Below are 51,767 nucleotides of genomic sequence, written 5' to 3'. Positions count from 1 at the left end.
CGCATTGATGGAGCGGAGCATAGGAGCGCTGGCCTTGCGGATCTCGTCATGCAAAGTATCGCTGATTTTCACGATTCCCATGGGATCACCTATATACGATTGATATATAAATCGTATATTCACGAGCGTTGATTTTCAAGCAACAGCTACGGCATTCGAAGGCCAGTATGCCTACATGGCATGATTCTTCGAGCCCATGAGGAGAGCCCCAGCGGTATGGCCTGTGACGGCGGGCTAATGCTGGGCGGAGTACTGAACGCCATGGCATGCTTGGCGCACCCAACTGGAGAGAAAAAACCGCAAGGAGCCTAGCCATGATCACCCTGCATCATTGTGTCAGCGCCCGCTCGTTTCGCCCCCTGTGGCTGCTCGAGGAGATTGGTGCGCCCTACGAGCTGGTGATGCATGCCTTTCCGCCCCGGGTTCGCGACGAGGCCTTTCTGGAAATCAATCCGCTGGGCACGGTGCCGGCGCTGTTCGATGGCCAGGTGGGCATGACTGAATCGGCGGCCATTTGCCAGTACCTCGCCGGTCGCCATCCCGAGGCGGGCCTGGCGGTGGCGCAGGACGACCCTGCCTACGGCGACTACCTCAACTTCCTGCACTTCGGCGAGGCGACGCTGACTTTCCCCCAAACTCTGGTGCTGCGCTATGGCCGCTTCGAGCCCGAAGAGCGCCGGTTGCCCCAAGTGGTTGAAGACTACTCACGCTGGTTCCTCTCCCGCCTGCGCAGCCTGGAGCCGCGCCTCGAGCGCGAAGCGTTCCTCTGCGCCGGGCGCTTCACCGCTGCCGATGTGTCGGTGGGTTACGCACTGCTGCTGGCCAGCTTCATTGGGCTGGACGAGCGCTTCAAGCCCGCCGTGGCCGCTTACTGGCAGCGCCTTCAGGCGCGCGAAGCCTTCCAGCGCGCCAAGGCCGCCGAGTGCGATGCCGCCTTGGCCCAGGGAGTTCCACCGCAGCCGGCTATGGAGATGGGCTGAGCACGGGCGAGTCCTCTGTATTACCTGCCCGCTCTCTGGCGCAGCTCGGGCACGACCAGCACGGCGAGGGTCAAGGCGGTAATCGGCAGCACGAAATAGAGCATCAGCGCGCTGAAGCCGGCCAGGGCGTCATGATGGGTGGCGGCCAGGATCAGGTATGCGGTGTAGGCCACGTAATAGGCCAGCAGTACCGCCCCCTCCCAGCGGTTGATGGCGCTGGCGGTGAAGCAGATCGGCAGGCAGGCAACGGCCACGGCGAGCATCACCGGAATATCGAGGCTCAGCATGGCATCGGTCACGGCAATGCCGGCGGGGGCGATGAGGCTGGCCAGGCCGAGCACACCCAGCAGATTGAAAATGTTGCTGCCAACCACGTTGCCCACGGCGATGTCGCGCTGGCCGCGCAGGGCTGCGACGATCGACGTGACGACTTCGGGCAGCGAGGTACCAGCCGCGACCACGGTCAGCCCGATCACCTGTTCGCTGACACCGAGCCAGGTGGCCAGCACGACCGCTGCATCGACGAACAGGCGCGAGCCGGCCACCAACATGGCGAGCCCGACCACGACAAACAGTACGTCCCGCCCCCAATGGTGGCTTACCTCCTCGCCGGCTTCCGTCTCGGCGGGGGCAGACTGGCGCCGTCCCTGCCACAGTAGGAACCCGGTGTAGGCGATCAGGCCAAGGAACAGCAGACCGCCGTCGAAGCGGCCGACAACGCCATCCAGTGCCAATAGCAATACCAGCAGCGAGATGCCGATCATCAGCGGGATATCCAGGCGGATCAGCTGCTGGGCAACCGCGAGTGGCACGATCAGCGCCGAGATGCCCAGGATGAACAGCACGTTGAAAATATTACTGCCCACCACGTTGCCGATGGCAATTCCCGCCTGATTGTCGAGAGAAGCTTTGATACTGACGACGAGTTCCGGGGCGCTGGTGCCGAAGGCCACGACGGTAAGCCCGATGATCAACGGTGAGATACCCACTTGCGCAGCCAGGCGCGACGCACCCCGAACGAGGCCCTCCGCGCCGAGGATCAAGAGCGCAAGACCGACCAACAGCAGCAGTAGCGTCAGCATATAGAGTTTTTTCCGTTCACTTGGGGGAGGGGAGTTATCAGACGGGCCGGCCGCGGCCTGGTTGAGCCCCGGCTATGCCGCGGGCGAAGCCGGGGCCAGCACATGCGTGCCCTGTGTGGCAGTGTCGAATATAAGCATTGTTTCCTGCGTGCCGTCGAGCGCGTTAACGTACCTGCCGCGATCGTTCCATACCGCCGAGCGGCCTCCGCCGACATCGCCGTCGCAAGGCCCCACGCAGTTGGCCATCAGGATCGTCATGGCGTGTTCTCGGGCGAAGGTGGCGTAGTAGGCATAGGCTTCGTCCATTCTTGGTGCAAGCTTGGCCACGCTGGCCAGGTAGACGTCCGCGCCGAGGCTCGCCGCCGTGGCGACATGATCGGGCTGCAGCGACTCATAGCAGATCGCCAGCGCCAGGCGGTGCTCGCGGGTTTCGATGAGCATCGGCCGCTCACCGGGGGAGAAGTAGGGCAGTTCGTCGTCGTGGAGCCGTTGCTTGGCATAGGCGTGGCGCCCCGTGTGGGGCTGGAACACTACCATGCCGATCCGCGGTTTTCGCGAGGTGACCAGTGGCAGCCCGACGCCGATCACAATGCCGTGGGCATCGCTCAGACGCTGGAATACGTCCAGCCGCGGGTCCTCCTCGTGAGTGGCCAGGCCTTGGGCCAGCGTCGGCTCGTAGCCGGTGAGCGAGAGTTCGGGGAAGAAGACCAGCTCGGCGCCATGCGATGCCGCCAACTCGACGAACTCGACATGGCGTTCCACGTTGCCCTCGACATCGCCCGTTACCGAGGCGTACTGCACGGCACACAGCTTCATCGGCTCGCTCCCTCTCGCTGGCCCTCGGGTAAGCGTAATGCATTTTGCCGTTGGAAGGAGGGAAGGAAGCCCTAGCCTAACCTTCCCGCTGCATCTTCTCGCGCCTTGCCACTTCCGCCGCAGTGGGCGGGTCCATGGCAAAGTCGCCGGTCTTCACCGCGCCGTCGCGTACATACTTCGCGATCACGATGCCGTTAGGCGACACGCGATTGGCCACGAGTTCGAACGCGGCCGGGCTGGCGCCATCGTCGAACAGCTTCTTGCCTTTCCCCAGCACGACGGGGCAGATGAGCAGGGTGATTTCATCGACGAGGTCATTCGCGAGCAGCGTGTGGACCAGCTCGGTGCTGCCCTGGGTGACGAGCGCCGGGCCGTCCTCCTGCTTCAGCCTGGCGACATCGGCCGCCGCATCGTGGAGGGCCACCGAACCCTCCCAGGACAGCTCCAGGCCCTTGCGGGTCGCCACGTACTTCTTGATCGAGTTGAAGGTCTTGGCGATGGAGTCGTCCGGCCCTCCCTCGGCATAGGGCCAATGTGCGGCGAAAATCTCATACGTCTTGCGGCCGAGCAGCAGGTCGAACGGCTGGCCGAACAGCTTGTCGATCTCCTCCCCGAATACCTCGTCCACCAGCGGTGCGACCCAACCGCCGTAGCGGAAACCGCCTGTCGGGTCTTCCTGCGGTCCGCCGGGTGCCTGCATGACACCGTCCATTGAGACCATGGCGCCAACGATCACTTTTCGCATGAGTTCATCCTCCTGGTTTGCTTTCGGTATCCAGTCATCGGGCGAGGCGTCGCGAAATCGACAGGTGGGTATGTTCAAGGGGGTGATGTACAGCAGTGATGTAGAGCCGAGATTGAGAGCTCAGCCCGTTGCGGGTTTGCGAGCGACCGACAGCGCAGGCGGATGTGCCAGCGTTTGGTAAACGACGCAGTACCGCTCCGTCAGACGCAGAAGAGAGTCTAGCTGCTCTTCCGAGGCATCGGTGTCGAGGGTGAATTTCAGCCGAATGTTCTGGAAGCCAACTGGCACTTCCTTTGATACGCCAAGCGTTCCGCGGAAATCGAGATCGCCTTCCGCCTGAAGCGAGGCATCTCTCAACTCAATGCCGAGGGAGGTGGCGACGGCGTTCAGCGTCACGCCAGCGCAGGCCACCAAGGCTTCGAGCAGCATGTCGCCCGAACACGCGCTCTGCCCACTCCCGCCCGTGGCGGGATGCAGCCCGGCCTCAACCAGCGCCTTGCCCGTCTCGATCCTGCAGCTGACACCTTCACCGATACGCCCTTGCGCACGCAGCGTGACCAGCGCGGCATCCGGTGCCTCGCGATAACGCTCTTTCAATGGCGCTTGGACGGACCGCAACTCTTCAGCCTTCATGAAGCTCTCCTCATGATTGTCATGGATAAATTGTCTTGGCTCATCACGCACTTTGGCGGCACGGCCACTGTAGGTCGTAAGCTGCCTCAAGCATCCCATGAGGATAGGCGAAAAGTTCTCCAGCCAGGATTTTTGCTACCTTCTTCCTCGACGACAAATCGCATCGACACACGGAGCCCATTCATGTCTCGTGCTATCGAAATTCCCGCTGCCGACGGCACCATCGACGCTCATGTCTTTACGCCCGGGAGCGCCGAAGGCCCGCTGCCGGCCGTGGTGCTGTTCACCGATATCGGTGGTGTGCGCCCCTGCTACCACGAGAAGGCCCGGCGGATTGCTGACAACGGCTATGCCGTGTTGATGCCCAACGTCTACTACCGCGATGCGAGCGGCACCATCGTGCCGGAGGGCAAGTCCTTCCGTGACCCGGACGTGCGGCCGACGCTGGTCGAGTATGCCGGCCACCTAACACCTGAGGCGCAATCCCGCGACTTCGCTGCCCTGTTGGATTGCATCGATAATGATGGTGCGTTCGCGAACGGCAAGATAGGCGTGGTCGGCTATTGCATGACAAGCGCCTTCGCGCTGCGCATGGCGGCCGAACATCCTGACCGTATTGCCGCTGTGGCGGGTTTCCACTCGGCCCGGTTGGCGGAAGCCAACGACCCGAACAGTCCCGTGAATGTGGTTGGTACCATCGAGGCGCGCATCTATTTCGGTCACGCCGACAAGGACGAGCTACTGCCCCCCGAGCAGATCGCCCGTATGGACGAGGCGTTGGCCAGGGCCGGCGTGCACTTCACCACGGAACTCTACAAGGGCGCAGCCCACGGCTTCACGGCCAAGGACGCCCCCAGCTACGATGCGGCTGCCGATACCCTGCATCACAAACGGCTGGCCATGCTCCTGGAAGAGACGTTGTAGCGGGGAGCCCCGTCATTTCATAGCGGCCCCGCTGTATGGGGCCGCGGCGCTATCTCCCCCTCGACAGTCTACGGACACCCTTACGAAGTCTATGCCACGCGCCACCCAACAGCCTGGCAAACAGATCGGCCTTCACTCGGGCATTGCGCTGTTCAATTGCCCGCATTTTAGGATCCGGATTGTGGAAAGCCATCGTCGCCTCCGCTATCACGAGCACGCTGGAAGCGTAGCATGATAGGGCATCGCGTACGCGTGTCCTGGTTTCGATTCCGCTAAAGATCTTGAGCAAGCTGCCGATAATTTTGCTTAGGACAAGCCTGTGCTCTGGGCCAAAAAGCCCGCTGCGGTACACGGATGGAACATCATCCATGTTCATCACCACCTTGTCTCTTTAAAAAATAATCGTTTGCCACAGGAGGCATGGGCTTTGTCAACGCTAAAATCGAGATATGACGTGCATTGGTTGACAGGCCAGTTTTGCGAATATCGCACGGAGTCGATGTATCGCAGGATTATCAAGACGAGGGCGAGATTTGAATCTTGTCTTTCTTTGATTCTTGCATCCTTGGTATTTGGTATGTTTGCCATTACGGACTACCAACTTCTTGGCTTCACCAAGGAATACTATTTGCTGGTCGCCATGCGTATCGTGGTGGTGAGCCTCTGTATTCTCTTGGCATTCATCATCGGACGCTGGGGAAATTATTTCCGTAGAATTTGGTTGCACGCTTTGCCGCTCTGGATATTTGCGACGGGAATCATTTTGATCGTTCCCTTGCGCCCCGATAGCCTCGCCACTCAGGTAACAGCGGTGGTGGTAGCTACCATGGCTTTCTTTCTACTGATTCCTAATCTACTGACGGTAGTAACGTTCGCGAGCCTCTATTTGAGTATTGGCTTTCTGGCCGCTGCAGTGCTGTTCGCGGATATTTCGCCAGTGGTGACGCTTCGCTTGGCGCTGTTGTTGGTTATGACCAATATAGTGGGCTTCTGTGCCTTGCTGCGCTTGGAAAATCTTCAGCGCAAGCAGTTTGGGTTACTCCAAAAAGAGCGTAGTCAGAATCACCATCTGCTCAAGGAAATAGCGCTTCGAAAAGACCTGGAAGCTCAGTTGCGTATGGTTGCCGAGCGGGATGCTCTGACGGGATTAAATAGTCGAAGCCATTTCATGAAGCGGGCCAAGGCCCTGCTGCAGCGCTCAAGATTGGAAAAGAAGCCGTTCAGCCTTTTCATGATTGATGTCGATCACTTCAAAAATATCAACGATACTTGGGGCCACACGCATGGAGATTGGGTTCTGACCAAGATCGCGGAAGCTTGTATGCAATCGCTACGCCCCACGGACGTGATAGGGCGTTTCGGGGGGGAAGAGTTCATGGTGGCCCTGCCGGACACCGGCCCCGACAACGCTCAGATCGTGGCAGAGCGTTTGAAGAAGAAAGTCGCCGAGCTTCCGTTAAAGGAAGGCATGAGCGAGATGCGCCTAAGCGTCACCATAGGTATCGCTTTAGCGAACTCAGAAGAGGCCGACCTTGACTCCTTGATCACGCGAGCAGATCAGTCGCTATACGTTGGCAAGCGCGACGGCCGGAACCGGGTCGTGATGTGCCGTGAGGGTAGGGAAGATGGAGGAAGCTAGAGACATCGCATGGTCATTCGCCGCCTGAGCGTCTCACTAACCCCGCGTTGGCACCCGAGCCGAACGTCAGCTAACGGCCATAAGCGGACATACAGCGCGAGCTGATATAACGCCTGGGCAAGGGCGAACAGCGAAGCGGAGCGTCCCTTGGAACCCATTGTTAGCACTAAGTGCTTGAAATTGAGAAGCTGTGCTTTTCACGATCCGCATGTATCTTCCAGTTAAACTCCGGCTCACCTGGCTTCATTGCTGCCTTTACTATTTTCGGTTCAGAGTATGAATCCATATATTCAGTTGTAAGCTCCCTGATCATCTGAAAGAAATTGATTCCTCTTTCAAATCTGGCATTGAACTCCTTCCAAGAAACCAATCTAGGGTGACCGCCATTTCTTTTTCTAAGGCGAATACCATCACTCCAAATCACGTAATCAGCGTGTGCGTAGCCGTTCCTTAAGTCTGGGTCGAAAGCATCCCTGATGCATGCGGCCAATTCGCTTAGGCCTATTGTTTCCGCATGCCCAGCGAGGTTACGGAGAATTTTATTCGCATTTGGGGCGATCTTGATGCCTGTTTGCTTGTGCGTTTCGACCAAACCAAGGAAAGGCCACATGTTGTATTGCTCCCCTCCGGCTACACGCAACATGTTTTTCGGTATTTCATAGAAACCTGCTGCTTCAGAAAGATGCGAATAGAATGCCAATGCTACTCTTGCCTTTATAGACGTAAGTTTTCCTTCGTTTATGAACTCCAAATACTCATCAAACGCAACGATTGCATCATGTGCCGTATTCCATCCGGCGTCCTGCAAGCCCCGAAATTCAGGTGACAACGAAAACGCGAACTGCAATTCATTGGTATCACGTGCTTTGTCAAATAATTCGCGCAAGCATTTGTCTAGGCATTCATAGTACTTCTTGTTTTCTGTAACAAGTTTCTCGACAAGATCATCCATAGAGGTCCTTTTGGGTGCTAACGGGTAATTAGACTGCCAGTTTGTTTAATGATTTGAACGCCGTTGGCAGGTTCATCCGGTTATGGCGCATACCATTCACGTGCTAATCTCCATGAAACTAAGCATGGCTTGACAGCATAACATCGATCATAGTGCTGGCTGCATAACACGGCTGAACGAGCATGCTGCCTTTGCCTCCATGCCCGCTTTGGGTCGAAAGCCGTCATCCTCTTTATCCCATCCACCCTCATCCGACCAACTCTACCTTATCCCAATCTCCGTCCACCGAGTCGAGCAACTTGCTCAGTGCCGGGCTCTGGTAGGTCACGTGTGGATCCTCCCAGCGCAGGCGTACGCTTTGATGCAGGCAGGGTTCCGGTGTGCGGTATTGCGAGCGGCGCATGATCTTGTAGAAGCCCTTGTACTCGTCGTGCTGCCGGCCGCTGTGGCGCGGGTTCATCGAGGCGACGAAGTGCGGCTCGAGGGCGAGACCGCAGCGTTCAGCTTCGGTGACCATCCATTGGCCGGCGTAGTCGCCGAGTTCACGCTGCGGGTAGCCGCCGCCAATATCGGTGTGCACGCCGGCGAACCACACCTGCTTCAGATCGATGCCGGGCTTGGCCGACCAAAGCGTGGGCTCGAAGTCCTGACGGTTCTCGTCGATGGAGACGGCATGCCGGGCATGGCGGATAATGCTGCTGGGTTCGGTGTCGTGGAACAGGTAGCGCTCGGTGCCTAGGGTGCCGAGGAAGGGGGCGGGAATGCCGAGGGCGCCTACGGTATCCCACACCCCAAGGAATTCGATTGGGGTGATATCGGCTACGGCGTAGGCACAGCGGAAGTCGATGGATCTCTCGGCACCGGGTGCCGAGCTTCGTGCGCGTTGCCGGTAGAGCTGGTAGGCCTCGGGGATACGGTCGGCGTAGAGCCGGAGCAGCACTCCGCAGTTGCGGATGAGCCCGGCCAGGGAGCGCACGATGTAGGCGCCGCGGCTGAAGCCGAACAGGAAGAGCTGATCGCCAGGCTCGTAGTTGTGTACGATGAAGCGATAGCAATCCATGATGTTCTTGTCGATACCGGCGCCGGTGGCACCACCGAGAATGCTGTCACCCTCGACGCCAACGCCCCAGTCGTAGTACACGATCTGCTTGACGTCGTTATCGCAACAGGGCGCGATGCCGCGTGCCAGGCGCAACACATGCGTGGCGGTGTCGCTTTCCGGGCATTGCCAAGTGCCATCGGCGCAGATGACGATGCGTTTCATCCCGCCACTTCTCCCCACGTTTTTTACTTAACGTAAACCCAATGTATCGAATACGCTACGTCATATAACCTGAAAAGGGTCCCCGCCACCTTGATTGAGGTCATGGCTTACGTGCATGTAGTAAATGGCTTACAACGTTGGATTAAGGCGAGGCGTCGATCGTCAAAATAGCGCTGCGACAATCAACGCGCACATGACCAAGAGGCTGACGATGCCTACGCCATAGGCAACCGTGCGCCAAGGCTGCAGGGCCGACAGATAAAATATTGTGTGCAGGTATCGCGCCGCAGTGAACAGGAGGAACAGCCAAGGCGCCAGGATCGGTGAGGCTTCCACCCAAACGTAGACAACGCCAAGGGCAAGGAATATCGGGATGTTCTCCAGGTCGTTACGCCAGGCGTTGGCGGCACGCTGAACCTGGGGTAACTCCTCCGCGGCGGCTTGCCGCCCGACGAGGGCAGCGTCTTCAGGTGTCTTGAAGGTTCGCTTGCCGATTCGGTGATAGCCCTGAAACAGGGAAATGGCGAACATTTTCACGAACAGTAGCACCGTAGACACGGCGTACCAGTGCACGACTTCATTCATGTGATCTGCCTTGTTGAACTCGACCCTCGTGCCATGACCGGGCCAGGAGCTGCTCGGCTTGGGCTGCCGTAACGAGCACATAGGGATTGATATTGTTGATTTCGATGGTGGTGCGAAAGCGAAGGAGACTCATCGGATCATGGCTCTCAAAGGTGCCGCGCGTCAGCGAGCTGGCATCTGCATCACGTGAGCCTACCAGTGTTTACTCTTCATATGGCTCATCGGTGCGCGGGGCATTGGGCATCTGTTCATCGAGAGATTGTCGGTACTTGATGCAGCCCCTGATGAATTCCGGCCATTCCGGTACCACGGGAATCGGGTCGGTCTTGTCGGGCAGCAATCCCCACAGGGCAGGGTGGTGCCAGCACAGGTCATGCCGGCTGCAGTCGCGATGCTCACGGATGCCCTGACGTAGCCGCTTGGCTTCATCGATCAGTTCTTCGCGCGTCATCCTTTCGAGGTCTTCGTCCATGAGTGCTCCCTTGCTTCTTTAAGCCTGGTTTGGGCGCAGTGCTGTTGTCATTGACTGCGTCGTTCGCTGCAGTATGGTCTGCAACCAACACCGGCGTGCCTTCAGCTAGGAGACTGCATCGCCGGGAGGATGCTGGGCGAACCACTCGGCAATGTCAGGCATGTGTTTTTCAAAGTCTCCAGGCGAGGAGAAATTAAGCACGCCAGCGCGGAGAGAGCTGCGGTTTTCGAAATCATGCGTTACACCGCCAGGAGCCAAGATAAAGGAGCCCCTGGGGGCTTCCACCCACTGGTCATCGAGCAGGAAGCTCATTGTGCCTTCAAGTACATAGAAGACGTCATCCTCCGGGTGACAGTGGGCGCCGGGCCCCTTCGTGTTGGGTTCAAGCCACCACTCGGAGATGGAGTAGGCATTGGCGGATTCCGTCCCGTCGGCCTTGAACAAGGCGGATATCCTGCCCATTGGATAGGCTCGCCCCCCGCCCGGGGCGAGAAAGATCGGGACACGAGCAGACGCTGACGGTTTCATCTTGATCTCCTGATCTATAGGGGCTCTCCGTGGAGCTTGCTCCAAGGCTTCAGTCCAGCTCGGCGAGTCGGGTTCGCCCCAGTATAGTCACCGTGTTGGCTACCGACACTTGGCATACATGAAGCATGCCCTGGGCTCGGGACTGATATTCGGATGCAAGGCGTACCGCTCGAGTCGTCCTTCTCTCGAGAAGTCGCACTTTTCCAGCAGGCGGGAAGAAGCCAGGTTTTCTACATCGCAGGTAGCCTGAACCCGGTAACACTCGGGCTGTGCCAGGCAGCGCTCGGTCAGCTCGGCAAGCGCTTCTGGCATGATGCCCTGCCCCCAGAATTGGCGCGCCAGAACATAGCCCATATCGACCATATGGCCCCTGGGGCGTGCCTCTACCATGCCGATGGGCTCCTGCTCATTCCCTGTCAGCGTGACAATGTAGGGAAAACGCGTGCGATCTCTCCAGGCTTCGAGGCAAGTGGCAATGAACGCCTCGGTCTCGGTTAGCGCTTCGTGCGGGCGCCACACCAAGTAGCGCGTAACTTCCCTATCCGTGGTGTATGTACGAAAGAGGTGGGAGGCGTCTGAGATGCGCGGCTCACGGAGGGAAAGCCGTGTTGTTACTATGCTGTAGGGCAACATTGCTTCAGCCTTCGATGTCCAATATCACGGACTCCTGATTCGAATTCAGGGCTCAATAGGCTGATAATTCGCAATGTCGGCCTCGATTCCAAGTCGAGCCATGCTTTCTTGTGGGTCAAAACCTTTTTCTCTATGAGCCTTGGTGACTGCCAAGCGGGCAGCATCAATCGCCTCTTGGTTCTCCCATTCCGCTATCGTCACGATGTTGAACCTTCCTGAGCCCGCTACTTGCTCTAGAAGCGAATCTCTAATAAATCCTGGCTGGCGTCGTAGTACTTGATGCGTGTCGTGGACTCTTTTGAGGAATTCTTCTCGAGCGGCTTCAGGTACAGAAAACTTGTCGACGCGAAAGATGGGAAGACTCTTTGCCATGAGTGCCTCCTTGCTGACGATGGAAAGTAGTTTTTTTGCGTAGCAGGTGAGAGGTGGGACCCTGCCATCGCTCCGCATGCAGGAAGCATAGAACCTGAAGATAAGTTGAGGTCAACATCGATTGATGCACACCGCCCTTGATCAGGCGGCGGTGTGCTCTTGAGGGATTACGCTGTCGGTTGGGGAATCCGCGCGATGACCTTGATTTCGAAGTCGAAACCCGCCAGCCAGTTCACGCCCACCGCGGTCCAGTTCGGGTAGGGCGGTTCGCCAATCGCTTTCGTTCGTACCCTGTCGATAGCTTCCCACTGGGCGGCGGGGTCAGTGTGGAAGGTGGTCACGTCGACGATGTCGTCGAAGGTACAGCCGGCGGCTTCGAGAACGGCCGCCAGGTTATCGAAAGCTAGCTGGACCTGCTTTTCGAAATCCGGCTCGGGTGAGCCATCCTCGCGGCTGCCGACCTGGCCCGAGACGAACAGGAAGTCGCCTGAGCGGATCGCCGCCGAATAGCGGTTGATCTCGTATAGCGCCTGCCGGCCGGCAGGGAACACTGCATCGCGTTTGGCCATCGTTCTGCTCCGGTTGGAGGGGAGTTGATATACGCCCCGTATGTGACATGCTGGGCCACATACGCATCGTATGTCAATGCGCATACGCTTTGTATGTTAAAGTTGGCCAGCTAGCGTGCAGGCAGGTTTGAGGAGTGTGTCGTGGCCACGAAACGTGCACAGATGATGGAGGAGACCCGGGCCAAGCTCATTCGAGCCGCTCGCAAGGCCTTCGCGGCCAAGGGCTATGCGGCCGCCTCGATGGATGAGCTCACCGCTGAAGCCGGGCTGACGCGGGGGGCGCTCTACCACAACTTCGGCGGCAAGCAGGGGCTGCTGCAGGCCGTGGTCGACCAGATCGACCGTGAGATGGTGGAGCGGATGCTGGCCGCTCAGGATCAGGCGGCAAACCGCTGGGATGGCCTGCTCGAGGAGGGCGTGGCCTATATCGAAATGGCGCTGGAGCCGGAAGTCCAGCGCATCATGCTGCTGGACGGGCCGGCCGTACTTGGCGACCCCTCGCAATGGCCCAACCAGAATGCGTGCCTGCTGCGTACGACACAGACTCTCCAGGCCCTCATCGATGAGGGCACCGTCAAGCCGGTGGACGCGGAGGCCGCTGCCCGGTTGATCAATGGTGCAGCGCTCAACGCCGCCCTGTGGATTGCCGCCGCCGACGATCCTCGTGCCGTTCTCCCCAAGGCCGTCGAGGCTTTTCGTCAGCTCGCTGCCGGCTTGCTACGAGCCGAAAGATAACGTCGAAAGAGACATGCTGGTTTCATTTCAACTGGGTCTTTCACGACTGGGCGCACGGTGCCGTTTCTCGGCCCAAAAGAGACTCGCAGCTCCAGTGCTAAGCAGGAGGGAGCCAACCGCGATCAGAGGGGCTAGCGCTTGTGCGGCGGGCTCCGTCCAGAACTTGTGCGGACCGACCGCCGGCACGAAGGCCAGCAGGGCGAGCATGCCTGCCCATATGCCGGCGCGCTCCTGTGCCATCAACAGCCAGATGGCGACAAGAGAGAGCGCACTGACGGCACCCAGGTAGGGGCCTCGCGCAGCGGGCGGATGTGGTTCCTTACCGACGAGCATCGCAACGAACATTACGGCCGCGAGCAGGAGAAGGCCGGCTAGGCAGGCCGCAGCAACTTGAGGAGTCGAGTGGAGTTTCATGGCGAACTCTCTATGGATGGTGACGCAACCGACTCTAGGAGCGCTGGGCGGCGCTGCGCCTTAACAAATGTTCACTCCTGTTCCTGCTTGAGTTGCCTACGGATCCTCGACAATGACACATCCGTCAGGCCTAGATAGCTTGCCAGATGCGCCACCGGAACGCGGGCAGCGAGATGCGGCTTGCTTTGGCAGAGTTGCTGGTATCGGGATTTTCCGTCAAGGGTGAGCAGGTCATGCTCACGTTGCAGCTTCTGGCTTACCAGTCGCGCAAGCAGCTCACTGCGCAGCGGCTCCCACAGGCCATGCCCCACAAGCGTGGACCGAAGCGCTGAAATCGGAGCCTGCCAGATGAAGGAAGACTCCAGTGCCGAGATGGCGAAGAGAGAGGGCTGTTCTTCCATCTCGGCAGTAATGGGACAAAACAGCGCTCCTTCGAGGAGGAAATTCTTGTTGAAGTCCTTGCCATCTCTACCAATGAGATGCATCCGCACGAGCCCTCGTTCGATCACGAAGGCATGGCTCCAAATGTCCCCTTGATGAAGCAGGGTCTCCCCTTTAGCGAAAGTGCGCGATTGAAAAAGCCCTACGACGGAATCGATGACGTGGCCATCTTTTGACGATAGGGCATTCTCGATAATGGTGCGCATATCCCCTCGCAGTAACGTATATTAGAGGCGGGCCTTTCTCAGACTTCGACCGAGAGTTTGCAGGGGATGGCCTGAGCGAGAAAGTCGATCAATGCCCTGACGGAGGGCACGAGCCCCTTGCGGTTGGAGAAGACCGCCTGGATCGTGCCGTAGGGTGAGCGCCACTCCGGCAGGACGTGTACCAGTTCGCCCTTGGCGAAGCTCACGCGGCAGATGTGGATAGGCAGGAGCGCCACGCCAAGCCCCTGGCACGCTGCCGCAAGCAGCATGTCGAAATTGCTGCACATCAGCCGGGGGCGCAGGTCGATCACACGGGTCTCGTCGTTCGGCCCCGTCAGCTCCCAGCGAACCTCGTCCGTCTCACCCCCCATCGAGAGTGTCGGCACCTCCGCGAGTTCGTCGATGGTCAACCCCCGCTTGCAGGCGGCATGCACGGCCGGGCTTACCGCCATCACCAGATGGTTCTGCCCCAGCGGGCGCATGATCAGCGAAGCATCGGACAGGTCCGTCTTGCTGCGCACGCGAATGGCAATGTCGAGCCGGTCCTCGATCAGGTCGGCACGGCGATCGAAGACCAGCATATGCACGCGAACCTTGGGGTAGGTCTTCATGAATGCCGGCAGGACCTCCTCGATGAGATTCTGGATCAGCCCTTGCGGGCAACTGAGCCGCACGATGCCGTTGGGCTCCGCGTGGGCCTGTGCCACTACCGTCTCTGCGGCTTCGGCGCCGGCGAGCATGGTCTGGCAGTGTTCGAAGAACGAATGCCCTACGTCCGTAGTGCGTATCTTGCGGGTCGAACGCTCCAGCAGGCGCACCTTGAGCCGTTCTTCGAGGCGTGCGACGCGCTTGCTGAGCGTTCCCTTGGGCACGCCGATGTGGCGCGAGGCAGCCGAGAAGCCCTGATACGTGACCACGGCATGGAAGTAGTAGAGGTCGTTGAGGTCGTGCATCGCATCGGTACCGGTGGGGTAGTAGCGGTACGTTATTCGTTTCCTGGTGGAAACGCAACGTTAGAAAAAAAGGGTCTAGTGCAAGGATTGGTGATCTATAGAATACAACCATCGGTCGGCATTCAGGAATCAGTCGTCACGCGAGTGCCGAACCTCTACCCCCCTGTATTGGAAAGCGAGAGAGATATCATGAAAGCTCAAAAAACCGCACTGTTCCTTGCTCTGGCCCTCTCCTCGGGTGTCGCCCTTGCCGAAATGGGCGCAGAAGAGCTGATTCCGCCCACCGCTTCCTCGAACGCCTCGGGCCAGAATGGCTTCGAACAACTGGACCAGGATGGCGACGGCCGCATTTCCCGTGAAGAGGCCAAGGCGGGCAGCCTGCCTGAAGTCTTCGTCATCCTGGACCGCGACCATAACGGCGCTATCTCACGTCAGGAGTTCAACTTCCGCCCGCGTTGATCGTTGGTTCGCCACAAGTTACAACCTGAAAATGAAGAAGGGAGGCCTGAGGCCTCCCTTTTTCGTTGTTGATGCGGTCTCGCCTGTTCACTCATGCTGCAGGATATTGATGAGCTTGCCGAACGGATCGCGGACATAGAACCGCCGCACGCCCCAGGGCTCGCTGGCCGGCCCGTATTCGATGGGTACGTTTGCCTTCTCGAAGCGTGATAGCGCCGTTTCGATATCGTCGACTTCGATGGAAAGATCGGGCACGGGTGTGCCCGAGCCGCCTTCTGTGCCGAAGCTTACCTGAACCATCATCCTTTCATCCGAGCCGTACGTTCGAAACCAGCCGTGATCCATGAACAGCTCGAGGCCCAGTATTTCTCCATAGAAAGCGGCCGCTTTGTCGAAATCCGATGTCGCGGTGTTGGACATGATGCGTTTGACCTTCATGTGTTACCTCGATTCTTGTTGGTATGCCTGAGCTCGTTTCGCACTAAAGCTAGTGGCATCGCTTGGGTCGTGCCACTCGCATGAAGCGGGCGCTGCCTTGGCCGTCGATGTTGACGACCTGCGGTCGCGCTGCTTTGCATCCAACGTGACTTCTACATACTCTTGACTCTGGAATCGCGGCGAGGCCGCGAAGCGCATGGGTGCGAACGAACCACAGCTGGAAGATTGTGTGGGCATCATGTCGTGCAGGCTGGGAGCGGGAAGTCCCTGCCCAGCACTTAGATGGGCAACTCATGCATGTTCTGATCATCGAGGACAACCCGGATATCATCGCGAATCTGTACGGGTATCTGGAACCGCTCGGTTATACGCTGGACGTGGCGCGCAATGGCGATGCGGGCGTCTCCTGCGCTACGGGATCTTTTCACGACGCGATCATCCTCGACCTTTCGCTGCCGGGCATGGATGGCGTGGAGGTATGCAGGACGCTGCGTCGGGAGCACCGGTTGGCAACACCGATATTGATGCTGACGGCACGCGATTCGGTGCACGACAAGCTGACCGGCTTCGAGGTGGGTGCCGACGATTACCTGGTCAAGCCTTACTCCCTTCCCGAACTGGATGCGCGGCTGAAGGCGTTGGTGCGCCGAGCGCGTAACGAGCATGTGCAATCGGTCCTGGTCTTCGGCGAACTTCGGCTCGATCTGGGTACCGGCGATGCCACCCGCGCCGGACAGCCACTCGAGCTGACGCCGACGGGCTACAAGATTCTCACGGCGCTGATGCATGCCGCGCCGCAGTTGATAACCCGCGAATCGATAGAGCGCGAGATATGGGGAGACAATCCACCTGATAGCGATGCCTTGCGAACGCATATCCATACGCTGCGTCAGTCGCTCGACAAGCCTTTCTCCTACCCTATGCTGCTGACCTTGCCAGGCACCGGTTATCGCTTGATGGTGCCCAATGACGCCTAGGCTTTCGCTCAAGAAGCGCATCGCACTCACCTACGTTCTGCTTACTATCGCGGTGGCCGGCGCCTTTAGCGTGGTGACCTACGTCGCCGTAACGGTCATCGAAGAACAGGTAATCGACGCACGACTCGCCAAGATGGCGGACAGATTGATCGCTCTGCATCACTTGGGTGCTGTGCCGAATGCGCCACCGGACGTGCGCTTCCTGGTAGATAACGGCATTCCAGCCGCGTTGCGGCAATTACCCGCCGGCGATCATGAGCTGATGCTCGGCGGCCGACAGGTGCATGTCCTGTTACGGAACCAGGGCGAGAATCGTTATGCCGTGGTGCAGGAGATGGGTGAAATCGAGCATACGGAGCTGGTCATCCTCCTCGCGCTGGCGGTCGGCTTCGTCGTCAGTGTTCTGCTCGCCGCCGTGCTCGGTATGCTGAGTGCCCGGCGCGTGATCGCGCCGGTCGCGGCGCTTGCCGATGCGGTCGGCCGTAATGCTGGCCCGACTGAGCTGCCTTCGCTTTCGGCGCAGGATGAAATCGGTTCACTGGCGCGAGCCTTCGCCAAGCGCACCGACAAATTGCAGCAGTTCCTGCAACGCGAGCGACTGTTCACCGGCGACGTCAGCCATGAGCTGCGCACACCGCTGACCATCGTGCTCGGTGCGGCGGAAGTGCTGGCCACGCAAGTGCCGGTAGATTCCAGGGAATATGCCGCGGCGGAGCGCATCCGGCGCGTGGCTGCCGAAGCCTCGCTGCGTGTCAGTGCACTGCTCCTGCTCTCGCGCGCACCCGATTCGCTGGATTCGCCGCGTATCGTTCTCAACGCCATCGTCGAGTCGGAGATGGAGCGCTGTCGGCCCCTGCTGAGTGGAAAGCCGGTTCAATGCAGGCTGGAGTGGACGGAACGGATATGGGCCGACGTCCGCCCCGAACTGGCCGGGATCATGATCGGCAATTTGCTGCGTAACGCCTGCCAGCATACCGAAGAGGGCTTGATACTCGTGCACCTAGCCGCTGGCCGGCTGGTGATCGAAGACACCGGCAAGGGGATCCCCCAAGGGGTACGCGAGCGGCTGTTCGAACGATTCGTTCATGGCGGCGAAGGGGCGGGGCACGAAGGTACGGGTCTGGGCCTGTCGATCGTCAAGCGCGTGGTCGAGCATATCGGCTGGGAGGTGCGCCTGGAAGTTCCGCAAGGCGGGGGAACCCGTTTCGTCCTGACGTTTCCTCCTGTTTTGGCCACATCGCTCTCTTAACGCGTTCTTGACGTCCGCCGGGTTAGCTTGTCGACTCCCCCTGACAAGACCCTCAAGAGGACACCATGAAGAGAACAGCACTTGCCGTGGCCATGTCGTTGCTTTCAAGCGTCGCCTTTGCCGGCGATAGCCCCACCTGGGGCTATTCCGGCGACACCGGCCCCGAGAACTGGGCACAGCTCAGCCCGGAGTATGGCGCCTGTGCGGGAAGCAATCAGTCGCCCATCAACCTGACAGGGTTCATTGACGCCGAGCTGGAGCCAATCGTTTTCCACTATGAAAATGGCGGCTCGGAAATCCTCAATAACGGCCATACCGTTCAGGTCAATGTACTTCCTGGCGACACCATTACCGTTGACGATATCGAGTTCGAACTGAAGCAGTTCCATTTTCATGTGCCGAGTGAAAACCTCATCCATGGCGAATCCTTTCCCATGGAAGGGCACCTCGTACATGCCGACGAGGATGGCAACCTGGCCGTAGTAGCCGTCATGGTGACTGAGGGAGAGGCCAACGATGCGCTGGCAGCGGCGTGGGCACAAATGCCGGAAAAGGGCGAAACGGTAGCTCTGACGTCGGACATCTCCCCGCTGGGAATCCTGCCTTCGGTGCGTGATTACTATCGGTTCAATGGTTCATTGACCACCCCACCTTGCTCCGAGGGCGTGCGCTGGCTGGTGATGAAACAGCCGATTACCGCATCCGAAGAGCAGATCGAGCAATTTCTGGATGTGATGGATCACCACCACAACAACCGCCCCGTGCAAGAGGTCAACGCGCGCCCTGTGTTGGAGTGATCGGCGCATGATGGCCTGAGCCCCGTCATGCACAGGGCTCAGGCCGTTCAGTTTCTTTTTACTCCTGCCTCCTTGTCGCACGCTCAGAACTGCAGCCCCAGTGCGAGCCCGCCGAGCAGATAGCAGAAGCCGGTGATCAATACGACCCCGATCAGGTTGAGAACGAACCCGCCACGTGCCATCTGGGCGATAGTGACCGCTCCGGTGCCGAAAACGATAGCGTTGGGTGGCGTGCCGACAGGTAGCATGAAGGCGCAGGTCGCGGCGAAGGCCGCGGGGATGAGTAGCGTCATCGGGTCGGCGCCGATACCCACCGCCACGCCCCCGAGCACGGGGATGAAGGTTGCGGCCGTTGCCGTGTTGCTGGTCACTTCCGTGAGGAAGAGTACGATCGTTGCCACGGCGGCAACCAACAGCAGGACCGGGAGCACTTCCAGCCCGGTGATCTGCTCGCCGAACCAGCTATCCAGGCCGGTTCCTGCAACCGCGCCGGCGAGGCTCAGGCCGCCACCGAACAGCAGCAGCACGCCCCAGGGAAGCCCGTCCTCGGCATCATGCCAATTCAGTACCATCTCGCTGCGGCCTCTCGCGGGCAGGATGAACAAGGCGATGCCGGCGGCGATAGCGATGGCGGTATCATCGAGCGCACCGAGCGGCCCCAGCCACTCGCCCACCCCCGGAATGTTGCCGAGAACACCGGGAACGACCCACAGGAACGCTGCCGAGCCGAAGACGGTCATCACCATTTTCTCGCCCTGGCTGAGCGGACCGAGCTTATGAATTTCGCCTTCGATCATTTCCTTGCCGCCAGGAATTTCGGCTACGTCGAAGCGGTAGAGCACCCGGGTCATCAGTACCCAGCCCACCAGGATAAAGGTGAAGGCCAGTGGCACGCCGAGCATCATCCATTCGAGAAAGCCGATATTACGGCCCAGTTCGTCGGCAGCATAACCGGCAACGATGGCGTTCGGCGGGCTGCCGAGCAGGGTGCCGAGGCCGCCCATGCTCGCCGACCAGGCGATCGCGAGCAGCAGGCAGACGCCAAAACGCTTGATGTTGTCGTCTTGGATGAAGTCGACGTGGCCGGCCCGGTGGTGGTCGTGGCCCGAGGAGGCCGTTTCGGCAGTTTCGCCGCTGCGGTCTGCCACCAGGCGCAGCACCGAGAGCCCGATCGGCAGCATCATCAGTGTGGTCGCGGTGTTGGAGACCCACATCGACAGAAATCCCGTAGCGAGCATCATGCCGAGTACGATCCGTTTCGGCTCGACCCCGACCCGGACCAGCGTCAAAAGAGCGATGCGGCGATGGAGGTTCCACTTCTCCATGGCGATGGCAATCAAGAAGCCACCGAGGAAAAGAAAGACAATGGGGCTGGCATAGGGCGCCGTGGCCTGGTTGACGGTCCGCTCCGTCAGCATCGGAATCAGCACGATCGGCAGCAGGGCGGTGGCCGAGAGGGGAATCGCTTCCGTCATCCACCAGACCGCCATCAGGGTAGCTATCGTTGCGACCCAGCGTGCATCCGATGGCAGCCCATCGGCATAGCCCATGGCGATCCAGACGAGCAGCGCCAAGAGCAACCCGAAAGCGCGCAATCCCCATGTCAGCCTGGCTGAACGTCCACCTGCTCCTTGTTCCCCGGGTGTGCCCTCGGTCTCAGCGTGTGGTCCATGCTGCTCGGTCATATCCGGTCTCCCTTTTTCACTAATACTGGTTCCCTTTGTGGAGCGTAGCCCAAGACTATGCCGAAACCGGCATGAGCGAAACTCAGGATCAACCATTGCGTTCTCCACGGCTCGCCCCAAGATGGGAAGAACGTATCGCACCGAAGGAGTTCCCCATGAGCGGCACCCTTTATCGTCTTGCTGCCTTTACTGACGACCCCAGTGGCGGCAACCCCGCCGGGGTGTGGCTGGGCGAGGCGCTGCCCGAGCCGGCGGAGATGCAGCGCATCGCTGCCGCGGTGGGCTATTCCGAAACCGCCTTCATCGCACCGGCCACGGGCGAGCGACGCACGGTGCGCTACTACAGTCCCGAGGCGGAGGTGAGCTTCTGCGGCCACGCCACGGTAGCCAGCGGTGTGCTGCTGGGGCAACTGAGCGGGGCGGGCAGCTACATGCTGGATACGGCTGTGGGCGAGGTGATGGTCACGGTCAATAAGGTGGAAGGGGAGTGGCAGGCATCGCTGGTATCGGTGACGCCGGAGTTTCGCCCCGCCGAGCCCGAGCTGGTCGAGAAGGTGCGTGAACTGCTCGGCTGGCAGGCGGAGGAGCTCGATCTCGCGATTCCGCCCGCCCGTGCCTATGCAGGCGCCTGGCACCTGGTACTGGCGTGCGAGGAGAAAGCGCGCCTGGAACGGCTCGAATACGACTTCGAAGGGCTCAAGGCGCTGATGCTGCGCGAGGGTCTGACCACGCTGCAACTGGTGTGGCGCGAGAGCGAAGACCGTTTCCACGTCCGCGACCCGTTCCCGGTGGGCGGCGTCGTGGAGGACCCCGCCACCGGCGCGGCCGCCGCGGCGCTGGGCGGCTATTTGCGCGACGCCGGCTTGCTCCAGGCGCCTGCTCAGCTGACGATCCGGCAGGGCGAGACGATGGGGCGGCCCAGCCGCCTGCAGGTGGATATTCCGCTCTCGGGTGGCATCGTCGTCACCGGGCAGGCGGTCTCGCTGGATGCCTAGCCGCGCTCAGCCGGTTGGTAACTGCCGGCGTCGGCGGCGAAGCTGATCGACAGGCGGTTCCAGGCGTTGATGGTACAGATCGCCAGGGTGAGGTCGGTCAGCCCTTTCTCCGAGAAGTGCTCGCGGGTGGCCTCGTACAAGGCATCGTCGATGCCGTTCCCGGCAATCAGGGTGTTGGCCTCGGCCCAGGCCAGGGCGGCGCGCTCGCGCTCGGTGTAGAAGGGCGTTTCACGCCAGGCGCTCAGAGCGTACAGCCGCTGTTCGGTTTCTCCGGCCTTGCGCGCGTCCTTGGTATGCATGTCGATGCAGTAGGCACAGCCATTGATCTGCGACACGCGGGTGTAGATCAAACCCAGCAGGCCGTCGCCCAGTTCGCCCTCTTGTGCTGCCTTGTGAACGTGACTCTGCAGGTCGAGCATGGCCCTGAGCCCGGCGGGGCTGGCGGAGAAGTAGTTCATGCGCATGGGTGGGGCTCCGTAAGTGAATGGAAGCCCCACCCTAGCCCGATGAATCACGGGCAGAATTGTAGATTTTCGACCCGTCGGCTCAGTGCAGCTTCATGCGCGGACGAATGAAGCGATTGAGCCCGTCCGAGAGCAGGATGAGCGCCGTCTTGGCCGTGCCGTGGATGGCGCGTTGGTGCATGCGGTAGAGCGAGGCATAGAAGAACTTGGCCAGCCGGCCCTCGATGAACAGGCTGCGCGCCGAGGCGCCGCGCATCAGGCTGCCGATCGCCTCGAAGTGGGCCAAGGAGATGAGCGAGCCGCGGTCGCGGTAGCGGAACGGTTTGAGCGTGCCGTTATCGAGCCGGGCCAGCAGGTTCTTGTAGAGCCGCTGGGCCTGCTGGTGGGCGGCCTGGGCCCGCGGCGGCACCACGGAGCCGTCCGGCTGCGGGCAACTGGCACAGTCGCCGAAGACGAAGATGTTGGGGTCGTCGACGCTCTGCAGTGTCGGCTCGACCTTGATGCGCTGGTTGCGCTCCAGTGTCAGCCCCAGTTCGCGCAGCATATCGGGCGCCTTGATGCCTGCCGCCCACACGTTGAGGTCCGTCTCGATACGTGCTTCGTCGGCGGTTACGATGGCATTCTGCTCCACGCATACCACTCGGGTGCCGGTGTGTACCTGCACGCCCAGGCGTTCCAGTTCGGTACGCACGGCGCCGCGAATACGCTCGGGCAGGGCCGGCAGAACGTCCGGTGCCGCTTCGATCAGGTGGACCTCCAAGTGGCGACTATCCATCTCGGTGAAGCCGTAGCTATGCAACATGCGCGAGGCGTCATAGAGTTCCGCCGCCAGCTCTACCCCGGTGGCGCCGGCTCCGACGATACCTACGGTCAGCCTTGGATGGTGACGCCTCTCGGGGTCACTGTAGCGCAGGAAGGTGTTGAGCATATCGTGGCGGAAGGCTTCGGCCTGGGCCGGGCTGTCGAGAAAGTGGCAGTGCTCGGAGACACCGGGCGTGCCGAAGTCGTTGCTCACGCTGCCCAATGCCAGCACCAGGAGGTCGTAATCCAGGGTGCGTGCCGGTAGTACTTCCTGGCCGTGGTCATCGAGCACCGGCGCCAGGCGCAACTGGCGGGCATCGCGGTCGAGGCCCTCGAGCGTACCGCGCTGGAAGCGGTACCCATTGAGCTGAGCATGGCTCTGGTAAGAGATCTCGTCGATGCTGGAGTCGAGCGTTCCGGTAGCGACCTCGTGCAGCAGGGGTTTCCAGATGTGGGTCGTATTGCGGTCTATCAGGGTAATCTCGGCCTTGCCGCGTCTCCCCAGGCGCCGCCCGAGGCGTGTGACCAGCTCCAGCCCGCCGGCACCACCGCCGACGACCATGATGCGCGTTCTGTCCATGTATGACTCCGCTAGTATGAAAGATTAGGCAATTGAGAAATGGTCCCCCTACTCTACAACTGGACGAAGAGGATGGTTGGACTTTTTGCTTATCTACATCCGCGCTCAGGCATGCTGTGAATGGCCGCCTCGGGTGGTTCACCCTTTGCTGGAGAAGCTTCGAACATGAGTGGGGTTTCCCAGCCTGACCTGGCAGGCAGCATCGGCATTGGAAATTTTCGGCCTGCGCAGGCGGTAACCGTCGGCCTGAAGCTCGAGCGTTACGCGCCCGGTGCGGCGCTGCGCCCCTACGTGCAGTGCTACTGGCAGGCGAGGTGGCAGGGTGGCGGCGGCAAGTCGGCGGGCATGGAGCTGCTGCACCCGGATGGCGCCACGGGGCTGCTGTTCAACTTCGGCGCTACGCTCGAACGCGACGGCGAACGAGTGCATGGCGATTGCTGGATCGACGGCCCCAAGCGGAGTACAGCGCGGCTGGCGGTAGGTACCTCGCTCGATCTTCTTGGAGTGCGCTTCTTACCGGGCATGGCGTTCCCCTTCGTTGGCGATACGCTGTCGGCCCTGGCCGGTGAAGGGCTGACGCCAGGGGATGCCCTGCGCCGGCTCGAACTCGACGCGCTGCACGAGCGGCTGTGGCGGACACCTGATCTGGCCGAACGCCTGGCTCTACTGGACGAATACCTGCTGGACAGGCTGCGCCACTCGGAGCGAGTGCCGTCAGGTTTGATGGCATCGCTTGGCTGGCTCCAACGCCATCATGGCCAGGGCAGCATTGCCGCGCTGGTCGACGAGCTGCCGTTCGGCCAGCGCCGGCTGGAGCGCCTGTTCCAGCGCCATGTGGGGCTTTCGCCCAAGCGTTACGCCAGGTTGCTACGCGTCGCCCACAGCCGCGAATTGATCAAGCAGAGCGGGGCGACAACTTCGTTGACTGATACCGCCTTCGCTGTGGGTTACTTCGACCAATCGCATTTCATCCATGACTTCAAGGCCGTGACCGGTTTCACGCCGGGCGGTTACCTCGACCATGTGCAGCGGCGTTATGGCCGCCAAGCTCAACAGTAAACGGTCGTTGCGGCGGTGCGTTTTCTTACCCCGCCGATTCGTACTCGTCGTGACGTTTCACCCAGTCCATCAGGTTGTGATGAGGCCCCGTTTCGTTGCGGCCCTTGGGCGTCATGTCGAGCAGCATGTAGGTGCTGTCGACGAGTTCGTCGCCGCGCCCGTAGGTCGAGTAGGTATGGAAGACATCGCCATTGGCGCTCCGGTAGAACACGCTGAGGCCGCTCAGGTCCTCGATCGAAACGTTGGCCGTGGCGTAGTTATAGATGACTGCTCCCTTGGCGATCTCCTCGGGTCGGAATGAAACCTGGTAGTCGTAGTTGAAGTCGCTGTCGTGCGAGGAGACCCACTTCACCTGCCAGCCCATGCGCTTGCGATAGGCTTCGATCTCGGTGAGCGGGGCTCGAGAGACTCGCACCAGGCTGACGTCATGGTGCTCGAGATGCACCAGTGTGCCTTCGATGTGATCGGCCGCGAAGGAGCAACCGATGCAGCCCGCTTCCCAGCCGGGGCCGAACATGAAGTGATGGACGATCAACTGGCTGCGCCCGTCGAATAGCTCGGCGAGCGTCTTGGCGCCTTCTGGCGTATCGAAGACGTATTCCTTCTCGACCTTCACCCACGGCAGGGCGCGGCGCTTGGCGTTCAGGTCGTCGCGCAGGCGGGTGAGTTCCTTTTCCCTTTTGAGTAGTTCCTTGCGGGCGGCGAGCCATTCATCGCGGGAGACGACGGGGTGGGGCATCCCATTGTGCGCTGACATGAGGACTTCTCCTGTTGCTGACGTTGCGTGAAGTAGTCGTCCTGGAGGGGGCGGATTCGACAGGTGGGGGAGTGCTGCTCTCGGTACTGTTGACATATTTGCCTTTGGCAACTAAATGTTTGCTTTAGGCAATTAACTGGCGGGGGAGATCTCATGGGAACAGATCAGCGGCTTGATGAGCGTGCCGGGAGCGTACGGAGCTTCAATCGCTTCTACACACGGCAGATCGGGGTGCTCCACGAGCATCTCCTGGAGAGTCAGTTCTCACTGACAGAGGTTCGCATTCTGCATGAACTGGCGTATAAGCCGTTGCTGACCAGCTCGGATATCTGTCGTGAGCTGGGCCTCAATGCGGGTTATGTGAGTCGCGTGCTCACAGGTTTCGAGAGGAAAGGGCTCATCGCCAAGACTCCCTCACCTTCCGATCGGCGGGCTGCACAATTGGAGCTGACGGACCGGGGTCGGGCGACCTTCATGCCGCTGGACGAGGCTTCCCAGAAAGAGACGATAGCCGTGTTGAAACGACTATCGGAGCCTGAGCAGCATCAATTAGTCGAGGCGATGAGCCAGATCAAGAGCCTGCTCAGCGAAGTGGACTCAAGCTACCTGCTGCGCGACCCGCAACCGGGCGACATGGGGTGGATCGTTCATCGTCAGGCCGTTCTGTATGCGCAGGAGTACGGATGGAACACGGAGTACGAAGCGCTGATAGCTGAGATCGTCGCTAAATACTTGCGTGATTTCGATCCACGTTGGGAGCGGTGCTGGATCGCCGAGAAGCATGGAAGAATCGTTGGGTCGGTGTTCGTCGTTCGCGAAGACGATGTGACCGCAAAGCTGCGACTACTCTACGTCGACCCCTGCGCGCGAGGCCTTGGAATAGGTGGCCGCCTCGTGGATGAATGCCTGAGATTTGCCCGCCAGATCGGCTACGAGAAAATGGTCTTGTGGACCAATAGCGTGCTCACTGGTGCACGAAGGATTTATGAGAGAGCCGGTTTCGAGCTGGTGGAGGAAGCGCCTCACCACAGCTTTGGAAAGGACCTGATAGGCCAAGTCTGGAGCCGAGAACTGTAGCGCTGAACTGGCTCTCTTTTCAGGCTATACGGTATGGCGCAGGCTGGCGAGTCGGCTTGGGCGATGTTGGGCTCCGCTTGACGCCTCGATCATCGAGGTATAGCTTTCCCCCATGACCAAAGCGAAATCCGAAGCGGCCGCCGGCCGCCGGATCCCCGACTACAGCGACCCTTCCTACTGGCGCGGCACGATCAAGATGTCGCTGTCGAAGTTCTTCGTGCTCAGCGTGCTGCACCGCAAGCCGATGCACGGCTATGAGGTTGTTCAGGCAGTGGAGAAGAGCACCAAGGGATGCTGCAGCCCCTCGGAGGGAACGGTCTACCCGATGCTCAACGAGTTCGAGGCGGGCGGGTACCTGAGCTCATCAGCCGAGGTGGTGCAGGGGCGCTCGCGCAAGGTCTATGCGCTGACGGACAAGGGACGGGAGGCCTTCCAGGTGGCGGTGGATGCCTGGCTGGAAGCCACGGATTGCATCCTCGAGAGCCGTCGCACGGCGGGTGGTAGGAAGGCGAATCGAGCGAATCAGGAGGAAGGGGAAGGATGAGCGCAGGGCGTCTTTTCAGGTCCGGATACCTCGATGATCGAGGTAGGCGATGAGCTCGCGCACCGGTGTGGTCGTCGCCTTGGGCGTTTCCCAGACCCTCGCCTGGGGCTCGACCTACTATCTGCCGGCGATCCTTGCCGTACCCATGGCCCGAGACCTCGGCCTGTCCACCGGTACGGTATTCGCGGCGTTCTCCTCGGCGCTGGTGGTCTCGGCGGTACTTGGGCCAGCGGTGGGAAGGCGCATCGATGGCTTCGGCGGGCGCGACGTACTGACGGTTTCCAGCCTGGTGTTCGCCCTGGGGCTGGTGCTGCTGGGGCTGGCCGCTGGGCCCCTGATGCTGTGGGCGGGGTGGCTGGTGATCGGGGTCGGCATGGGCATGGGGCTATACGAATCGGCCTTCTCGACCCTGGCTGGGCTCTACGGTCACGAGGCGCGTGGCCCCATCACAGGAATTACCCTGCTGGCGGGCTTTGCCAGCACGGTGTGCTGGCCAATCACTGGCTGGCTCAACGCCGAATTCGGCTGGCAGAACGCCTGCTTCATTTGGGCAACGGTACACCTGTTGCTGGGCCTGCCGCTCAATCGCCTGTTGATTCCCTTCGGTATTCAGCCGCCCGCTCCTGCCGCCGAGGCGTCAGCGGCCGAGGGAGAGACGACCTGGCTGCCCATGGCGCTGCTGGCCTTCGTCTTCGCCGTGACCTGGTTCGTCAGCACCGGCATGGCGGCGCACCTGCCATGGCTGTTGCAGACCGCAGGCCTGTCGCCCGCTGGTGCCATTGCCGCCGCGGCATTGGTAGGGCCGGCCCAGGTGGCGGCGCGTCTGCTCGAGTTCTCGCTGCTGCAGCGTTGCCATCCGCTGCTTTCGGCAAAACTTGCCGTGGTCGCGCATCCACTCGGAGCGCTCGGCGTGATGACGCTGGGCGCACCGCTGGCCACGTTGTTCGTGCTGCTGCACGGCGCCGGCAACGGCATTCTCACCATCGCCAAGGGCACACTGCCGCTGGCCATCTTCGGTCCTCACGGTTATGGCCTACGCCAGGGGGTGCTGATGGTACCGGCACGCTTCGGCCAGGCATTGGCACCGTTGGCCTTCGCCCTGCTGATCGAGCGCTTCGGCACCCAGGCGCTGCTGTTCTCCTCTGCCCTGGGGCTGACGGCCCTGGTGGCGCTGTTCGTTTTGCAGACCCATACCATGAAGGAGGCGACATGAGGCTTTGCACGCTGTCCGACCCTGACTATTTACCGGCTCTCGACGAGCGTTTCGCTCTTCGCCAACCCGGCCATGGATTGCCCGATCCGCTGGGCCATCCGCCGCGTATCCTGCTGCTCTACGGTTCGCTGCGCGAGCGCTCCTTTTCGCGCCTGGCGGTGGAGGAGGCCGCACGGCTGCTGCGCCATTTCGGCGCCGAGACGCGTATCTTCGATCCTTCCGACCTGCCGCTGCCGGACCAGGTGGCGGGCGACGACCACCCGGCAGTCCGGGAGCTGCGCGAGCTGGCCATCTGGTCGGAGGGGCAAGTGTGGTGCAGCCCCGAGCGCCACGGCCAGATCACCGGCGTGATGAAGACTCAGATCGACCATCTGCCGCTGAGCATGGGAGCGGTGCGGCCCACCCAGGGGCGCACGCTGGCGGTAATGCAGGTCAGCGGCGGCTCGCAGTCGTTCAATGCGGTGAATACTCTGCGCCTGCTGGGGCGCTGGATGCGCATGTTCACCATTCCCAACCAGTCCAGCGTGCCCAAGGCGTACCAGGAGTTCAACGAAGCCGGGCGCATGCGGCCCTCGCCGCTCTACGACCGCATCGTCGACGTGATGGAAGAGCTGGTGCGCTTTACCGTGCTGCTGCGGCCCCACGCCGAGACGCTGGTCGACCGCTACTCGGAGCGCCGCGAGGCGGCCGGCGCCAAGGCCGACCCGGTCACGGACAAGGCGGCGGTGAGTCAGGCTTCTTAGGGGTATACGTTTCGGGGATCGGTGGGCTAATCAGAACTCGAGGGCCAGCAGCAGCCTGTCCTTGTGCTGAATGCCGTTCTCGTAGATCGGCTCGTCGTAGTGGGTGAGGAAGTGATCCCGTTCTACCGAGATGACACGAAACCCCGCGCGCTGGTAGAAGGCGAGCTGGTAGCCGAAGGTGCCGGTCCCCAGCTCGAGGCGCTGCGCGCCCAGTTTGCGGGACATGTTCACGGCGTGCTCCAGCAGCTTCGTGCCAATGCCTTTCCCTTGGTACGCCGGGGCAACAGCGATGTTCATCAGTTCATAAACGCCGTCGCCAATAGGCTGGATGACATGGGCGCCCACGGTCTCCCCCTCGATTGTCGCGACATGACAGATCGAGGATTCAAGATAGCGCTTGATGGTGTCTATCGAGGGATCGGCCTCCAACAGGAGATCGAGAGGTGCCTCGGCGCTGGGTACTCGCTTGATGAGCATATGGTGTCCTTTCGACGAAGCGCTATCCGGTCGAGGCTACCGGCTCGGCCGGGGCGTCATACGCCCCGGCGTTTGGCTATCCGGCAAGCTGTCCTTCACGCCGGCTGCATCAGGCGTGGTGTCGCCAACTCACGATGCAAGCGCTCGACCAGTCTATCGATATGCGCCAAGGCCCTCTCAATCGAGGCCGCCAGCGCCTTGCCGCCTTCCTCCTGGTGCTCGATGGCAATGTCCTGGAAGCCGCCGATACCGATGAACTGCAGGGCGGCGCGCACGCTCGGTTCCAGATAATTGAGCTTGGCAAGGGGGCGCCCCGGGCCGAAGTCGTAGCCACCGCGGGAGGAGAGTAGTACAGCGTGGCGCGGACGATCGGCCAACAGGGGCACGTAGCCCTCCAGAGGCAGGTGGGGGTGGGCGCCATACTCCGGGTCGAAGTCGACGGTGCGGCCAATGCGGACGATGTTGTCGATCCACGCCTTGAAGGCGGCTGGCGGGCCGAAGTTGTACATGGGCACGCCGAGCACCAGGATGTCTGCTCGTACGACTTCGTCGACCAGCGCATCGCTCTCGGTAAGCGTTGTACGCATCGGATCGGTTTGCTGCTCGGGGGGCGTGAAGGCGGCTTCGATCCATTCGACGCTGGTCAGCTGTGGCGAGGACGAGCCGATATCGCGATAAACGACCTCGGCGTCCGGTTCCAGCGTGCGCCAGCGGGAAACGAAGTGGTGGGTCAGGCGGCGAGTATGCGAACCGTGATCATGGCTACCGGCTCGGCCGGGGCGCGGGCTGGCATCGAGGTGAAGTAGACGTGTCATGGGCTTTCTCCTTCGCTGGGTGTAGGATCGCTAAGATGAGTTGCTTTCAGCCTTGCTTGATGGCTCGTTTTATATAAGCCTGAGTTCTGGCAGGCCGACAAACGACGATTCTTTTTCGTTAACGGAAAATAAAACTCAGCCATGACGCCACGTCGATTGCCTTCCCTTTCCGCCCTGCGCGCTTTCGAGGCAGCAGCGCGACAGCTCAGTGCCAAGCGGGCGGCCGAGGAGCTCTCGGTCACGCCGACGGCGATCAGTCACCAGATTCGTCAACTGGAGGAGAGCTTGGATGTCGCCTTGTTCGTCCGGCGACCGCGGCAGTTGGTGCTGACGGCCCAGGGCCAGACGCTGCTAAGCGTGTTGAGTGACTCCTTCGATGCCATCGCCGAGACGATAACCAAGCTGCGCCGGCCGCCGGCGCGGCAGGCGATAACACTCTCCACCACGCCGGCTGTCGCCGCACGCTGGCTGCTGCCCTGGGTCTGCTTGCTGCGTGACGCGCATCCGCAGATAGACCTGAGCATCCAGGTCTCTCACGAAGCGGTCGCGCTGGATGGTGTCGTCGCCGACATGGCGATTCGCTATGGTGAGGGCCCCTGGCCCGGCCTGGCGGCCGAGAAGCTATTCGACAATGTGTTCATACCGGCCTGCAGCCCAGCGCTTGAGCTGCGGGAACCTGCCGAGCTGGTGCGTCACACATTGCTCCACTTCTCTTCGCCCACGCCGGTGGACTGGGCGGCCTGGCAGCGCCAGGTCCAAGTGCCGGGGCTCGACGTCAGCGCCAGGCTATTGTTCTCCGACGAAACCCACGGCATCACCGCCGCGCTGGACGGGCAGGGCGTGGCCCTGATGAGCCGATACCTGATCGAGGAGGAGTTGCGTCAGGGGCGCCTGGTTCAGCCGTTCGGCCCCGAGATAAAGGCCGCTCCCTTCCAGCTCGTCTACCCACCCGAGCGACTCCAGGAGCCGGCTATTGCTGCCGTGCGCGACTGGATCATGGGACTGTTGGACTCCCCGTCCAGAGAGAGCGCCTGCCGTTCCATTGTCGAGCGGCATTCATAGCGTCAGCCTTGCCAGCTTGTCGGGATTGCGCACGATGAAGATGTCGCTGGCCTGTCCTGAGCGGTCGTAGCCGAAGGTAACCGTGGCGACGACGTTTCCTCCTCGATGCATCACGACGCCGGGGCCACCGTTGATATCCGCTTCGCGCCATTGGTAGTTGGCCCAGTATTCACTCAACCGGCTGGTCAGGAAGGCCAGCACCGCCTCTAGACCATGCAATGGTTCGAGCAGGGTGGGTACCTTGCCGCCGCCGTCGGCGCTGAGGCGCACCTCGGCCGAGAGTAGATTGGCGAGCCGTGCCGTGGCGCCTTCGGCAACGGCGAGCCGGAAGGCTTCGAGCAGTGCCTGCTGACGTTCGCGGGGCGGGGCGTATCTCTCCTCGGCCGTCTGAAGGTTGGTTCGTGCCCGGGAGACCAGTTTGCGGCAGGCCGGCTCCTTGAGTTCGAGCATGGCGGCGATCTCGGCATACGAGATGTCAAAGATCTCATGCAGCAGATAGGCGGCCCGCTCCTTGGGCGACAGCCGCTCCAGCAGCAGCAGGAAGGCGGTGGAGAGCGAGTCGGCGAGCAAGGCGCCATCCTCGGCAGCGGCAACGGCGGGCGTGGGGATGGGCTCGGGTAGCCAGGCGCCGACATAGTCGACCCTGGCCCGGTGAGCATTGCCCAACAGGTCGAGACAGCGCCGCGTGCAGGTTGTGGTCAGCCAGGCGATGGGCGCCTCGATCGTTTCCCGATCCGCCGCCTGCCACTTGAGAAAGGTATCCTGCACCGCATCCTCGGCGTCGGCGCGCGAGCCGAGGATGCGATAGGCCAGCCCCAACAGCATGGGACGAGCCTCTTCGAAGCGCAACAAGTCGGCAGAAGGCATCAGGCTGTCTCGGTTACCGGAGCCGCCATGCTCTTGGCCCAGGCCACCGTGGCGGCGTGGACCTTGGGCGGATGAGCAAGCAGGGGCGACACCGCGGCGATATAGGCGTCATAGGCCGGTCCCTGCATGAAGGCCTGTGGGTCCGCGCCGTCGACATAGCGCTGGAAGACGCGGATCGTATCGGGATCGCTGTCGTCGTAGCAGTAGAAATAGGCGTCATGGATCTGGCGCGCCTCGATACTGGGAGCCAGATGAGTCTCCCAGGCGCGCCGCACCTCGTCGCGCTTGCCGGGAAGTGCCTTGTGGGTGATGAAAAGCGTGCTCTGGCTCATGTGTGGCTCCTGAATCGTTGGGGGTAATGAAGGCCGAACGGCCATCACTGTCATGACGATTCAGGAGGGCACCGTGTGACATGAACGGTTCCATTCTTTCCGTTTCTTCACTTTCCCTTTTTCGATTGAGAGGCCACGCTCCGTTTATTGCCACCCGGCGGCCAGGTCCGTGCTGCGTCGTTCTGCCGGCCGGGCGGCTAGGTGCCGAGATGGCGAGGCGCTAGGCGGCGGCCTGCTCCTCCTTCTCGTAGTTGATCATCCAGGCGACGCCGAACCGGTCCACCAACATGCCGAAGCGGTGCGCCCAGAAGGTTTCCTCTAGCGGCATCTGCACGGTGCCGTTGTCGGCCAGCGCGTTGAAGAGCCGCTCGGCCTCCTCTACCGAGTCGACGCCGATCGCAATACTCGCACCCTTGATGCCTTCGTAGGGTGCAGGGCTGCAAGGGGAGTTGTCCGACGCCATCAGTAACTGGTCACCGATACGCAGTCGGGCGTGCATGATGAGGTCGCGGGCTTCCGGAGGAATTTCCATGCCTTCGCTGGCGGGCATTTCGCCGTAAGTTGCCATGGCCTCGAGCTTGGCGTCGAGGCAACGCTGATAGAATTCGAAGGCTTCGCGGCAGTTATCATTGAAAATCAGGTAGGTGGAAAGCTGCATGGTGGGGCTCCAGGGGTTGTTGTAGGTGTTACTTCCCTTCATCGATTCAACATAGTCGCTTTCGACATTCACGCTCATTTTCTAACGGCCAGTTTGGACGGCCAGACGTTGGAGACGATCGGCTTGCTGGGCGAGGGCGTTGCGAAGCCCGGGTGGGTCGAGAATTTCGAAGTCGAAGGGCAGTCGAGCAAGCTGACGGGCGAGCCAGGTCAGGCTGTCGGTGTGGGCGTGCAGCATCACGGCATTTCCATCGGGCGTGAACATGCCAATATTGCGCCCCAGTTCTTCAACGGCATGGGCAAGGTCGGTGTGCAGGCGCACGCTGACGGCGGTGGCGCGGGGCAGGCTGGCGATGCTGCGGTGCAAATGCTCGGCGGGATCGAAGTCGACGGGGCGTTCGAAGCTGGCCTCGAGCGGCGTGGCCTCGGCGATGCGATCCAGGCGGAAGCTGCGCAGATCGCGGCGCAGATGGCACCAGCCGCTGACGTACCAGCGCCCACCGCGAAAGACCAGCCCATAGGGATTGAGCACGCGCCGGGTGTTCTGCTCTCGGTCGTCGCGATAGTCGAGCCGGACCCGCTGGCGGGCCTGGGTGGCAGTAGCGAACAGGATCAGCAGGCGTTCGTCGCCAGGGGTGCGTGCCGAAGGCAATTCAAGCCGTGCGCTCTCGCTCAGGGCGTGCACCTGCCGCTTCAACTTGGCGGGCATGACCCGCTCCAGCTTGGCCCGCGCGGTTTCCAGCGCCGGGGCTGTCTCGGCGATGCCCAGCCCCCGCATGGCGAGTAGCCCCAGCGAGACGGCAAGCGCCTCTTCGCTGGTCAGCATTAGCGGCGGCAACTTGAAACCGGGCATCAGGCGGTAGCCGCCGTGCCGCCCCCGCTCAGTGGTGACAGGAATGCCGAGCTCCTCCAAGGCCTGGATATAACGTCGCAGCGTACGGCGGTCGACGCCCAGCCGCTCGGCCAGTTCCCTACCGCTCATGTGGCGGTGGGCCTGTAATAGTTCCAGCAGCGTGAGGACGCGAACGGTGGGGTTGGCCAAGTTGAATTTCCGTCTTTAATAGGACGCTATTTGCCCTATTTAGCCATTACCTTGCTGACAAGGCCAGCCGCGGAGGCCTGGCTTTCTTCACCAAACTCAGCAAGGAGCAAGACAATGGAACCCGTTCTCTTCTATGGCGTACCGCAAGGCTGCTCGTTCGGCTCTATCGTGGCATTCGAGTGGCTCGGCCAGCCCTATCGGCTGTGCCGCATCGAAATGCTGGAGCAACCCTGGGATCCGCTTTTCGCCAAGGTGAATCCCCTGTTCCAGACCCCGTCTTTATTGCTTGAAGATGGCGAGCCGCTTAGCGAGAGCCTGGCGATTCTGCAAAACCTGGCGGCACGCGATCTCGGCACGCGGTTGGGCTTCGAGCAGGGCAGCCGGGAATTCGATCGCTTGAACCACATGTTGGCCTACCTCAATACCGATTTCTTCTCGGCCTTCAATCCGCTATGGGCGCTCTATGAGACCCAGGGCTTGAATGGCGTGGAGCAGGCACTGCTGCGCCGGTTGGGCCGCGAAAAAGTCGCTGAGGGCTGTGCTTATCTCAATGGCTTGCTGGCTGATCGTGAGTGGCTGCTGGGCGATGAGCGCAGCATGGCGGATGCCTACTTCGTCGGCATCGCCCGCTGGGCCGAGTATCACCGATTGTTCGATCTCGAGAGTGACTATCCCAACCTGGCCCGGCATCTGGCAAAGCTAAGGGACGATCCTGCCGTGCAGTTTGCCGAGGCCATCGAGCGCGGCGAACAGCCAAAGGGGCAGGGGCACTTCAGGGGGCATGTCACCTTGAAAGAACTCGAGCCACGCTTGGCCGCTTGAGGCATGGCATGACCGGGGAGAGCTTGCCTCCCCGGCGTTTCCGCCCGGGATGAGCCAACAGTGAGGGCGCGGCTGCAGGGATATCCAGAGGAAGAGGTTACTATTGACCTTAAAGACCTGCTCAAGCACCTCGGAATAGGATGTCCCCTCATGCCTGATACACGACTCGATAACCCGCTCACCTTGCATTTCGGGCGGGAGGAGTTGGTGATACGACGCCGCTACGAGACGCTCAGCATCGCCAACGATTTCTTGATTGCCATCTGGTTCCTGGCCGGCAGCATCCTGTTTCTCTACCCCAGTATGGAAAGAGTCGCTGCATGGCTGTTTATCGTCGGCAGTTTTCAGTTCCTGATTCGCCCCACTATTCGTCTGGTGAGCCACCTCCACCTCCAGCGAATGCCGTCGAGTCATTGGGAGAGTTGAGGCAGGCGTGGCGAGAAGCGGTAACGATTCAATGTCAACCGAGGAGGACTGCGAGCATGTTCCTATCGGCACAGGATATCGAAGCCCTTGAGGGCGTGAGGAAAGTGCACTTCCTCAACACCAAGGCTGTGCGCATCAACAAGTCGCTGGGGGAGGCCGTGGGCACGACCCAGCTCGGGATCCACCAGATCAGCGTGCCTCCCGGCCATTTTTCGACCGAGTACCATTGCCATCGCTACGAGGAGGAGGCCATCTACGTCCTTTCGGGGCGTGGCATGGTGACACTGGGCGAGCAGAAACGGCCGATCGGCCCCGGCGACTTCATCGGCTGCCCCACTAACGGCGTGGCCCATGAGATGTACAACGATGGCGATGAACCATTGGTATGCCTGGTAGTAGGTCAGCGACTGGCCCAGGACGTATGCGACTACCCACGCCAGGGCAAGCGGCTATATCGCAACAGTGGCGAATGGAACCTGATCGACCACGCGGCCATTGAGTATATCCAGCGCTAGCTTCCCGGTAAGTAAGGGCTTACCGGGGCAGAATGCTTTCACTCGGAGCGAGAATCAGGATCGTGACGCTCGCGGCTATCGGCAGGCGCCTGTTCGCGTTCGTTCATGCCGTAGTCGCGCAGCACCGTGGCCACGCGCAGTCGGTAATCGTCGAAGACCACTTCGCGGCCCTGGGCCTGGGCGTTGCGATGGCGTTCGAGCTGGCGCCATTGAGCCACGGCTTGCTCGTCGCGCCAGAAGGAGAGCGAGAGGATCTTGCCCGGCTGGGTCAGGCTCTCGAAGCGTTCGATGGAGATGAAACCGTCGATCTCGTCGAGCAGTGGGCGCAGGCTGGCGGCGATGTCCAAGTACTGGTCGCGGCGGCCGGTTTTGGGGATGACTTCGAAGATAACGGCGATCATGGAGGCTCCAGGTTCAGGCAGAGTGGGTGGTGACTGTGTGGGACGAGCCAAACAGTGGAATTCGGGCATTGAGCGATTCCCGGTAAGATACCCCGCTGGCCAGCGCCTCGGGCGAGACGCCTAAGTGCAGAAGCTGTGCTACTCCTGCCTCGGCGATGCCAAGCGCAAGCGCTTCGCCGGGGCAAGCGTGATGCCCCTGGCCGAAGGTAAAGCAGTGCTGAAGTCGTTCCGTGTCGAAGCGCTCGGGTGCGGTATAGCGGGCAGGGTCTCGGTTGGCGGCGGCCAGCACCATCAGGATCGTGTCACCTGCACGCATCGGTTGGCCGGCGATCAGCCCGTCGTGGCCGGCGAAGCGTCGAGTATTCTGAATCGGTGCATCATGGCGTAGGACTTCCCGCAGCACGGCACTCAGAAGCCGCGGCTCGGCAGTGACGTGCTGAAGAAGTTGCGGCTCTCGCCCCAGCGCTACCAATGTATTGCCGATCAGTCCCGCCGTGGCATCGTAGGCCTGCAACAGGAAGCCGATGGCGTTGGCCGTTATTGCTGTGCTGTCGATGCCCTGCGCTACGGCCCGGGAAGCGAGCGGCCCCAAGAGGCTTGGCCTGGCAAAGGTCGGAACTTCGAGGAGCCGCCTTGTTGCGGCTTGCAGCGCTTGCGCAGCGCGCTGGCCACGCTCCAACTGGGCGGGCGTGGCGCCGGGTGCGATGCAACGGGCCAGGTCTCCGGTCCAGCGCGCCAGGACCGGCCACCGATCGGATGGAAAGCCCAGCAGGGCGGCGACGGTATAGGCGGGCAGGCGCAGGGTGAATTCGGTAACCCCGACGGGTTCGAGGGGGAGAGGGGTGATTTCCTCAAGTAGATAGGCCGTGCAGGCCCTGCTCCGATCCGCTATGGCGCTTCGTTCGAGTGAGGCGAACGTCGTCGAGACGGCTTGCTTGAGCGGGCAGTGCGATGCGCCGTCGGTCATTCTTACCAGGCTACCGAAGAGATCGCCCACCGGCGTACCCAGCAGAGCCGAGGGCACCGGTTCGTCGACGGGTCGTACGCGGCAATCGCGATGTTCCAGTATGGCGCTAACGGCCTCGGCAGACGTAGCTACCCACATGTTCAGCTCGTTATCCCGGTAAAAAGGCCTTTGCTCCACCAGCATGGCGTAATAAGGATAAGGGTCGTGATGCGTGGCGGCCATCAACGGGTTGGCTGGTGTCGTCATAGAGGCTCCGGGCCGTTGTCTAGTCGCTCAATTGTGTTCCGTTGGCCTATGCTTGTCAGACGTAAATAGTTCGGTGGAGAGCTAACTATGGTTGAGCCGGACCTGCCTCGCCTTGCCCGCACCATTGGCGAGCCGACTCGGATGGGCATGCTGGCATTGCTGATGGAGGGGCGGGCATTGACCGCCAAGGAGCTTGCCTACGGCTGTGGCGTGCAGCCGGGCACGGCGACGGAGCATCTCAAGCGACTGCAACGCGATGCACTGATTACCTCGACATCGCAAGGGCGGCACAAGTACTACCGGCTGGCGACAGCCGAGGTGGCGCATGCCGTCGAGGCGCTGATGGTAGTGGCCAAGCCGACGAAGGTTGTGCCGCCATGCAGGAAGCCGACGGGTGCCATGGGGACTGCGCGATTTTGCTACGACCACTTGGCGGGTGAGTTGGGCACGCGCATGACGACGGTACTTCTCGAGAGGAAGTTCTTGAAAATAAATGGCGAAGCCATGAACGTGACGGAGCGTGGCCAGGCTTGGTTTGCCGACTTCGGCATCGATATTGCCTCCCTGCGCAAGCGCCGCCGGCGCTTTGCTTATCCCTGCCTCGACTGGAGCGAACGACGCGATCATCTCGGCGGTGCGCTGGGCGCTGCCATGACCGAGCGCATGCTGGAACTCGGATGGATCGATCGGCAGAGGCACTCGCGAATAGTGAGTATCAGTGAGCTGGGGCGTCAGGCACTGGCACGCGAGTTCGATCTCGTGATCGCCTCTTCGGAGGAGTAATCAAGCGGTCGCAATCTCATCGTAGCCGCGATTCAGGAACTGCACGAAGCAAAAGCCGTGTCCGAAGGGGTCGGCCATCAGCGCGAGCTTGCCCCAGCCAGCGGTGACGGTGGGTTGTTCCTGGGTGGCGCCGGCCGCGATGGCTCTCTCCACCGCGGCTTCGATATCCACCACCACCACATCCAGATGCACCGGCGTCCAGTGGCGCGTGTAGTGGCGCTGTGCACCGGGTACAGCTCCTGCGGCTGCGTAAGCCGACGATCCGGAGTCCTTGGCCAACAGGTATATGGGCGCCGGACCGCCGACCAACTCGACACCCTCCTGGCCGAAGCGACGCCCGACCTCAAGGCTGAAAGCCTGGACGTAGAAGTCGATGCCGCGCTCGAGATCGTCCACGTCCAGGTTGACGAGAAAATCCATGCTGTCCTCCTGCCGAATGGCCAGGCCGAATCTGACGATTGTCAGTGGCAAAGCGCTACCCGGTAAGTAAGTGCTTACCGGGGCGCTGGTCCAATGCCTGAAAGGTAGCAGGGTGCTGGGGGACTGCTCAAAGGAGGCGGTGCCGTGAGGCACCGCTTCCTGGCAATCAGGTGCGATTGATGGAGACCCCGCCATCGACCAGCATCGCCGTGCCGGTGACGAAGCTGGCATCGTCGCAAGCCAGATAGAGCGCCGCTCTGGCGATCTCTTCCGGCGTTGCCATGCGCTTGAGCGCGTGCAGGTTCTCGACGAAGGCCAGGACTTCCGGCCCGGCGTCCGGGGCGTTGGTGATGCTGGCGGGCGTATCGGTGCCTCCCGGCAGCAGCGCGTTGGCGCGTATGCCGTTGGGTCCCAGCTCCGCAGCGAGGCACTTCATCATGCCCAGGATGCCGGCCTTGCTTGCGGCATAGGCCGCCATGCCGGGCATGCCGACGGTGTGGCCGACGAAGCTGGAGGTGAACAGCAGGCTGCCGCCGCCTCGCTGCAGCAGCGCGGGTATCTGGTGTTTGGCGCCCAGAAAGGCGCCGTTCAGGTTGGTATGGATGACATCGTGCCAATCGCTCGATGCCATGTCCTGCAGTGGCCCCATCGGCCCGACGACACCGGCATTGTTGAAGGCGATATCGAGCCCTCCGAAGCGCTCCAGGGCGGTCGCGACAAGGCGTTGCGACAAGCGCTCGTCGCATACGTCTCCGGCGATGGCAACGGCGGTGCCGCCGTCACGAGCGATGGCTTCGACCAGAGCATCGAGTTCGTCCTGGCGACGGGCGTTCACGATCACCTTGGCGCCCTCGCTGGCGAACAGTCGAGCGGTGGCATGACCGATTCCTGAGCTGGCTCCGGTGACGATGGCGATCTTTCCGGCAAGTCGGTTCATAGCGTTTTTCTCCTTGGGTGGGCATGGGAACATTGGCGATCCCATGCTTACCTTGCCGGTCTCGTGGTAAGCCCTCACTCCGCTTCTTGCCGTCAAAAAACTGGCGGCTCGGCGATGCTATGCTGCGGAAGTAGCGATAGAGGCTGGCTCACTTTGAAAGCAAGGGACGGAGTGTGCCAGGCGGGTCCAGAGCTCATCCTGAACTCACGGAATACGCCGAACCCACAGCGGAGGCCCGCCATGAGCGATACATTCAACCATCCGTTTACCACCTTCGATTCCGATGAGGCGAAATGGGCAGCGGTATTGGCCCGCGATGCCGCAGCGGACGACGCTTTCGTTTATGCGGTGCGTACCACCGGGATCTTTTGTCGCCCAACCTGCGCATCACGCCGGCCACGCCGTGAGAATGCCGAATTCCATGCCGATGCAGCTTCAGCCGAACGGGCCGGCTACCGGCCGTGCCAGCGCTGTCGTCCCAAGGAGTTACCATTGGCACAGCGGCAGGCCCAGAGCGTTGCCAGGGCGTGCCGTCTCATCGAGACGGCCGACGAGCTCCCCTCGCTCGACGAATTGGCACAAGCCGCGGGACTGAGCCGCTTCCACTTTCATCGCGTCTTTAAATCGGTCACGGGGCTGACGCCAAAGGCCTACGCGGTCGCTTGTCGGGCAGGTCGTGTACGCCAGGCGTTGGTGCAACAAGAAACCGTCACCGAGGCGATCTATGAGGCAGGCTTCAATTCCAGCGGGCGCTTCTATGCCGGTTCCGATCGCATGCTCGGCATGACGCCGCAACGTTACCGTTCGGGAGGAAAGGGCATGGAGATTCGCTTCGCCCTGGGAGAATGCTCGCTGGGCAACATTCTAGTTGCGACCAGCGAAAAGGGTATTTGTGCCATTTCCCTGGGCAGCGACCCGGAGCAATTGCTGCAGGAGTTCCAGGATCGTTTCGCCAATGCCAACCTGATCCCCGGGGGAAAGGATTTCGATACCTGGGTGGCCAAAGTGGTGGGCTTCGTCGAGGCGCCTGGCGTCGGGTTGACGCTGCCGCTGGACATTCGTGGTACCGCCTTTCAGCAGCGAGTCTGGCAAGCGCTGACCGAGATTCCTGTGGGCACCACGATCAGCTATGCCGAGTTGGCGCAGCGAATCGGCTCTCCCAAATCTGTGCGTGCCGTGGCCAGGGCCTGCGCTTCCAATACCATAGCGCTTGCCATTCCCTGCCACCGGGTCGTGCGCAGCGACGGGGCGCTCTCGGGCTACCGCTGGGGCGTGGAGAGAAAGCGGGCGCTGCTCGAGCGTGAGCGTCAGCGGGAAGCCAGTGAAGACAGGTCGGTAGATTCCAACGCCTCGGTGATCTCCGCTTGCGGGGTGCGCTCGAGGAAGGTCGACAGCACCACATAACTGCGCGTGGCCTTGACGCTCGGCAGGGCATAGAGCCTGGCAAGCAGGCCTTCCAGGGCGCGGCTGCTGGCGCAACGCACCTTGAGCAGCATGCAGGTGTCGCCGGCCACGGAGTGGATCTCCTCGACTTCGGGTAGCTCCGAGAGGGCGAGCAGTTCCTGGGTCTTGCCCCAGCCGGTGGAATCGACGTGGACGAAGGCGAGGAAGGGCTTGCCGGTGGTGGGGCCATCCAGTACCGCCACGGTGCCTCGGATGCGCCCGGTAGCGCGCAGTCGTTTCACTCGTTCATGCACGGCCGGCGCCGAGAGCCCGGCGCGGCTGCCCAGCTCGGCATAGCTGAGCCCGGCATCCACGGCCAGTTCGCCTAATATTTTTCGGTCGAAGGCGTCCAAGGGGCGGGCCTCCTGGCACTTGTTCTGAACGGCTTCTGTTTTTTCTGGGTTCGGCATTGTTGCGATTGCTCCGAATGACATTCCTTTCTTCAATGATAGTGTCGAACTACATTTGGAGCGAGCCGTGATTACTCGTCATCTTCTTCTGTTGACCGCTGCCATTGCCGTGATCGGTGCCAATTCGCTGGCGCTGAGCCCCATTGCGGCTGCGGTAGCAGGGGCATTCCCGGGCCGTAGCGCTGCCGATGTGATGACGGCGACGGCCCTTTATGGCCTGGCCACGGCAGGCAGTGCGCTGTTGCTGGCTTCGATGTCCGACCGTATCGGTGCCGAGCATGCGCTGGGGCGGGCATTGTTGATGCTGACCGTGTCGCTGGGCTTCGCCGCTCTCTCTCCCGCGCTCTGGGTGTTGATTGCCGCTCAGGCGCTTGCCGGCCTCGCGGCGGGCGTGGCGCTGCCGGCGATTTATACCCTCACCGCCCAGGTGGCGGCCAAGGGGCGCGAGAGCGAAACCCTGAGCTTCGTGCTGGTCGGGTGGACGTTGAGCCTGGTCGTCGGGGTTGGTCTCGCGGCGCTGTTGGCCGACCTGCTGCACTGGCGCGCGGTCTTCTCGGTACTGGCTCTGGCCGCCGCGGGACTGGCATTGGGAATATCGCGCTGCCGCGACTGGGGAACGAGAGCGGGCGGTGAAGAACCGAGCTCCTGCCTCAAGGCCTTGCGTATCCCCGGCATCCACGCGGTGCTGCTGAACGTCGCTGCCTACATGACCGCCTTTTATGGTTTGTATACTTACCTTGGCCCACATCTGGGTGAGGTCCTGCAGTTACCCACTACTTTCGCGGGGCTGGCCATCGCCGTCTATGGCCTGGGCTTCGGCGTTGCTGCCCCGCTGGGCCGGCTGGTCGACCGGTACGGCGCGACTGCCGCCGCCTGCGTCACCTTTGCCGGCTTGATGCTCGTCTATCTGGGAATGGCGGTGTCTGCAGCGCTTCCGCTGGCATTGCTGGCGCTCTGCCTGGGCTGGGGCGTGGGCAACCACCTGGGCTTGAACCTGCTCATGCGACAGCTTGCCGAGCTCGACCCCATGCAGCGCGGTGCCGTCATGGGGCTCTACAGTGCCATTACCTATCTGTGTGTCTTTGCCGGTGCGTTGCTCTACCGACCGATCTATACGCACTTCGGCTTTGCCGCTTGCGCCTGGGCCTCGGCAATGCTCGTACTGCCGGCCCTGGGTTGGGCGTTGGGGCAATGGCGCAGGAAACAGGCTGCATTGGAGTAGCGCGAACCGACTATGCTGGGCTACGTCTCCAAGGCTGTAGTGAAATAAACCACCATCCTGAGATGCCGATGCTCGTCCACCAGCAGCGTGGCGTGTTCGTACTCCCGCGGAATCGAGTCGGCGTCGAGAATAGTGCCGATGCCGTAGCGGTAGGCTTCATGATTGGGCTGCTCCCACCAGCGGCGAAAATCCGGCGATAGCTTGGCGAGCGCTTCGATCAGCTCCCGCATGGCCGGATCCTCGGGAGCGGCTGCCAGGTCGCAGCGGAACTGGGCGAGCAGGCGGGGGGCGTCCTGTCGCCAGTCGGGAAGGCGCCGACGCAGTGCCGGATCGGCAAACAACAGGCGCATCATGTTGCGCTCGCCGGGCTTTCTGTCGCTGAAGCCGAGCAGGGTGTCGGCAACGGCATTCCAGGCGATGACGTCCCAGCGCAGGTTCATCACGTAGGCGGGCCTCGGCATGTCGTCCATCAGCGTTTGTACCAGCGGCGGAATCGCCTGCCACTGATAGGCTTCCACCGGCGGCGGTCGGCGATGAGCGAGCAGGAACAAGTGGCAGCACTCGGCATCGTCGAGCTTGAGGGCCTTGGAGACCCTGAGCAGAAAGCTCTCCGAGACGTTGATGTCGCGCCCCTGCTCGAACCAGGTGTACCAGGTCAGCCCCACGCTGGCGAGGGTGGCGACTTCCTCACGGCGAAGCCCTGGGGTGCGCCGACGGCCGGTGCTGGGCAGGCCAACGTCGGCCGGCGTCAGCTTGTTGCGATGATGGACCAGGAAGTCGGTGAGTTCGCTGCGGGTTCTATCGAGGCTGCGTCCGGCCATGGCTGTGTTCCAGGTAGTACCGCTGGTAATAGGATAATTGGCTATATTGTAACCCTATTGAGGTGGGCCAAGACTACCATGCCAATCCATGGAGAACAGGAGGCATGGCATGGTTTCCCTCAATGAAGCGTCAGGTTCGCGGCTTACCCGGCAGCGTGCGGGTATCAAGGAGTGGGCGGGCCTGGCCGTGCTGGCACTGCCCACCGCGCTGCTCGGCCTCGACGTCACCATTCTCTATCTGGCGCTGCCCGCCCTGGCAGCGGATCTGCAGCCGAGCAGTACCCAGGCGCTGTGGATCATGGATGCCTACGGCTTCATGATCGCCGGCTTTCTCATCACCATGGGAACCTTGGGCGACCGCATCGGCCGTCGCCGGCTGCTGATGATCGGTGCCGTAGCCTTCGGCGTCACTTCGGTGATCGCTGCCTACTCCACCAGTGCCGCCATCCTGATTGGGGCCCGCGCGGTGCTTGGTGTGGCCGGCGCGACGCTGATGCCGTCGACCCTGGCATTAATCAGCAACATGTTCGGCGATGTGCGCCAGCGTGCGCTGGCCATTGGAATTTGGGCCACCATGTTTGCCTTGGGCATGGCGCTGGGGCCGGTAGTCGGCGGCGTGTTATTGGAGCGCTTCTGGTGGGGCTCGGCCTTCCTGGTAGCGGTGCCCGTGGTGACCGTGCTGTTGATTGCGGCTCCGCTATTGCTGCCGGAGTATCGCGCTTCTCGCAGTGGGCCGCTGGATTTCCTCAGCGTAGCGCTCTCGCTGGCAGCCGTGCTGCCGGCGGTCTATGGCGTGAAGGAGATCGCCAAGGCGGGGCTCGAACCGGTGGCGGTGGTGGCCCTGGCGTTGGGGGCGCTACTGGCGGTCGTGTTCGTGCGGCGCCAGAAACGTCTGACCGACCCGCTGCTCGACATGCGGCTATTTGCCAGCCGCACCTTCAGCGCCGCTCTGGTCGTGCTGCTGTTTGGTCTGGTCGGCGTTTCCGGCGTGATGCTGCTGGTGACTCAGTACCTGCAACTGGTGGCGGGGCTCACACCCCTGGCGGCGGGGTTCTGGATGGGGCCGCCGGCGCTGATGATGGTGCTGGCGGGTATCGTGGCGCCGTTGCTCGCTCGTCGCATTCGTCCCGGTTACGTCGTGGGCGCCGCGCTAACGCTCTCGACGCTGGGCTACGGGCTGCTGGCCATCGTCGAAGTGAACGCCAGCGGGGTGGGAATGGCGATAGCCGGGTTCTCATTGGTCTATCTCGGCCTGGGTACCATCGCCGCGCTGGGCACGGATCTGGTGGTGGGGGCTGCTCCGGCCGATAAGGCTGGTTCGGCTTCGGCCATGTCGGAGATGGTGCAGGAGCTTGGCGTTGCGCTGGGCGTGGCGCTATTGGGCAGTCTGACGACCTTCGTTTATCGCGCGCGGATGAACGATGTCGTCTCCAACGACCTCCCGTTCGATCTTGCCGATGTCGTGGAAGAGGGATTATGGGGCACGACTTCCGCCGTGGATCGCTTGCCGGCGGAAATCGTGCTGGAGGCCCAAAGGGCCTTTACCGCGGGTCTCAATGTCACCGGTGTCATCGGCGGCATCGGGATTCTTGTCCTGGCCGTAGTGGCCGTCGTTTTCCTCCGGCACGTGCGCGCGCTCGATGAGACCATCGCCAGCGAAACCGTGGAAGGGTGCGGCTCTTGCCCGGCAGCCTAGACGAGCGTCTCGAACAGGCCCTCGTAGGCAACGACCCAGAGTTCATCGTCGACATCCAAGTCGGCCTCGAAGCCCTGGGCGATGCCCAGGTCAGTGTAGCGCCAACGGTTTTTGCCGAGGGCCGTATAGCGTTGGCGGGATGGCTGCAGTTGAAGGGAGGGCAGGTCCACGTAGAGCGTCGTGAGTTCGCCTGAACCCTGGAACCGGCGCATGGCCAGCGTGTTGCAGAACGGCGTCGCCGACAGGTCGATTTCCTCGCATTCCGCGAGATCGGGACGTAGCCGGCCATTCACCCGCCAGCCCTCGTCGCTGCGCTCGACCAGCAGGGTCTCGATTGTCGGGCTGGCTAGGTGCAGCTCCAGGCGTTGGGTGCGCCAGTCGCGGTCGAGTTGCCATAGATAGGACAAGCCGAATGCCTCGGCACCCGCGTGCACGACCGTGGACAGAGCCAGGAAGCCTTCGTCGTCTGGTTGGACGTGCAGGACCTCCAGGCCCGGCTCGTCCAGTCGACGCCACTTGCGGGTGATCGAAAGCGCTGACATGACGGTACCTCCTCCTTGCCTTCCAACGGATCGCATGGGCCTCGACCCCGGCCTACAGTCGTATCACCGCAGCCGCTCCCTCCAGCCTCGGTGGCCAGGGCCGAGCGGCGCTCATACCGGAGGGGGATTGCGCTCGGCGAACTGGCCGTTCCAGTAAGGGTAGTAGGGATAGGGCGGCGTCACGCGGCTGGCTTCATCGAGCCGCCTTGCCTGCTCCTCGTCGAGTCGCCATCCGGCGGTTCCCAGGTTGTCTCGCAGTTGAGTCTCGTTGCGTGCGCCGATCAATACGCTGGATACGGTGGGGCGCCCGAGTAGCCAGTTGAGGGCGATCTGGGGAATCGACTTGCCTGTCTCCTCGGCGATTCCATCGAGCACATCGACGATCCGAAACAGGCGCTCGTCGTCCACCGGCGGCGCGAAGCCGGCGGTTTCATGTAATCGACTATGCTCGGAAAGCGCCTGGCCGCGTCGAATATTGCCGGTCAGGCGCCCCCAGCCGAGTGGGCTCCAGACGATTGCCCCCAGGCCTTGATCCTGCCCCAGCGGCATCAGCTCCCACTCGTAGTCGCGCCCGACCAGCGAATAGTAGGCCTGGTTGGCGACGAAGCGGGAATAGCCGTAGCGTTCGGCCACCGCCTGGGACTTCATGATCTGCCAGCCGGAGAAGTTCGAGACGCCGAGATAGCGCACCTTGCCGGCGCGCACCAGTTCGTCCAGTGTCGCCATCACGCTCTCCACGGGCGTCATGGCATCGAAGTGATGCAGCTGCAGGATATCGATATGGTCGGTATCGAGCCGCTTCAGCGCCTGGTCCGTCGCCTTGAGCAGATGGTGGCGAGAGGCACCGACGTCATTCGGCTCGTCGCCCATGCGCAGCGTCAACTTGGTGGAGAGAACGACGCGATCGCGCCGACCCTTGATGGCGGCCCCGAGAATCGACTCGGAAGCTCCGTCGGAGTAGACGTCGGCGGTATCGAAAAGATTGACTCCGGCATCGAGGCAGATGTCGATGAGGCGGGCCGCCTCCTTGACGTCGGTGCTGCCCCAGGCGCTGAACAGCGGACCCTTGCCGCCGAAGGTTCCCGCGCCCAGCCCGAGTGACGAGACCTTGAAGCCGGACTGGCCAAGAAAGCGATACTCCATGGTTTCAACTCCTGTCTGCTGGAAGGTAGGCGGAGCATAGGACGTTGCGCTTTCAAGATAAGCAGGCTAAAACGACAAGGTCTTTCAATAAAGAATTGAAAATGAGTCGAATCGACGACCTCTCGCTGTTCCTGCGAATTCTCGACCTGGGATCGATCAGCGAAGCGGCGCGCAGCCTGGGTCTCTCCGCGGCCGTCGCCAGCCAGCGCTTGAAACGCCTCGAGCGGGAGCTCGGGGTGCGTCTACTGCAGCGCACCACCCGGCAACTACGGCCGACGCCGGAGGGACGCAGCCTGGCCGAACAGGGGCGGGCTGCAGTGGAGGATCTCGAGGCGCTGACGAGCGGGCTGCACCGGTCGACGCGCGAGGTGGCGGGCACCCTGCGCCTGACCTTGCCGCCCACGTTTGGCCGCCTCTATGTGTCACCGCTGCTGTCCCGTTTTTTGAGTCGCTATCCCAGGCTGAGGCTCGATCTAGACCTGTCCGACCAACGCCGGGCCATCGTGGGCTCGGGATTCGACCTGGCCATTCGCATCGGCTCGCTTGCCGACTCCAGCCTGGTGGCGCGCCGGCTGGCCACGAATCGTCGCGTGCTATGCGCTTCGCCCGCGTATCTGAAGCGCCACGGCACCCCACGCGTACCCGAAGAGCTGACCCGGCACGAATGCCTGCTACTGACCGATGGGGAGGGGGAGCCTGGTCACTGGCGCCTTTGTGGTGCCAGCGGAGAGAGCGTGGAGGTCAAGGTGGACGGGCGTATCCGCAGCAGTCAGGGCGAACTCCTGCGGGATGCCGCGGTAGCGGGGTTGGGTATCGTGCAGCACTCCATCTGGCATGTGTGCGACGACCTGCGAGCCGGCCGGCTGCAGCGGATTCTTCCGGACCACATGCCACCCGAGACGGGCATCCACGCGGTCATGCCACAGCGCCGCCTGGTGCCACCCAGGGTACGCGCCTTCATCGACTTTCTCGTCGAACAATGGGAGCCGGTTCCGCCGTGGGAGCGTCACACGAATGCCGTCAAGAGCTAGCCAGGCCGCTCCAGGCGTTAGGCTTCGTGTGAGGCGCCAGTGAGCGCTTCCCAGCCCGACATTGCACAGTCAGAGATGGCCAGCAGGGTCTCGCGCGAAGCGCCGTCACGGGCCTGAATCGACATGCCGTGCTGCACGGTGGCGAAGTAGCTGGCCAAGGCGCGACAGTCCGTCGAGGCGGGTAGCTCGCCTTCCTCGACGGCACGCTTCAGGCGGCGCTCCAACAGGCAGCCGTTTGCCTGGCGGTGGACCTTCAAGGCATCACAGACCTGCGCATTGGCGCCCTGCATCTGCGGGGCGGCAAGCACGATCATGCAGCCGCGAGGCGTATCGCCACGAGTGAATGCCTCGGCCGTGGCGCGCAGCACGTGGGCGATGGCGGCGCGTGCCGTCGGCGCCGTTTCCACCTGCTCCCAGATACCGCTGCCTTCCGTCTGGACGTAGAGCGCCACGGCTTCACGGAACAGTGCCTCCTTGCTGCCGAAGGTGGCGTAGAGGCTGGGGGCGTTGATGCCCATGGCCCGGGTCAGATCGGCGAGCGAGGCGTTGTCGTAGCCCTGGGTCCAGAACACTTCCATGGCCTGGCGCAGGGCCTCTTCCCTGTCGAAGCCGCGGGGTCTACCGCGCTGGGGCATGTCGAACTCCTTTTTTGTATCGATAACTACAAAATAACTTGACAGCGATGTGCATGTCTAGCCAATCTGTTTTTGTATCAATCACTATATAAATCGCATGAACGGAGGCGAGACATGCAGCGACTCAGCGGAAAGGTAGTCTTGATCACCGGTGGCAGCCGTGGCATTGGTGCTGCCATTGCCCGGCGCCTGGCGGCGGAAGGTGCAAAAGTTGCAGTAACCTATGTCAACGGCGAAGCCCGGGCGCAATCGGTGGTGGACGGGGTCGTGTCGGCGGGTGGTCGCGCTATGGCCATTCGCGCCGACAACCGTGACGACGCGGCGCTCGAGGCCGCCGTTGAACGCACGGTGGCCGAGTGGGGAGGGCTCGATATCCTGATCAACAACGCAGGCATTTTCCCGACCGGGACGATCGAAGAAGCGACGCTGGAAGAGCTGGATCGCACCATCGCGATCAACCTGCGCGCGCCGGTGGTGGCTGCCATGGCGGCGGTGGGGCATATGCCGGAGGGCGGGCGCATCATCACCATCGGCAGTAACCTTGCCGTTCGGGTGCCCTGGCCAGGTATCAGCCTGTATGCCATGAGCAAGGCGGGCCTGGTGGGGCTGACCAAGGGGATGGCGCGGGACCTAGGGCCCCGCGGCATCAACGTCAACATCGTGCACCCAGGCTCTACCGATACCGATATGAACCCCGCCGACGGCGAACTCTCCGACCCCCAGCGTAGCTTGATGGCCATCCCTCGATATAACGAGGCCGACGACGTAGCCGGCCTGGTGGCCTGGCTGGCCGGCCCCGAGGGGCGTTCGGTGACTGGCGCCGAGTTCACCATCGACGGCGGTGCCAATATCTAAGAGTTCGTCGGGCCCCGGTTATTCGGGACAGAAGCCGCGCTGGCCCGTTGCCTTTCGGCGCGGGACAGCGCAGCTTCCACTCTCAACAGGCTAGCGGCTCAAGGCTTTCCGCCAGTTCTTCCACCAGTGCGTCGATATCTTGCTCGGCCTGAGCCAGCGAGGCCTGCAGGCGCTCGTCGCCAAACTCGTCGTACTCCACGGCGATACCGTGCACGTCCGTAATACCCAGGTAACCGAACACGGTACGAATATGTGGCTCGACATGGTTGGCCTGGGCCATGCGCTCGCACGGTTCGTAGCCGTAGTCGCCGCGGGAACTCAGCACCACCAGGCGCTTGTGCATCTCGGTCAGCATTGGCCAGTAGGGTAGCCCCTGGCGCGAGCGGTCGAAGCCGAAGGTGCGTCCCACCCGCACGATGTTGTCGATATAGGCCTTGAAGCCGGCGGGCACGCCGAAGTTGTACATCGGCACGCCGGCGACGATTACGTCGGCCGTCAGCAGTTCGTCGACCAAGGCATCGCTCTCTGCGAGCACTTCATGCATCCAGGGTTCGCGCTGCGCCGGCTGGGTGAAGGCGGCGTGGATCCATTCACCGGTGACGGGGCTCGGCGGGTGCTGGCCGACATCGCGATAGACGATGCGATCGCCGGGGCGCGTCTTCTGCCACCAAGCGACGAAGTGGGCACTGAGGCGACGGGAGTGGGAGCCGTGGGGATCGATGCCGGAGCGACCGGGACGGGCACTGGCATCGATATGCAGCAGGGTAGCCATAGGAGTATCCTCAAGACAGTTCAATGCATGATTGACGCTTCGAAGCATCGATCCCTGAGCAATGGCTGACAAACGAGCAATATTCGCCAGACAGACAAGGTGAACTAACTCATGGAGAGGCCATGAATCGCCGACGGCTGCCTCTTTCCCAACTGCGCGCCTTCGAGGCGGCCGCCAGGCATCGCAGCTTCAAGCGTGCCGCCGAGGAACTGGCGGTGACGCCGGCGGCCATCAGCCACCAGGTGCGCGAGCTGGAGGAACAGCTGGGAGTGGCACTGTTCGAACGCCGTACCCGGCAGGTGGTGCCTACCGCGTCGGCGGAAGCCCTCTATCCTGTGCTGCGCCAAGGCTTCGATGCCTTCAGCGACGCCCTCGACACGCTGCGTGAACGGTCGTCGCCCGATAGCGTGACGCTCTCCTGCACGCCGGCCTTCGCCAGTCAGTGGCTGCTGCCGCGCCTGGCCGGTTTTCATGACCTTCATCCCGATATCGATCTGCGCATCCACGCCAGCGAAGCCCCTCTGGACCTCGAGCGGGGTTTGTCACTGGCGATTCGCTACGGCATGGGTCCCTATCCGGATCATGAAGCGATGGAGCTGGCGCACGACAGCTTCGCTCTGGTCGCCAGCCCAAGTCTGGGCCTGGCGCGAGTCGAGGATCTCAAGGCAGTGCGCCATATCGTCTTCGACTGGTACTGCCCGACGCTGGGGCTACCATCGTGGACTCACTGGTGCCAGGCTGCCGGCTGTGCGCTCACCGACCTGGGGCCCAGCTTGAGTTTCTCCGACGAGAGCCATGCGGTGCAGGCGGCCATCGCCGGGCAGGGGGTAGCGCTGCTGAGCCTGACCCTGGTGCGGGCGGAACTCGAGCGCGGCGTCTTGCACGTGCCCTGCGGCCCGAGACTGCCAGGGCTTCGCTATCATCTGTTGATGAGTCGCGCGCAGGCCGACCATGCCGGGCTCAAGCGAGTCGCGGCTTGGCTGAAAGAGGCCTTTGCGCTGGAGCCTAGGGTAAACGACGCCGTGGATGCCTGAACTTCACAGGCCGAAAATTTGCTTGCTCGCCAGTGCGCGGGCTGGGCATGCTGAGTAAGTTATTGTCTACGAGGGATAAAGCCTTGATACCGCTGACCGATCTGCTGCTTTTTGCCACGGCCGCCCTGATCGTGGTGCTGACGCCGGGGCCGAACATGATCTACCTCATCTCGCGTTCGATCTGCCAGGGGCGAGCCGCGGGCGTGATCTCGCTGTTCGGCGTACTGGCCGGCTTCCTGGTGCACATGCTGGCGGCGTCCGTCGGCCTGACCGCGCTGTTCTTGGCCATCCCGATGGCCTACGAAATACTCAAGTGGCTCGGTGCCTTGTACCTGCTCTTCCTGGCCTGGCAGGCCGTCAGGCCGGGCGCACGCTCGCCCTTCGAGGCGCGCACGCTCCCCGCAGATCGGCCTCGCAAGCTGTTCCTGATGGGCTTTCTGACCAACCTGCTCAACCCCAAGATCGCCGTGTTCTACCTGGCGATCTTCCCGCAGTTCGTCTCGCCCGAGCATGGCCCCGTCTTTCTCCAGAGCCTGGTGCTGGGATTCACCCAGATCGGGGTGAGTTTCACGGTCAACCTGGCAATCGCCCTGTCGGCAGCAGGCATCGCCAC

At 61.9% G+C, this 51,767-nt stretch carries 62 protein-coding genes (2 of these 62 running past the window's edge); 26 read left to right on the top strand and 36 right to left on the bottom strand.

What is annotated here, in order from left to right; translation table 11 throughout:
* Positions 1 to 81: the 5' end (the start) of a ParD-like family protein gene (locus HBJ55_RS05455; protein ID WP_167111824.1), read on the bottom strand. The gene continues 126 nt to the left of window position 1, outside the view; only the first 81 of its 207 coding nucleotides appear in the window; its start codon is at positions 79 to 81; its stop codon lies off the left edge, out of view.
* A 233-nt stretch (positions 82 to 314) separates the two neighbouring features.
* Between HBJ55_RS05455 and HBJ55_RS05450 the strand changes: the two genes are divergently transcribed.
* Positions 315 to 980, top strand: coding sequence for a glutathione S-transferase family protein (locus tag HBJ55_RS05450; protein ID WP_167111822.1), 666 nt, complete (start codon positions 315 to 317; stop codon positions 978 to 980).
* Positions 981 to 1,000: 20 nt separating this feature from the next.
* Here the strand turns inward: HBJ55_RS05450 and HBJ55_RS05445 are convergent, their stop codons facing one another.
* The 4 genes from HBJ55_RS05445 to HBJ55_RS05430 form a co-directional block, all read right to left on the bottom strand.
* The gene (locus HBJ55_RS05445; protein ID WP_167111819.1) at positions 1,001 to 2,062 is read right to left on the bottom strand and encodes a calcium/sodium antiporter; all 1,062 of its coding nucleotides are present in this window, start codon (positions 2,060 to 2,062) and stop codon (positions 1,001 to 1,003) included.
* A 72-nt stretch (positions 2,063 to 2,134) separates the two neighbouring features.
* The gene (locus HBJ55_RS05440; RefSeq protein WP_167111817.1) at positions 2,135 to 2,878 is read right to left on the bottom strand and encodes a carbon-nitrogen hydrolase family protein; all 744 of its coding nucleotides are present in this window, start codon (positions 2,876 to 2,878) and stop codon (positions 2,135 to 2,137) included.
* Between the two features lie 76 nt (positions 2,879 to 2,954).
* Positions 2,955 to 3,623, bottom strand: coding sequence for a dihydrofolate reductase family protein (locus HBJ55_RS05435; protein ID WP_167111815.1), 669 nt, complete (start codon positions 3,621 to 3,623; stop codon positions 2,955 to 2,957).
* 120 nt (positions 3,624 to 3,743) lie between these two features.
* A complete protein-coding gene (locus HBJ55_RS05430) occupies positions 3,744 to 4,256 on the bottom strand; it encodes an OsmC family protein (RefSeq protein ID WP_167111813.1) in 513 nt (170 codons plus the stop codon).
* Positions 4,257 to 4,439: 183 nt separating this feature from the next.
* Between HBJ55_RS05430 and HBJ55_RS05425 the strand changes: the two genes are divergently transcribed.
* Positions 4,440 to 5,180, top strand: a complete 741-nt coding sequence (locus HBJ55_RS05425) for a dienelactone hydrolase family protein (RefSeq protein ID WP_167111811.1) — start codon at positions 4,440 to 4,442, stop codon at positions 5,178 to 5,180.
* 319 nt (positions 5,181 to 5,499) lie between these two features.
* Complete coding sequence (locus HBJ55_RS05420; protein ID WP_338071971.1) at positions 5,500 to 6,819, top strand: GGDEF domain-containing protein; 1,320 nt, start codon at positions 5,500 to 5,502, stop codon at positions 6,817 to 6,819.
* A gap of 166 nt (positions 6,820 to 6,985) precedes the next feature.
* Here the strand turns inward: HBJ55_RS05420 and HBJ55_RS05415 are convergent, their stop codons facing one another.
* The 8 genes from HBJ55_RS05415 to HBJ55_RS05380 all read right to left on the bottom strand — a co-directional run bounded on the left by HBJ55_RS05415 (position 6,986) and on the right by HBJ55_RS05380 (position 12,194).
* Positions 6,986 to 7,771 carry a hypothetical protein gene (locus HBJ55_RS05415; protein ID WP_167111809.1) on the bottom strand — a complete coding sequence of 262 codons (786 nt, stop codon included), beginning with the start codon at positions 7,769 to 7,771 and terminating at the stop codon, positions 6,986 to 6,988.
* Positions 7,772 to 8,018: 247 nt separating this feature from the next.
* On the bottom strand, positions 8,019 to 9,035 hold the full coding sequence (locus HBJ55_RS05410; protein WP_167111807.1) for a T6SS phospholipase effector Tle1-like catalytic domain-containing protein: 1,017 nt from the start codon (positions 9,033 to 9,035) through the stop codon (positions 8,019 to 8,021).
* Positions 9,036 to 9,197: 162 nt separating this feature from the next.
* A complete protein-coding gene (locus HBJ55_RS05405) occupies positions 9,198 to 9,620 on the bottom strand; it encodes an MAPEG family protein (RefSeq protein ID WP_167111805.1) in 423 nt (140 codons plus the stop codon).
* A 202-nt stretch (positions 9,621 to 9,822) separates the two neighbouring features.
* Positions 9,823 to 10,092, bottom strand: a complete 270-nt coding sequence (locus tag HBJ55_RS05400; RefSeq protein WP_167111803.1) for a hypothetical protein — start codon at positions 10,090 to 10,092, stop codon at positions 9,823 to 9,825.
* Between the two features lie 105 nt (positions 10,093 to 10,197).
* Positions 10,198 to 10,536 carry a cupin domain-containing protein gene (locus HBJ55_RS05395; protein ID WP_240935982.1) on the bottom strand — a complete coding sequence of 113 codons (339 nt, stop codon included), beginning with the start codon at positions 10,534 to 10,536 and terminating at the stop codon, positions 10,198 to 10,200.
* A gap of 183 nt (positions 10,537 to 10,719) precedes the next feature.
* On the bottom strand, positions 10,720 to 11,253 hold the full coding sequence (locus HBJ55_RS05390) for a GNAT family N-acetyltransferase (protein WP_167111799.1): 534 nt from the start codon (positions 11,251 to 11,253) through the stop codon (positions 10,720 to 10,722).
* Between the two features lie 45 nt (positions 11,254 to 11,298).
* Complete coding sequence (locus tag HBJ55_RS05385; RefSeq protein ID WP_167111797.1) at positions 11,299 to 11,625, bottom strand: antibiotic biosynthesis monooxygenase family protein; 327 nt, start codon at positions 11,623 to 11,625, stop codon at positions 11,299 to 11,301.
* A gap of 167 nt (positions 11,626 to 11,792) precedes the next feature.
* Complete coding sequence (locus HBJ55_RS05380) at positions 11,793 to 12,194, bottom strand: RidA family protein (protein WP_167111795.1); 402 nt, start codon at positions 12,192 to 12,194, stop codon at positions 11,793 to 11,795.
* A gap of 141 nt (positions 12,195 to 12,335) precedes the next feature.
* Here HBJ55_RS05380 and HBJ55_RS05375 point away from each other — a divergent pair, with 141 nt between their 5' ends.
* Positions 12,336 to 12,929: a TetR/AcrR family transcriptional regulator gene (locus HBJ55_RS05375; protein WP_338071970.1), complete on the top strand. Its 594-nt coding sequence runs from the start codon at positions 12,336 to 12,338 to the stop codon at positions 12,927 to 12,929.
* Between the two features lie 485 nt (positions 12,930 to 13,414).
* On the opposite strand, the gene HBJ55_RS05370 is transcribed toward HBJ55_RS05375, so the two are convergent.
* Positions 13,415 to 13,990 (bottom strand): Crp/Fnr family transcriptional regulator, encoded by a 576-nt coding sequence (locus HBJ55_RS05370; RefSeq protein ID WP_167111793.1) that lies wholly within the window; start codon positions 13,988 to 13,990, stop codon positions 13,415 to 13,417.
* Between the two features lie 38 nt (positions 13,991 to 14,028).
* Positions 14,029 to 14,943, bottom strand: coding sequence for a LysR family transcriptional regulator (locus tag HBJ55_RS05365; RefSeq protein ID WP_167111791.1), 915 nt, complete (start codon positions 14,941 to 14,943; stop codon positions 14,029 to 14,031).
* A gap of 189 nt (positions 14,944 to 15,132) precedes the next feature.
* On the opposite strand from HBJ55_RS05365, the gene HBJ55_RS05360 reads away from it, so the two are divergent.
* Positions 15,133 to 15,402 (top strand): EF-hand domain-containing protein, encoded by a 270-nt coding sequence (locus HBJ55_RS05360; RefSeq protein ID WP_167111790.1) that lies wholly within the window; start codon positions 15,133 to 15,135, stop codon positions 15,400 to 15,402.
* An 87-nt stretch (positions 15,403 to 15,489) separates the two neighbouring features.
* Here HBJ55_RS05360 and HBJ55_RS05355 read toward each other — a convergent pair whose 3' ends face one another.
* Positions 15,490 to 15,840 (bottom strand): VOC family protein, encoded by a 351-nt coding sequence (locus HBJ55_RS05355; RefSeq protein WP_167111788.1) that lies wholly within the window; start codon positions 15,838 to 15,840, stop codon positions 15,490 to 15,492.
* A 293-nt stretch (positions 15,841 to 16,133) separates the two neighbouring features.
* Here HBJ55_RS05355 and HBJ55_RS05350 point away from each other — a divergent pair, with 293 nt between their 5' ends.
* From HBJ55_RS05350 to HBJ55_RS05340, 3 genes are all read left to right on the top strand, one after another.
* Positions 16,134 to 16,817: a response regulator transcription factor gene (locus HBJ55_RS05350; RefSeq protein WP_167111786.1), complete on the top strand. Its 684-nt coding sequence runs from the start codon at positions 16,134 to 16,136 to the stop codon at positions 16,815 to 16,817.
* Positions 16,807 to 18,066, top strand: coding sequence for a sensor histidine kinase (locus HBJ55_RS05345; RefSeq protein WP_167111784.1), 1,260 nt, complete (start codon positions 16,807 to 16,809; stop codon positions 18,064 to 18,066). The genes HBJ55_RS05350 and HBJ55_RS05345 overlap by 11 nt, the downstream gene beginning before the upstream one ends.
* A 65-nt stretch (positions 18,067 to 18,131) precedes the next feature.
* Entirely contained in the window at positions 18,132 to 18,863 is a 732-nt protein-coding gene (locus tag HBJ55_RS05340) for a carbonic anhydrase (RefSeq protein WP_167111782.1), read from the top strand.
* Between the two features lie 83 nt (positions 18,864 to 18,946).
* On the opposite strand, the gene HBJ55_RS05335 is transcribed toward HBJ55_RS05340, so the two are convergent.
* Complete coding sequence (locus HBJ55_RS05335) at positions 18,947 to 20,548, bottom strand: SLC13 family permease (protein WP_167111780.1); 1,602 nt, start codon at positions 20,546 to 20,548, stop codon at positions 18,947 to 18,949.
* Positions 20,549 to 20,703: 155 nt separating this feature from the next.
* Between HBJ55_RS05335 and HBJ55_RS05330 the strand changes: the two genes are divergently transcribed.
* Positions 20,704 to 21,543 carry a PhzF family phenazine biosynthesis protein gene (locus HBJ55_RS05330; protein WP_167111778.1) on the top strand — a complete coding sequence of 280 codons (840 nt, stop codon included), beginning with the start codon at positions 20,704 to 20,706 and terminating at the stop codon, positions 21,541 to 21,543.
* Here HBJ55_RS05330 and HBJ55_RS05325 read toward each other — a convergent pair.
* Both HBJ55_RS05325 and HBJ55_RS05320 read right to left on the bottom strand, forming a co-directional pair.
* On the bottom strand, positions 21,540 to 22,007 hold the full coding sequence (locus HBJ55_RS05325) for a carboxymuconolactone decarboxylase family protein (RefSeq protein WP_167111776.1): 468 nt from the start codon (positions 22,005 to 22,007) through the stop codon (positions 21,540 to 21,542). The genes HBJ55_RS05330 and HBJ55_RS05325 overlap by 4 nt on opposite strands.
* A gap of 82 nt (positions 22,008 to 22,089) precedes the next feature.
* Positions 22,090 to 23,388 carry an NAD(P)/FAD-dependent oxidoreductase gene (locus HBJ55_RS05320; RefSeq protein ID WP_167111774.1) on the bottom strand — a complete coding sequence of 433 codons (1,299 nt, stop codon included), beginning with the start codon at positions 23,386 to 23,388 and terminating at the stop codon, positions 22,090 to 22,092.
* Positions 23,389 to 23,553: 165 nt separating this feature from the next.
* On the opposite strand from HBJ55_RS05320, the gene HBJ55_RS05315 reads away from it, so the two are divergent.
* The gene (locus HBJ55_RS05315) at positions 23,554 to 24,447 is read left to right on the top strand and encodes a helix-turn-helix domain-containing protein (protein ID WP_167111772.1); all 894 of its coding nucleotides are present in this window, start codon (positions 23,554 to 23,556) and stop codon (positions 24,445 to 24,447) included.
* Between the two features lie 25 nt (positions 24,448 to 24,472).
* Here HBJ55_RS05315 and HBJ55_RS05310 read toward each other — a convergent pair whose 3' ends face one another.
* On the bottom strand, positions 24,473 to 25,204 hold the full coding sequence (locus tag HBJ55_RS05310; RefSeq protein ID WP_167111770.1) for a DUF899 domain-containing protein: 732 nt from the start codon (positions 25,202 to 25,204) through the stop codon (positions 24,473 to 24,475).
* A gap of 153 nt (positions 25,205 to 25,357) precedes the next feature.
* Between HBJ55_RS05310 and HBJ55_RS05305 the strand changes: the two genes are divergently transcribed.
* The 4 genes from HBJ55_RS05305 to arsH all read left to right on the top strand — a co-directional run bounded on the left by HBJ55_RS05305 (position 25,358) and on the right by arsH (position 28,781).
* Complete coding sequence (locus HBJ55_RS05305) at positions 25,358 to 26,281, top strand: bifunctional helix-turn-helix transcriptional regulator/GNAT family N-acetyltransferase (protein WP_167111768.1); 924 nt, start codon at positions 25,358 to 25,360, stop codon at positions 26,279 to 26,281.
* A 112-nt stretch (positions 26,282 to 26,393) separates the two neighbouring features.
* Positions 26,394 to 26,825 carry a PadR family transcriptional regulator gene (locus tag HBJ55_RS05300; RefSeq protein WP_206022242.1) on the top strand — a complete coding sequence of 144 codons (432 nt, stop codon included), beginning with the start codon at positions 26,394 to 26,396 and terminating at the stop codon, positions 26,823 to 26,825.
* Positions 26,826 to 26,874: 49 nt separating this feature from the next.
* Complete coding sequence (locus HBJ55_RS05295) at positions 26,875 to 28,038, top strand: MFS transporter (protein WP_167111766.1); 1,164 nt, start codon at positions 26,875 to 26,877, stop codon at positions 28,036 to 28,038.
* A complete protein-coding gene (arsH, locus tag HBJ55_RS05290) occupies positions 28,035 to 28,781 on the top strand; it encodes an arsenical resistance protein ArsH (protein WP_167111764.1) in 747 nt (248 codons plus the stop codon). Before HBJ55_RS05295 ends, arsH begins: the two co-directional genes overlap by 4 nt.
* Before the next feature lie 30 nt (positions 28,782 to 28,811).
* Here the strand turns inward: arsH and HBJ55_RS05285 are convergent, their stop codons facing one another.
* Complete coding sequence (locus HBJ55_RS05285; RefSeq protein ID WP_167111762.1) at positions 28,812 to 29,258, bottom strand: GNAT family N-acetyltransferase; 447 nt, start codon at positions 29,256 to 29,258, stop codon at positions 28,812 to 28,814.
* Positions 29,259 to 29,353: 95 nt separating this feature from the next.
* Positions 29,354 to 30,073 carry an FMN-dependent NADH-azoreductase gene (locus HBJ55_RS05280; protein WP_167111760.1) on the bottom strand — a complete coding sequence of 240 codons (720 nt, stop codon included), beginning with the start codon at positions 30,071 to 30,073 and terminating at the stop codon, positions 29,354 to 29,356.
* Between the two features lie 141 nt (positions 30,074 to 30,214).
* On the opposite strand from HBJ55_RS05280, the gene gcvA reads away from it, so the two are divergent.
* Positions 30,215 to 31,135, top strand: coding sequence for a transcriptional regulator GcvA (gene gcvA / locus HBJ55_RS05275; RefSeq protein WP_167111758.1), 921 nt, complete (start codon positions 30,215 to 30,217; stop codon positions 31,133 to 31,135).
* Here the strand turns inward: gcvA and sigJ are convergent.
* From sigJ to HBJ55_RS05255, 4 genes are all read right to left on the bottom strand, one after another.
* The gene (gene sigJ / locus HBJ55_RS05270; protein ID WP_167111756.1) at positions 31,130 to 32,002 is read right to left on the bottom strand and encodes an RNA polymerase sigma factor SigJ; all 873 of its coding nucleotides are present in this window, start codon (positions 32,000 to 32,002) and stop codon (positions 31,130 to 31,132) included. The two genes, gcvA and sigJ, sit on opposite strands and share 6 nt — an antisense overlap.
* Entirely contained in the window at positions 32,002 to 32,334 is a 333-nt protein-coding gene (locus tag HBJ55_RS05265; protein ID WP_167111754.1) for a putative quinol monooxygenase, read from the bottom strand. The genes sigJ and HBJ55_RS05265 overlap by 1 nt, the downstream gene beginning before the upstream one ends.
* Before the next feature lie 220 nt (positions 32,335 to 32,554).
* A complete protein-coding gene (locus HBJ55_RS05260) occupies positions 32,555 to 33,070 on the bottom strand; it encodes a VOC family protein (protein ID WP_240935981.1) in 516 nt (171 codons plus the stop codon).
* Positions 33,071 to 33,073: 3 nt separating this feature from the next.
* Positions 33,074 to 34,033 carry a helix-turn-helix transcriptional regulator gene (locus HBJ55_RS05255; RefSeq protein WP_167111752.1) on the bottom strand — a complete coding sequence of 320 codons (960 nt, stop codon included), beginning with the start codon at positions 34,031 to 34,033 and terminating at the stop codon, positions 33,074 to 33,076.
* Positions 34,034 to 34,147: 114 nt separating this feature from the next.
* Between HBJ55_RS05255 and HBJ55_RS05250 the strand changes: the two genes are divergently transcribed.
* The 3 genes from HBJ55_RS05250 to HBJ55_RS05240 all read left to right on the top strand — a co-directional run bounded on the left by HBJ55_RS05250 (position 34,148) and on the right by HBJ55_RS05240 (position 35,796).
* On the top strand, positions 34,148 to 34,855 hold the full coding sequence (locus HBJ55_RS05250; protein ID WP_167111750.1) for a glutathione S-transferase family protein: 708 nt from the start codon (positions 34,148 to 34,150) through the stop codon (positions 34,853 to 34,855).
* A 150-nt stretch (positions 34,856 to 35,005) separates the two neighbouring features.
* Positions 35,006 to 35,281 (top strand): YrhK family protein, encoded by a 276-nt coding sequence (locus tag HBJ55_RS05245; protein WP_167111747.1) that lies wholly within the window; start codon positions 35,006 to 35,008, stop codon positions 35,279 to 35,281.
* Between the two features lie 56 nt (positions 35,282 to 35,337).
* Positions 35,338 to 35,796: a cupin domain-containing protein gene (locus HBJ55_RS05240; protein ID WP_167111745.1), complete on the top strand. Its 459-nt coding sequence runs from the start codon at positions 35,338 to 35,340 to the stop codon at positions 35,794 to 35,796.
* 38 nt (positions 35,797 to 35,834) lie between these two features.
* Here the strand turns inward: HBJ55_RS05240 and HBJ55_RS05235 are convergent, their stop codons facing one another.
* Together HBJ55_RS05235 and HBJ55_RS05230 are read right to left on the bottom strand one after the other, a co-directional pair.
* The gene (locus HBJ55_RS05235; protein ID WP_167111743.1) at positions 35,835 to 36,197 is read right to left on the bottom strand and encodes an antibiotic biosynthesis monooxygenase family protein; all 363 of its coding nucleotides are present in this window, start codon (positions 36,195 to 36,197) and stop codon (positions 35,835 to 35,837) included.
* A gap of 13 nt (positions 36,198 to 36,210) precedes the next feature.
* On the bottom strand, positions 36,211 to 37,410 hold the full coding sequence (locus tag HBJ55_RS05230; protein ID WP_167111741.1) for a cytochrome P450: 1,200 nt from the start codon (positions 37,408 to 37,410) through the stop codon (positions 36,211 to 36,213).
* An 87-nt stretch (positions 37,411 to 37,497) separates the two neighbouring features.
* Between HBJ55_RS05230 and HBJ55_RS05225 the strand changes: the two genes are divergently transcribed.
* The gene (locus HBJ55_RS05225; protein ID WP_167111739.1) at positions 37,498 to 38,193 is read left to right on the top strand and encodes an ArsR/SmtB family transcription factor; all 696 of its coding nucleotides are present in this window, start codon (positions 37,498 to 37,500) and stop codon (positions 38,191 to 38,193) included.
* Here HBJ55_RS05225 and HBJ55_RS05220 read toward each other — a convergent pair whose 3' ends face one another.
* Together HBJ55_RS05220 and HBJ55_RS05215 are read right to left on the bottom strand one after the other, a co-directional pair.
* Positions 38,194 to 38,613, bottom strand: a complete 420-nt coding sequence (locus tag HBJ55_RS05220; RefSeq protein ID WP_167111737.1) for a VOC family protein — start codon at positions 38,611 to 38,613, stop codon at positions 38,194 to 38,196.
* Between the two features lie 166 nt (positions 38,614 to 38,779).
* On the bottom strand, positions 38,780 to 39,550 hold the full coding sequence (locus HBJ55_RS05215) for an SDR family oxidoreductase (RefSeq protein WP_167111735.1): 771 nt from the start codon (positions 39,548 to 39,550) through the stop codon (positions 38,780 to 38,782).
* 240 nt (positions 39,551 to 39,790) lie between these two features.
* On the opposite strand from HBJ55_RS05215, the gene ada reads away from it, so the two are divergent.
* Positions 39,791 to 40,954, top strand: a complete 1,164-nt coding sequence (gene ada / locus HBJ55_RS05210; protein WP_167111733.1) for a bifunctional DNA-binding transcriptional regulator/O6-methylguanine-DNA methyltransferase Ada — start codon at positions 39,791 to 39,793, stop codon at positions 40,952 to 40,954.
* Here ada and HBJ55_RS05205 read toward each other — a convergent pair.
* Positions 40,858 to 41,346 carry an Lrp/AsnC family transcriptional regulator gene (locus HBJ55_RS05205; RefSeq protein WP_240935980.1) on the bottom strand — a complete coding sequence of 163 codons (489 nt, stop codon included), beginning with the start codon at positions 41,344 to 41,346 and terminating at the stop codon, positions 40,858 to 40,860. The genes ada and HBJ55_RS05205 overlap by 97 nt on opposite strands.
* A gap of 124 nt (positions 41,347 to 41,470) precedes the next feature.
* Here HBJ55_RS05205 and HBJ55_RS05200 point away from each other — a divergent pair, with 124 nt between their 5' ends.
* The gene (locus HBJ55_RS05200) at positions 41,471 to 42,625 is read left to right on the top strand and encodes an MFS transporter (RefSeq protein ID WP_338071969.1); all 1,155 of its coding nucleotides are present in this window, start codon (positions 41,471 to 41,473) and stop codon (positions 42,623 to 42,625) included.
* 20 nt (positions 42,626 to 42,645) lie between these two features.
* Here HBJ55_RS05200 and HBJ55_RS05195 read toward each other — a convergent pair whose 3' ends face one another.
* The gene (locus HBJ55_RS05195; RefSeq protein ID WP_167111725.1) at positions 42,646 to 43,446 is read right to left on the bottom strand and encodes a helix-turn-helix transcriptional regulator; all 801 of its coding nucleotides are present in this window, start codon (positions 43,444 to 43,446) and stop codon (positions 42,646 to 42,648) included.
* Positions 43,447 to 43,555: 109 nt separating this feature from the next.
* Here HBJ55_RS05195 and HBJ55_RS05190 point away from each other — a divergent pair, with 109 nt between their 5' ends.
* The gene (locus HBJ55_RS05190) at positions 43,556 to 45,142 is read left to right on the top strand and encodes an MFS transporter (RefSeq protein ID WP_167111723.1); all 1,587 of its coding nucleotides are present in this window, start codon (positions 43,556 to 43,558) and stop codon (positions 45,140 to 45,142) included.
* Here the strand turns inward: HBJ55_RS05190 and HBJ55_RS05185 are convergent.
* Together HBJ55_RS05185 and HBJ55_RS05180 are read right to left on the bottom strand one after the other, a co-directional pair.
* The gene (locus HBJ55_RS05185; protein ID WP_167111721.1) at positions 45,139 to 45,684 is read right to left on the bottom strand and encodes a putative glycolipid-binding domain-containing protein; all 546 of its coding nucleotides are present in this window, start codon (positions 45,682 to 45,684) and stop codon (positions 45,139 to 45,141) included. The genes HBJ55_RS05190 and HBJ55_RS05185 overlap by 4 nt on opposite strands.
* 111 nt (positions 45,685 to 45,795) lie before the next feature.
* Positions 45,796 to 46,827, bottom strand: coding sequence for an aldo/keto reductase (locus HBJ55_RS05180; protein ID WP_167111719.1), 1,032 nt, complete (start codon positions 46,825 to 46,827; stop codon positions 45,796 to 45,798).
* Between the two features lie 101 nt (positions 46,828 to 46,928).
* Between HBJ55_RS05180 and HBJ55_RS05175 the strand changes: the two genes are divergently transcribed.
* Positions 46,929 to 47,858, top strand: a complete 930-nt coding sequence (locus tag HBJ55_RS05175; RefSeq protein ID WP_167111717.1) for a LysR family transcriptional regulator — start codon at positions 46,929 to 46,931, stop codon at positions 47,856 to 47,858.
* Positions 47,859 to 47,875: 17 nt separating this feature from the next.
* Here HBJ55_RS05175 and HBJ55_RS05170 read toward each other — a convergent pair whose 3' ends face one another.
* The gene (locus HBJ55_RS05170; RefSeq protein ID WP_167111715.1) at positions 47,876 to 48,493 is read right to left on the bottom strand and encodes a TetR/AcrR family transcriptional regulator; all 618 of its coding nucleotides are present in this window, start codon (positions 48,491 to 48,493) and stop codon (positions 47,876 to 47,878) included.
* A 114-nt stretch (positions 48,494 to 48,607) separates the two neighbouring features.
* Here HBJ55_RS05170 and HBJ55_RS05165 point away from each other — a divergent pair, with 114 nt between their 5' ends.
* Positions 48,608 to 49,348: an SDR family NAD(P)-dependent oxidoreductase gene (locus HBJ55_RS05165; RefSeq protein ID WP_167111714.1), complete on the top strand. Its 741-nt coding sequence runs from the start codon at positions 48,608 to 48,610 to the stop codon at positions 49,346 to 49,348.
* A gap of 82 nt (positions 49,349 to 49,430) precedes the next feature.
* Here HBJ55_RS05165 and HBJ55_RS05160 read toward each other — a convergent pair whose 3' ends face one another.
* Positions 49,431 to 50,120 carry an FMN-dependent NADH-azoreductase gene (locus tag HBJ55_RS05160; RefSeq protein WP_167111712.1) on the bottom strand — a complete coding sequence of 230 codons (690 nt, stop codon included), beginning with the start codon at positions 50,118 to 50,120 and terminating at the stop codon, positions 49,431 to 49,433.
* Positions 50,121 to 50,242: 122 nt separating this feature from the next.
* Here HBJ55_RS05160 and HBJ55_RS05155 point away from each other — a divergent pair, with 122 nt between their 5' ends.
* Both HBJ55_RS05155 and HBJ55_RS05150 read left to right on the top strand, forming a co-directional pair.
* Positions 50,243 to 51,154 (top strand): LysR substrate-binding domain-containing protein, encoded by a 912-nt coding sequence (locus tag HBJ55_RS05155; RefSeq protein ID WP_167111710.1) that lies wholly within the window; start codon positions 50,243 to 50,245, stop codon positions 51,152 to 51,154.
* 83 nt (positions 51,155 to 51,237) lie between these two features.
* Positions 51,238 to 51,767, top strand: partial view of a LysE family translocator gene (locus HBJ55_RS05150; RefSeq protein ID WP_167111708.1) — the 5' portion only. The gene runs 109 nt beyond the window's last position; only the first 530 of its 639 coding nucleotides appear in the window; the start codon lies at positions 51,238 to 51,240; the stop codon falls past the right edge of the window.

It is taken from the genome of Billgrantia bachuensis (genome assembly GCF_011742165.1).
GTDB lineage: Bacteria > Pseudomonadota > Gammaproteobacteria > Pseudomonadales > Halomonadaceae > Halomonas > Halomonas bachuensis.
Note: the sequence above shows the minus strand (reverse complement) of the source record. Positions and strands in the feature narration are given on the sequence as shown.

What these genes read in the sequence shown, in the direction of transcription:
- HBJ55_RS05450 (WP_167111822.1), top strand. Translation starts at nt 315, where the DNA reads ATGATCACCCTGCATCATTGTGTCAGCGCCCGCTCGTTTCGCCCCCTG.
- HBJ55_RS05445 (WP_167111819.1), bottom strand. Translation starts at nt 2,062, where the DNA reads ATGCTGACGCTACTGCTGCTGTTGGTCGGTCTTGCGCTCTTGATCCTC.
- HBJ55_RS05440 (WP_167111817.1), bottom strand. Translation starts at nt 2,878, where the DNA reads ATGAAGCTGTGTGCCGTGCAGTACGCCTCGGTAACGGGCGATGTCGAG.
- HBJ55_RS05435 (WP_167111815.1), bottom strand. Translation starts at nt 3,623, where the DNA reads ATGCGAAAAGTGATCGTTGGCGCCATGGTCTCAATGGACGGTGTCATG.
- HBJ55_RS05430 (WP_167111813.1), bottom strand. Translation starts at nt 4,256, where the DNA reads ATGAAGGCTGAAGAGTTGCGGTCCGTCCAAGCGCCATTGAAAGAGCGT.
- HBJ55_RS05425 (WP_167111811.1), top strand. Translation starts at nt 4,440, where the DNA reads ATGTCTCGTGCTATCGAAATTCCCGCTGCCGACGGCACCATCGACGCT.
- HBJ55_RS05415 (WP_167111809.1), bottom strand. Translation starts at nt 7,771, where the DNA reads ATGGATGATCTTGTCGAGAAACTTGTTACAGAAAACAAGAAGTACTAT.
- HBJ55_RS05410 (WP_167111807.1), bottom strand. Translation starts at nt 9,035, where the DNA reads ATGAAACGCATCGTCATCTGCGCCGATGGCACTTGGCAATGCCCGGAA.
- HBJ55_RS05405 (WP_167111805.1), bottom strand. Translation starts at nt 9,620, where the DNA reads ATGAATGAAGTCGTGCACTGGTACGCCGTGTCTACGGTGCTACTGTTC.
- HBJ55_RS05400 (WP_167111803.1), bottom strand. Translation starts at nt 10,092, where the DNA reads ATGGACGAAGACCTCGAAAGGATGACGCGCGAAGAACTGATCGATGAA.
- HBJ55_RS05390 (WP_167111799.1), bottom strand. Translation starts at nt 11,253, where the DNA reads ATGTTGCCCTACAGCATAGTAACAACACGGCTTTCCCTCCGTGAGCCG.
- HBJ55_RS05385 (WP_167111797.1), bottom strand. Translation starts at nt 11,625, where the DNA reads ATGGCAAAGAGTCTTCCCATCTTTCGCGTCGACAAGTTTTCTGTACCT.
- HBJ55_RS05380 (WP_167111795.1), bottom strand. Translation starts at nt 12,194, where the DNA reads ATGGCCAAACGCGATGCAGTGTTCCCTGCCGGCCGGCAGGCGCTATAC.
- HBJ55_RS05370 (WP_167111793.1), bottom strand. Translation starts at nt 13,990, where the DNA reads ATGCGCACCATTATCGAGAATGCCCTATCGTCAAAAGATGGCCACGTC.
- HBJ55_RS05365 (WP_167111791.1), bottom strand. Translation starts at nt 14,943, where the DNA reads ATGCACGACCTCAACGACCTCTACTACTTCCATGCCGTGGTCACGTAT.
- HBJ55_RS05360 (WP_167111790.1), top strand. Translation starts at nt 15,133, where the DNA reads ATGAAAGCTCAAAAAACCGCACTGTTCCTTGCTCTGGCCCTCTCCTCG.
- HBJ55_RS05355 (WP_167111788.1), bottom strand. Translation starts at nt 15,840, where the DNA reads ATGAAGGTCAAACGCATCATGTCCAACACCGCGACATCGGATTTCGAC.
- HBJ55_RS05350 (WP_167111786.1), top strand. Translation starts at nt 16,134, where the DNA reads ATGCATGTTCTGATCATCGAGGACAACCCGGATATCATCGCGAATCTG.
- HBJ55_RS05345 (WP_167111784.1), top strand. Translation starts at nt 16,807, where the DNA reads ATGACGCCTAGGCTTTCGCTCAAGAAGCGCATCGCACTCACCTACGTT.
- HBJ55_RS05340 (WP_167111782.1), top strand. Translation starts at nt 18,132, where the DNA reads ATGAAGAGAACAGCACTTGCCGTGGCCATGTCGTTGCTTTCAAGCGTC.
- HBJ55_RS05335 (WP_167111780.1), bottom strand. Translation starts at nt 20,548, where the DNA reads ATGACCGAGCAGCATGGACCACACGCTGAGACCGAGGGCACACCCGGG.
- HBJ55_RS05330 (WP_167111778.1), top strand. Translation starts at nt 20,704, where the DNA reads ATGAGCGGCACCCTTTATCGTCTTGCTGCCTTTACTGACGACCCCAGT.
- HBJ55_RS05325 (WP_167111776.1), bottom strand. Translation starts at nt 22,007, where the DNA reads ATGCGCATGAACTACTTCTCCGCCAGCCCCGCCGGGCTCAGGGCCATG.
- HBJ55_RS05320 (WP_167111774.1), bottom strand. Translation starts at nt 23,388, where the DNA reads ATGGACAGAACGCGCATCATGGTCGTCGGCGGTGGTGCCGGCGGGCTG.
- HBJ55_RS05315 (WP_167111772.1), top strand. Translation starts at nt 23,554, where the DNA reads ATGAGTGGGGTTTCCCAGCCTGACCTGGCAGGCAGCATCGGCATTGGA.
- HBJ55_RS05310 (WP_167111770.1), bottom strand. Translation starts at nt 25,204, where the DNA reads ATGTCAGCGCACAATGGGATGCCCCACCCCGTCGTCTCCCGCGATGAA.
- HBJ55_RS05305 (WP_167111768.1), top strand. Translation starts at nt 25,358, where the DNA reads ATGGGAACAGATCAGCGGCTTGATGAGCGTGCCGGGAGCGTACGGAGC.
- HBJ55_RS05300 (WP_206022242.1), top strand. Translation starts at nt 26,394, where the DNA reads ATGACCAAAGCGAAATCCGAAGCGGCCGCCGGCCGCCGGATCCCCGAC.
- HBJ55_RS05295 (WP_167111766.1), top strand. Translation starts at nt 26,875, where the DNA reads ATGAGCTCGCGCACCGGTGTGGTCGTCGCCTTGGGCGTTTCCCAGACC.
- arsH (WP_167111764.1), top strand. Translation starts at nt 28,035, where the DNA reads ATGAGGCTTTGCACGCTGTCCGACCCTGACTATTTACCGGCTCTCGAC.
- HBJ55_RS05285 (WP_167111762.1), bottom strand. Translation starts at nt 29,258, where the DNA reads ATGCTCATCAAGCGAGTACCCAGCGCCGAGGCACCTCTCGATCTCCTG.
- HBJ55_RS05280 (WP_167111760.1), bottom strand. Translation starts at nt 30,073, where the DNA reads ATGACACGTCTACTTCACCTCGATGCCAGCCCGCGCCCCGGCCGAGCC.
- gcvA (WP_167111758.1), top strand. Translation starts at nt 30,215, where the DNA reads ATGACGCCACGTCGATTGCCTTCCCTTTCCGCCCTGCGCGCTTTCGAG.
- sigJ (WP_167111756.1), bottom strand. Translation starts at nt 32,002, where the DNA reads ATGCCTTCTGCCGACTTGTTGCGCTTCGAAGAGGCTCGTCCCATGCTG.
- HBJ55_RS05265 (WP_167111754.1), bottom strand. Translation starts at nt 32,334, where the DNA reads ATGAGCCAGAGCACGCTTTTCATCACCCACAAGGCACTTCCCGGCAAG.
- HBJ55_RS05260 (WP_240935981.1), bottom strand. Translation starts at nt 33,070, where the DNA reads ATGAGCGTGAATGTCGAAAGCGACTATGTTGAATCGATGAAGGGAAGT.
- HBJ55_RS05250 (WP_167111750.1), top strand. Translation starts at nt 34,148, where the DNA reads ATGGAACCCGTTCTCTTCTATGGCGTACCGCAAGGCTGCTCGTTCGGC.
- HBJ55_RS05245 (WP_167111747.1), top strand. Translation starts at nt 35,006, where the DNA reads ATGCCTGATACACGACTCGATAACCCGCTCACCTTGCATTTCGGGCGG.
- HBJ55_RS05240 (WP_167111745.1), top strand. Translation starts at nt 35,338, where the DNA reads ATGTTCCTATCGGCACAGGATATCGAAGCCCTTGAGGGCGTGAGGAAA.
- HBJ55_RS05235 (WP_167111743.1), bottom strand. Translation starts at nt 36,197, where the DNA reads ATGATCGCCGTTATCTTCGAAGTCATCCCCAAAACCGGCCGCCGCGAC.
- HBJ55_RS05230 (WP_167111741.1), bottom strand. Translation starts at nt 37,410, where the DNA reads ATGACGACACCAGCCAACCCGTTGATGGCCGCCACGCATCACGACCCT.
- HBJ55_RS05225 (WP_167111739.1), top strand. Translation starts at nt 37,498, where the DNA reads ATGGTTGAGCCGGACCTGCCTCGCCTTGCCCGCACCATTGGCGAGCCG.
- HBJ55_RS05220 (WP_167111737.1), bottom strand. Translation starts at nt 38,613, where the DNA reads ATGGATTTTCTCGTCAACCTGGACGTGGACGATCTCGAGCGCGGCATC.
- HBJ55_RS05215 (WP_167111735.1), bottom strand. Translation starts at nt 39,550, where the DNA reads ATGAACCGACTTGCCGGAAAGATCGCCATCGTCACCGGAGCCAGCTCA.
- ada (WP_167111733.1), top strand. Translation starts at nt 39,791, where the DNA reads ATGAGCGATACATTCAACCATCCGTTTACCACCTTCGATTCCGATGAG.
- HBJ55_RS05195 (WP_167111725.1), bottom strand. Translation starts at nt 43,446, where the DNA reads ATGGCCGGACGCAGCCTCGATAGAACCCGCAGCGAACTCACCGACTTC.
- HBJ55_RS05190 (WP_167111723.1), top strand. Translation starts at nt 43,556, where the DNA reads ATGGTTTCCCTCAATGAAGCGTCAGGTTCGCGGCTTACCCGGCAGCGT.
- HBJ55_RS05185 (WP_167111721.1), bottom strand. Translation starts at nt 45,684, where the DNA reads ATGTCAGCGCTTTCGATCACCCGCAAGTGGCGTCGACTGGACGAGCCG.
- HBJ55_RS05180 (WP_167111719.1), bottom strand. Translation starts at nt 46,827, where the DNA reads ATGGAGTATCGCTTTCTTGGCCAGTCCGGCTTCAAGGTCTCGTCACTC.
- HBJ55_RS05175 (WP_167111717.1), top strand. Translation starts at nt 46,929, where the DNA reads ATGAGTCGAATCGACGACCTCTCGCTGTTCCTGCGAATTCTCGACCTG.
- HBJ55_RS05170 (WP_167111715.1), bottom strand. Translation starts at nt 48,493, where the DNA reads ATGCCCCAGCGCGGTAGACCCCGCGGCTTCGACAGGGAAGAGGCCCTG.
- HBJ55_RS05165 (WP_167111714.1), top strand. Translation starts at nt 48,608, where the DNA reads ATGCAGCGACTCAGCGGAAAGGTAGTCTTGATCACCGGTGGCAGCCGT.
- HBJ55_RS05160 (WP_167111712.1), bottom strand. Translation starts at nt 50,120, where the DNA reads ATGGCTACCCTGCTGCATATCGATGCCAGTGCCCGTCCCGGTCGCTCC.
- HBJ55_RS05155 (WP_167111710.1), top strand. Translation starts at nt 50,243, where the DNA reads ATGAATCGCCGACGGCTGCCTCTTTCCCAACTGCGCGCCTTCGAGGCG.